At 68.8% G+C, this 57282-nt stretch carries 47 protein-coding genes; 32 read left to right on the forward strand and 15 right to left on the reverse strand.

Features of this window, described 5'->3' with window-relative positions:
• The first annotated feature begins 127 nt into the window (after positions 1–127).
• The 6 genes from TSB10P1A_RS14890 (at position 128) to TSB10P1A_RS14915 (ending at position 5830) form a co-directional block, all read left to right on the forward strand.
• Positions 128–688: a F0F1 ATP synthase subunit delta gene (locus TSB10P1A_RS14890; protein ID WP_244293129.1), complete on the forward strand. Its 561-nt coding sequence runs from the start codon at positions 128–130 to the stop codon at positions 686–688.
• On the forward strand, positions 688–2217 hold the full coding sequence (atpA, locus tag TSB10P1A_RS14895; protein ID WP_186388718.1) for a F0F1 ATP synthase subunit alpha: 1530 nt from the start codon (positions 688–690) through the stop codon (positions 2215–2217). Before TSB10P1A_RS14890 ends, atpA begins: the two co-directional genes overlap by 1 nt.
• Before the next feature lie 33 nt (positions 2218–2250).
• Entirely contained in the window at positions 2251–3129 is an 879-nt protein-coding gene (locus tag TSB10P1A_RS14900; protein ID WP_186388719.1) for a F0F1 ATP synthase subunit gamma, read from the forward strand.
• Between the two features lie 24 nt (positions 3130–3153).
• Positions 3154–4593, forward strand: coding sequence for a F0F1 ATP synthase subunit beta (gene atpD, locus TSB10P1A_RS14905; protein ID WP_186388720.1), 1440 nt, complete (start codon positions 3154–3156; stop codon positions 4591–4593).
• Positions 4594–4617: 24 nt separating this feature from the next.
• Positions 4618–5025, forward strand: a complete 408-nt coding sequence (locus TSB10P1A_RS14910) for a F0F1 ATP synthase subunit epsilon (RefSeq protein WP_186388721.1) — start codon at positions 4618–4620, stop codon at positions 5023–5025.
• Between the two features lie 148 nt (positions 5026–5173).
• Positions 5174–5830, forward strand: coding sequence for an alpha-ketoglutarate-dependent dioxygenase AlkB (locus TSB10P1A_RS14915; RefSeq protein WP_186388722.1), 657 nt, complete (start codon positions 5174–5176; stop codon positions 5828–5830).
• Between the two features lie 21 nt (positions 5831–5851).
• On the opposite strand, the gene ubiB is transcribed toward TSB10P1A_RS14915, so the two are convergent.
• Together ubiB and ubiE are read right to left on the reverse strand one after the other, a co-directional pair.
• A complete protein-coding gene (ubiB, locus tag TSB10P1A_RS14920) occupies positions 5852–7420 on the reverse strand; it encodes a 2-polyprenylphenol 6-hydroxylase (RefSeq protein WP_186388723.1) in 1569 nt (522 codons plus the stop codon).
• Between the two features lie 7 nt (positions 7421–7427).
• Complete coding sequence (gene ubiE / locus TSB10P1A_RS14925; protein ID WP_371515137.1) at positions 7428–8213, reverse strand: bifunctional demethylmenaquinone methyltransferase/2-methoxy-6-polyprenyl-1,4-benzoquinol methylase UbiE; 786 nt, start codon at positions 8211–8213, stop codon at positions 7428–7430.
• A 220-nt stretch (positions 8214–8433) separates the two neighbouring features.
• Between ubiE and mutM the strand changes: the two genes are divergently transcribed.
• The 9 genes from mutM (at position 8434) to rpsL (ending at position 19854) form a co-directional block, all read left to right on the forward strand.
• Positions 8434–9339, forward strand: coding sequence for a bifunctional DNA-formamidopyrimidine glycosylase/DNA-(apurinic or apyrimidinic site) lyase (gene mutM / locus TSB10P1A_RS14930; RefSeq protein WP_186388725.1), 906 nt, complete (start codon positions 8434–8436; stop codon positions 9337–9339).
• Between the two features lie 138 nt (positions 9340–9477).
• On the forward strand, positions 9478–10251 hold the full coding sequence (locus TSB10P1A_RS14935) for an enoyl-CoA hydratase (RefSeq protein ID WP_186388726.1): 774 nt from the start codon (positions 9478–9480) through the stop codon (positions 10249–10251).
• Between the two features lie 194 nt (positions 10252–10445).
• A complete protein-coding gene (gene rpsT, locus TSB10P1A_RS14940; RefSeq protein WP_186388727.1) occupies positions 10446–10712 on the forward strand; it encodes a 30S ribosomal protein S20 in 267 nt (88 codons plus the stop codon).
• Positions 10713–11868: 1156 nt separating this feature from the next.
• A complete protein-coding gene (dnaA, locus tag TSB10P1A_RS14945) occupies positions 11869–13347 on the forward strand; it encodes a chromosomal replication initiator protein DnaA (RefSeq protein ID WP_186388728.1) in 1479 nt (492 codons plus the stop codon).
• Positions 13348–13577: 230 nt separating this feature from the next.
• On the forward strand, positions 13578–14696 hold the full coding sequence (gene dnaN / locus TSB10P1A_RS14950; RefSeq protein WP_186388729.1) for a DNA polymerase III subunit beta: 1119 nt from the start codon (positions 13578–13580) through the stop codon (positions 14694–14696).
• A 104-nt stretch (positions 14697–14800) separates the two neighbouring features.
• Complete coding sequence (gene recF, locus TSB10P1A_RS14955; RefSeq protein ID WP_186388730.1) at positions 14801–15940, forward strand: DNA replication/repair protein RecF; 1140 nt, start codon at positions 14801–14803, stop codon at positions 15938–15940.
• A 76-nt stretch (positions 15941–16016) separates the two neighbouring features.
• Positions 16017–16634, forward strand: coding sequence for a LysE family translocator (locus tag TSB10P1A_RS14960; protein WP_186388731.1), 618 nt, complete (start codon positions 16017–16019; stop codon positions 16632–16634).
• 214 nt (positions 16635–16848) lie between these two features.
• Positions 16849–19302, forward strand: a complete 2454-nt coding sequence (gene gyrB, locus TSB10P1A_RS14965; protein WP_186388732.1) for a DNA topoisomerase (ATP-hydrolyzing) subunit B — start codon at positions 16849–16851, stop codon at positions 19300–19302.
• A gap of 180 nt (positions 19303–19482) precedes the next feature.
• Positions 19483–19854 carry a 30S ribosomal protein S12 gene (gene rpsL, locus TSB10P1A_RS14970; RefSeq protein ID WP_067223430.1) on the forward strand — a complete coding sequence of 124 codons (372 nt, stop codon included), beginning with the start codon at positions 19483–19485 and terminating at the stop codon, positions 19852–19854.
• Positions 19855–20240: 386 nt separating this feature from the next.
• Here rpsL and TSB10P1A_RS14975 read toward each other — a convergent pair whose 3' ends face one another.
• The 7 genes from TSB10P1A_RS14975 to TSB10P1A_RS15005 all read right to left on the reverse strand — a co-directional run bounded on the left by TSB10P1A_RS14975 (position 20241) and on the right by TSB10P1A_RS15005 (position 27752).
• Positions 20241–20453: a hypothetical protein gene (locus TSB10P1A_RS14975; RefSeq protein ID WP_186388733.1), complete on the reverse strand. Its 213-nt coding sequence runs from the start codon at positions 20451–20453 to the stop codon at positions 20241–20243.
• Between the two features lie 409 nt (positions 20454–20862).
• A complete protein-coding gene (locus TSB10P1A_RS14980; protein WP_371515132.1) occupies positions 20863–21408 on the reverse strand; it encodes an OmpA family protein in 546 nt (181 codons plus the stop codon).
• Complete coding sequence (locus TSB10P1A_RS14985; RefSeq protein WP_186388964.1) at positions 21405–22061, reverse strand: L,D-transpeptidase; 657 nt, start codon at positions 22059–22061, stop codon at positions 21405–21407. Before TSB10P1A_RS14985 ends, TSB10P1A_RS14980 begins: the two co-directional genes overlap by 4 nt.
• A gap of 166 nt (positions 22062–22227) precedes the next feature.
• Positions 22228–23880 carry an NTP transferase domain-containing protein gene (locus TSB10P1A_RS14990; protein ID WP_186388734.1) on the reverse strand — a complete coding sequence of 551 codons (1653 nt, stop codon included), beginning with the start codon at positions 23878–23880 and terminating at the stop codon, positions 22228–22230.
• Positions 23877–24590 (reverse strand): XdhC family protein, encoded by a 714-nt coding sequence (locus tag TSB10P1A_RS14995; protein ID WP_186388735.1) that lies wholly within the window; start codon positions 24588–24590, stop codon positions 23877–23879. Before TSB10P1A_RS14995 ends, TSB10P1A_RS14990 begins: the two co-directional genes overlap by 4 nt.
• 149 nt (positions 24591–24739) lie before the next feature.
• Entirely contained in the window at positions 24740–25084 is a 345-nt protein-coding gene (locus TSB10P1A_RS15000) for an XdhC family protein (protein ID WP_186388736.1), read from the reverse strand.
• Positions 25085–26138: 1054 nt separating this feature from the next.
• Positions 26139–27752, reverse strand: coding sequence for a phosphoenolpyruvate carboxykinase (locus TSB10P1A_RS15005; protein ID WP_186388737.1), 1614 nt, complete (start codon positions 27750–27752; stop codon positions 26139–26141).
• A 543-nt stretch (positions 27753–28295) separates the two neighbouring features.
• Between TSB10P1A_RS15005 and TSB10P1A_RS15010 the strand changes: the two genes are divergently transcribed.
• The 14 genes from TSB10P1A_RS15010 (at position 28296) to grpE (ending at position 49456) form a co-directional block, all read left to right on the forward strand.
• Entirely contained in the window at positions 28296–29699 is a 1404-nt protein-coding gene (locus TSB10P1A_RS15010; RefSeq protein WP_186388738.1) for an MATE family efflux transporter, read from the forward strand.
• Between the two features lie 111 nt (positions 29700–29810).
• Entirely contained in the window at positions 29811–30509 is a 699-nt protein-coding gene (locus tag TSB10P1A_RS15015; protein ID WP_186388739.1) for a response regulator transcription factor, read from the forward strand.
• A 91-nt stretch (positions 30510–30600) separates the two neighbouring features.
• Positions 30601–32442 (forward strand): sensor histidine kinase, encoded by a 1842-nt coding sequence (locus tag TSB10P1A_RS15020; protein WP_186388740.1) that lies wholly within the window; start codon positions 30601–30603, stop codon positions 32440–32442.
• Positions 32439–32909, forward strand: coding sequence for an HPr kinase/phosphorylase (locus tag TSB10P1A_RS15025; RefSeq protein WP_186388741.1), 471 nt, complete (start codon positions 32439–32441; stop codon positions 32907–32909). Before TSB10P1A_RS15020 ends, TSB10P1A_RS15025 begins: the two co-directional genes overlap by 4 nt.
• 251 nt (positions 32910–33160) lie before the next feature.
• Positions 33161–33565: a PTS sugar transporter subunit IIA gene (locus TSB10P1A_RS15030; RefSeq protein ID WP_186388742.1), complete on the forward strand. Its 405-nt coding sequence runs from the start codon at positions 33161–33163 to the stop codon at positions 33563–33565.
• A gap of 24 nt (positions 33566–33589) precedes the next feature.
• Positions 33590–33883, forward strand: coding sequence for an HPr family phosphocarrier protein (locus tag TSB10P1A_RS15035; RefSeq protein WP_186388743.1), 294 nt, complete (start codon positions 33590–33592; stop codon positions 33881–33883).
• Positions 33884–34855: 972 nt separating this feature from the next.
• Positions 34856–36253: an adenosylhomocysteinase gene (ahcY, locus tag TSB10P1A_RS15040; RefSeq protein ID WP_186388744.1), complete on the forward strand. Its 1398-nt coding sequence runs from the start codon at positions 34856–34858 to the stop codon at positions 36251–36253.
• A gap of 378 nt (positions 36254–36631) precedes the next feature.
• Positions 36632–39103, forward strand: coding sequence for a PAS domain-containing sensor histidine kinase (locus TSB10P1A_RS15045; RefSeq protein WP_186388745.1), 2472 nt, complete (start codon positions 36632–36634; stop codon positions 39101–39103).
• A gap of 12 nt (positions 39104–39115) precedes the next feature.
• On the forward strand, positions 39116–40672 hold the full coding sequence (gene tsaE, locus TSB10P1A_RS15050) for a tRNA (adenosine(37)-N6)-threonylcarbamoyltransferase complex ATPase subunit type 1 TsaE (RefSeq protein ID WP_186388746.1): 1557 nt from the start codon (positions 39116–39118) through the stop codon (positions 40670–40672).
• Between the two features lie 66 nt (positions 40673–40738).
• Positions 40739–41503, forward strand: a complete 765-nt coding sequence (locus TSB10P1A_RS15055; RefSeq protein ID WP_256376684.1) for a nucleotidyltransferase family protein — start codon at positions 40739–40741, stop codon at positions 41501–41503.
• Between the two features lie 39 nt (positions 41504–41542).
• Positions 41543–44674 (forward strand): double-strand break repair protein AddB, encoded by a 3132-nt coding sequence (addB, locus tag TSB10P1A_RS15060; RefSeq protein WP_186388747.1) that lies wholly within the window; start codon positions 41543–41545, stop codon positions 44672–44674.
• Entirely contained in the window at positions 44671–48168 is a 3498-nt protein-coding gene (addA, locus tag TSB10P1A_RS15065; protein WP_208987105.1) for a double-strand break repair helicase AddA, read from the forward strand. The genes addB and addA overlap by 4 nt, the downstream gene beginning before the upstream one ends.
• A gap of 139 nt (positions 48169–48307) precedes the next feature.
• The gene (gene trxA, locus TSB10P1A_RS15070) at positions 48308–48628 is read left to right on the forward strand and encodes a thioredoxin (protein ID WP_186388749.1); all 321 of its coding nucleotides are present in this window, start codon (positions 48308–48310) and stop codon (positions 48626–48628) included.
• Positions 48629–48823: 195 nt separating this feature from the next.
• Positions 48824–49456, forward strand: coding sequence for a nucleotide exchange factor GrpE (grpE, locus tag TSB10P1A_RS15075; protein ID WP_186388750.1), 633 nt, complete (start codon positions 48824–48826; stop codon positions 49454–49456).
• A gap of 119 nt (positions 49457–49575) precedes the next feature.
• Here the strand turns inward: grpE and fabF are convergent, their stop codons facing one another.
• Positions 49576–50844: a beta-ketoacyl-ACP synthase II gene (gene fabF, locus TSB10P1A_RS15080; RefSeq protein ID WP_186388751.1), complete on the reverse strand. Its 1269-nt coding sequence runs from the start codon at positions 50842–50844 to the stop codon at positions 49576–49578.
• A gap of 73 nt (positions 50845–50917) precedes the next feature.
• Positions 50918–51340: a MarR family winged helix-turn-helix transcriptional regulator gene (locus TSB10P1A_RS15085; protein WP_186388752.1), complete on the reverse strand. Its 423-nt coding sequence runs from the start codon at positions 51338–51340 to the stop codon at positions 50918–50920.
• 147 nt (positions 51341–51487) lie between these two features.
• Here TSB10P1A_RS15085 and TSB10P1A_RS15090 point away from each other — a divergent pair, with 147 nt between their 5' ends.
• Entirely contained in the window at positions 51488–52108 is a 621-nt protein-coding gene (locus TSB10P1A_RS15090) for a trimeric intracellular cation channel family protein (RefSeq protein ID WP_186388753.1), read from the forward strand.
• Positions 52109–52150: 42 nt separating this feature from the next.
• Here TSB10P1A_RS15090 and TSB10P1A_RS15095 read toward each other — a convergent pair whose 3' ends face one another.
• From TSB10P1A_RS15095 to sppA, 3 genes are all read right to left on the reverse strand, one after another.
• The gene (locus TSB10P1A_RS15095; RefSeq protein ID WP_186388754.1) at positions 52151–52507 is read right to left on the reverse strand and encodes a LapA family protein; all 357 of its coding nucleotides are present in this window, start codon (positions 52505–52507) and stop codon (positions 52151–52153) included.
• A 164-nt stretch (positions 52508–52671) separates the two neighbouring features.
• Positions 52672–52983 (reverse strand): integration host factor subunit beta, encoded by a 312-nt coding sequence (locus TSB10P1A_RS15100; protein ID WP_186388755.1) that lies wholly within the window; start codon positions 52981–52983, stop codon positions 52672–52674.
• A complete protein-coding gene (gene sppA / locus TSB10P1A_RS15105; protein ID WP_186388756.1) occupies positions 52980–53987 on the reverse strand; it encodes a signal peptide peptidase SppA in 1008 nt (335 codons plus the stop codon). Before sppA ends, TSB10P1A_RS15100 begins: the two co-directional genes overlap by 4 nt.
• A gap of 199 nt (positions 53988–54186) precedes the next feature.
• Between sppA and panB the strand changes: the two genes are divergently transcribed.
• Both panB and TSB10P1A_RS15115 read left to right on the forward strand, forming a co-directional pair.
• Positions 54187–54993, forward strand: a complete 807-nt coding sequence (panB, locus tag TSB10P1A_RS15110; RefSeq protein WP_186388757.1) for a 3-methyl-2-oxobutanoate hydroxymethyltransferase — start codon at positions 54187–54189, stop codon at positions 54991–54993.
• A gap of 96 nt (positions 54994–55089) precedes the next feature.
• Positions 55090–55476 (forward strand): DUF488 domain-containing protein, encoded by a 387-nt coding sequence (locus TSB10P1A_RS15115; RefSeq protein ID WP_186388758.1) that lies wholly within the window; start codon positions 55090–55092, stop codon positions 55474–55476.
• Positions 55477–55560: 84 nt separating this feature from the next.
• Here the strand turns inward: TSB10P1A_RS15115 and rpsA are convergent, their stop codons facing one another.
• Positions 55561–57270, reverse strand: a complete 1710-nt coding sequence (gene rpsA, locus TSB10P1A_RS15120) for a 30S ribosomal protein S1 (protein ID WP_186388759.1) — start codon at positions 57268–57270, stop codon at positions 55561–55563.
• Between the last annotated feature and the right edge of the window lie 12 nt (positions 57271–57282).

The raw sequence follows: 57282 nt of genomic DNA on the forward strand, positions 1-57282 counted from the left end.
CGCGGCTTTCCGGGGCAGTTGTGACCAAGCACACTCGCCTGACCGCGAAAGATCAGATTTTCCAAAGCCTTGCGGTCAGCCCTGCTGGGCGCATCGGCTCAAACCTGCCGAAGAGAGCACGGACCCTGTGACCGACAACGTATCTCTCATTTCAGGTGTGGCGCACCGTTACGCAACGGCACTGCTCGACTTGTCAGAGGAGCAGGGCTCCGTGGCGGACGTCGAGAAGGCGCTGGAAGCGTTCGACAAGCTGCTCCAGGACAGCGCAGACCTGCGCCGCCTCGTGGAAAGCCCGGTGTTTTCCGCCGATGAACAGCTCAAGGCCCTGACGGCGGTTCTGGACAAGGCCGGCGTTACGGGGCTGGCCGCCAACTTCCTCAAGCTCGCCGCGAAGAATCGGCGTCTCTTCGCCGTGCCGGGCATGATCGCCGCGTTCCGCGCTGGTCTCGCCCGTCGCCGCGGCGAAGTGCCGGCCGACGTCGTCTCCGCGGCACCGCTGTCGGAGGCCCAGCTCTCCGCCCTCGCCGACGCGCTCAATGCGTCGACCGGCAAGAAGGTGGTGATTTCGCCGAAGGTCGATCCCTCGCTGATCGGCGGCCTTGTCGTCAAGGTCGGCAGCCGGATGATCGACACTTCGCTCAAGACAAAACTCAACTCCCTCAAGTTCGCGATGAAAGAGGTCGGCTGATGGATATTCGGGCAGCGGAAATCTCCGCCATCCTCAAGGACCAGATCAAGAATTTCGGCCAGGAAGCCGAAGTTACCGAAGTCGGTCAGGTTCTTTCGGTAGGTGACGGTATCGCGCGCGTCTATGGCCTCGACAAGGTCCAGGCGGGCGAGATGGTCGAGTTCCCCGGCGGTATCCGGGGCATGGCGCTGAACCTCGAGACCGACAATGTCGGCGTCGTGCTCTTCGGCTCCGACCGTGACATCAAGGAAGGCGACACGGTCAAGCGGACCGGTGCGATCGTCGAGATCCAGGTCGGCAAGGGGCTGCTCGGCCGCGTCGTCGACCCGCTCGGCAACCCGCTCGACGGCAAGGGCCCGATCGAGGGCTCCGAGATGCGCCGCGTCGACGTCAAGGCGCCGGGCATCCTGCCGCGCAAGGGCGTTCACGAGCCGATGTCGACGGGCCTGAAGGCCATCGACGCGCTGATCCCGGTCGGTCGCGGCCAGCGCGAGCTGGTGATCGGCGACCGTCAGACCGGCAAGACGGCGATCATTCTGGACACGTTCCTGAACCAGAAGCCGATGCACGCGACGGACAATGAGGGCGAGAAGCTCTATTGCATCTACGTCGCCGTCGGCCAGAAGCGTTCGACCGTTGCCCAGTTCGTCAAGCAGCTCGAGGAATCGGGCGCTCTCGAGTACTCGGTGATCGTCGCCGCGACGGCTTCCGACCCGGCGCCGCTGCAGTTCCTGGCGCCGTTCTCCGGCACCGCCATCGGCGAGTTCTTCCGCGACAACGGAATGCACGCCGTGATCGGTTACGACGATCTGACCAAGCAGGCCGTGGCCTATCGCCAGATGTCCCTGCTGCTCCGTCGTCCGCCGGGACGTGAAGCCTTCCCGGGCGACGTGTTCTATCTGCACTCTCGCCTGCTCGAGCGTTCGGCCAAGCTCAACGAGGCCAACGGCTCCGGCTCGCTGACCGCCCTTCCGGTCATCGAGACCCAGGGCAACGACGTGTCGGCCTTCATTCCGACCAACGTGATCTCGATCACCGACGGCCAGATCTTTCTCGAGACGGATCTGTTCTTCCAGGGCATCCGCCCGGCGGTGAACGTCGGCCTGTCGGTGTCGCGCGTGGGCTCGTCGGCCCAGATCAAGGCGATGAAGCAGGTTGCCGGCAAGATCAAGGGCGAGCTTGCCCAGTATCGCGAGATGGCGGCTTTCGCCCAGTTCGGTTCGGATCTCGACGCCACGACCCAGCGCTTGCTGAACCGTGGTGCGCGCCTGACCGAGCTTCTGAAGCAGGGCCAGTTCCAGCCGCTGAAGACCCAGGAGCAGGTCGCCGTCATTTATGCCGGCGTCAATGGCTACCTGGACAAGCTGCCGGTCAACAAGGTCAGGGACTTTGAAGAGGGCCTGCTTCTGAACCTGCGCGGCGAACATGCGGATCTCCTGGATGGCATCTGGGAGAAGAAGGCGCTCGACGCCGACCTTGAGGCTCGTCTCAAGGCGGCCATCGAGGCCTTCGCAAAGAACTTCGCCTGACGCGACTGACGGCATCCAGGACAAGGGGCGGCCATGCCGAGCCTGAAGGACTTACGAAACCGGATCGCCTCCGTTAAGGCGACGCAGAAGATCACCAAGGCCATGCAGATGGTGGCCGCGGCGAAGCTGCGTCGCGCCCAGGAGGCGGCCGAGGCTGCACGGCCCTATGCGGAACGCATGGAGGCCGTCCTCGCCAACCTCGCCAGCGCTTTCGAGGGCCGGGACGATGCTCCGCGCCTTCTCGCCGGCACCGGCAAGGATGACGTGCATCTCCTGCTGGTCGCGACCGCGGAGCGCGGCCTGTGCGGCGGCTTCAACTCCTCGATCGCCAAGCTGGCGCGCGAGCGGGCGAAGTCGCTGATCGCGCAGGGTAAGACGGTGAAGATCGTCTGCGTCGGCAAGAAGGGCTTCGATGCCCTGAAGCGTGATCTCGGTGCGTATATCGTCAAGACGATCGAACTGCGGCACGTCAAGCGGGTCGCCTTCGAGAACGCGAACGAGATTGGCGACCTGGTCCGCGCGATGTTCGATGCCGGCGAGTTCGACGTCTGCACCCTGTTCTATGCGCGCTTTCAGTCGGTGATCAGCCAGGTTCCGACGGCCCAGCAGCTCATTCCGGCGACCTTCGGCGAGGCGGCGAAGACCGTCCAGACCGACGCGGTCTACGAGTACGAGCCGGACGAGGGCGAGATCCTGGCCGAGCTCCTGCCGCGCAACATTTCTGTGCAGATCTTCCGTGGACTTCTGGAAAACGCAGCGTCCGAGCAGGGCGCGCGCATGTCCGCGATGGACAACGCCACGCGCAACGCCGGTGACATGATCAACAAGCTGACGCTCAGTTACAACCGTCAGCGGCAGGCTCAGATCACCAAGGAGCTGATCGAAATCATTTCGGGCGCCGAGGCGCTCTGACCGGATCGAGACGAGGATAGCAAAATGGCTGACAAAGCAGTCGGGCGCATCACGCAGGTCATCGGCGCCGTCGTCGACGTTCAGTTCGACGATCATCTGCCGGCGATTCTGAACGCCCTGGAAACCGATAACAACGGCAACCGCCTGGTTCTCGAGGTTGCTCAGCACCTCGGCGAGAACACCGTTCGTACCATCGCCATGGATGCGACCGAGGGTCTCGTTCGCGGCCAGAAGGTGATCGACACGGACGAGCCGATTTCGGTTCCGGTCGGTGCCGGCACGCTCGGCCGCATCATGAACGTCATCGGCGAGCCGGTCGACGAGGCCGGCCCGATCGTTCATGAGACGAAGCGCGGCATCCACCAGGAAGCCCCGACCTTCACCGAGCAGTCCACCGAGGCCGAGATCCTGGTGACGGGCATCAAGGTCGTCGACCTGCTCGCGCCTTACGCCAAGGGCGGCAAGATCGGCCTGTTCGGCGGCGCCGGCGTCGGCAAGACCGTTCTGATCATGGAACTCATCAACAACATCGCCAAGGCGCACGGCGGTTACTCCGTCTTCGCCGGCGTGGGAGAGCGTACCCGTGAGGGCAACGATCTCTACTGGGAGATGATCGAATCCAACGTGAACCGCGATCCCAAGGAGCACGGCGGTTCGACCGAGGGTTCCAAGTGCGCGCTGGTCTACGGCCAGATGAACGAACCCCCCGGAGCCCGTGCCCGCGTGGCGCTGACCGGTCTCACCGTCGCCGAGCATTTCCGCGACGAAGGCCAGGACGTGCTGTTCTTCGTCGACAACATCTTCCGCTTCACCCAGGCGGGTTCGGAAGTGTCGGCGCTGCTCGGCCGTATTCCTTCGGCCGTGGGCTACCAGCCGACGCTCGGCACCGACATGGGTGCGATGCAGGAACGCATCACCACCACGACCAAGGGGTCGATCACCTCGGTGCAGGCCGTGTACGTGCCGGCCGACGACCTTACCGACCCGGCGCCGGCCTCGACCTTCGCCCACCTCGACGCGACGACGGTGCTCAACCGCTCGATCGCCGAGAAGGGCATCTACCCGGCGGTGGACCCGCTCGACTCGACCTCGCGCATCCTTGATCCGCGCATCATCGGCGACGAGCACTACGAGACGGCTCGCGCCGTGCAGGCGACCCTGCAGCGCTACAAGGCGCTCCAGGACATCATCGCCATTCTCGGCATGGACGAGCTGTCGGAAGAGGACAAGCTCACCGTGGCGCGCGCCCGCAAGATCGAGCGCTTCCTGTCGCAGCCGTTCTTCGTCGCCGAGATCTTCACCGGTTCGCCGGGCAAGCTCGTCGCGCTCGAAGACACCATCAAGGGCTTCCAGGGCCTGGTGAACGGCGACTACGACCACCTGCCCGAGGCGGCCTTCTACATGGTCGGCTCGATCGACGAGGCGGTCGAGAAGGCGCAGCGTCTGGCCGCCGAAGCGGCCTAAGCACGGGAAGGATCGAGGCACGACATGGCGGGAGCATTCCAGTTCGAGCTCGTCTCTCCGGAGCGACTTCTTCTGTCCGAGGAAGTCACGATGGTGGTGGTGCCGGGCTCCGAGGGCGAGTTCGGCGTCATGGCCGGACATGCCCCGATGATGTCGACCCTGCGCCCGGGCCTTCTGCGCGTCTCGCGTGAGGGCGGTGCGGATCAGGCCTATTTCGTGCGCGGCGGTTTCGCCGAGGCGGGGCCGAAGGGGCTGACGGTGCTGGCCGAGCAGGCGACGTCGCTGAGCGATCTGAAGGCGGAGGACATCGCCAGCCAGATCCGTGATGCGGAAGAAGACCTGGCGGACGCCGGCGACGACGACGCGCGCGCCCGGTCGGCGGCCGCGCTTGCCCAGCTTCGCGAGGTCCAGGCGGCGCTCAAGCTCGCCTGACGGCCGGCAAGGCCGGCATGATCTTATGTCCAAACTTGCAGGAGGGCGCCCCGTGGCGCCCTTTTTGCGTTTCGGCTCTGACCCGTCTGCTCCTGGTCAATCTGAGAGCGGGTGGACAGGGCAGGCCGGCACCGGCAAGACTGCTCGCATGCAGGAAAGGCAGTCACGAGAGAGCGGGCGAAAAGCTCCGGCGGCGGCGACGCTACCGGAAGGATTCCGGTTGTTGCCGGGTTTCCTCGACCGGCAGGCGCAGAAAGACCTGCTTGAGGAGATCCGCGCGGTCGTCGCGGTAGCACCCCTCTTCACGCCGGCGATGCCGCGCACGGGGACGCCATTCTCCGTCCGCATGACCAATTGCGGCGCGCTCGGTTGGGTGTCGGACAGGGCCGGCTACCGCTATCAGCCCGAGCATCCGCTCACGGGAGAGCCCTGGCCGGCGATGCCGCCGCGGTTGCTGGACTTGTGGCGGCAACTGACGCCAGAGGCGCCACCGCCGGAAGCCTGCCTCGTCAATTTCTATGGACCAAAGGCCCGCATGGGCCTGCATCAGGACAGGGACGAGGCGACTTTCGAGGCGCCGGTGATCTCCGTGTCGCTCGGCGCGACGGCGCTGTTCCGCATCGGCGGCAGGAGCCGCAAGGACCCGACCCGGTCGCTGCGGCTTGCCTCCGGCGACGTGGTGGTTCTGGGAGGCGCGGCGCGGCTCGCCTATCACGGGATCGACCGGCTGCTGCCGGGGACCTCAACACTCGTGCGCGGCGATGGGCGGATCAACCTGACCCTGAGGCGGGTGACGCCGGCCTGACGGGCCTCTCGGCAGCGGGTGTCAGGTGAAGACGGCGATCGCGATCAGCGCGGCGATGACCCACAGCGCAATGCGTCCCGAGCGCGTGTGACGGGCTTCCGCGCGGCCGATTGCCTCGGCTGTGGCCGGGTCGAAGCGCAGGCCCCTCTCCGCCATGGTCTCGAGTTCGCTCGACAGCCGGCCGGCCCGCTCGGCGAGGATCGGCAGGTCGGCCGCAAGCCGGCCGAGGGCGACAAGCCCGCCGGCGGCATCCTGCAGGCGCCCCGCGGGGCCGAGGTTCCGCTCGATCCAGCCGCGCACCACCGGCTCGGCGGTCCGCCACATGTCGAGATGCGGGTCGAGCGTGCGCGCGACGCCTTCGACCACGACCATGGTCTTCTGCAGCATGATCAACTGCGTCTGGGTGCGCATGTTGAACAGTTCGGTCACTTCCAGAAGCTGGGTGAGCAGCCGGGCCATGGAGATCTCCGAGGCATCGTGCCCGTGGATCGGCTCCCCGATCGCCCGGATCGCCTGGGCGAACACGTCGACGTCCTGGTCGGAGGGAACGTAGCCGGCCTCGAAATGCACCTCCGCCACCCGGCGATAGTCGCGGGTGATGAAGCCGAACAGGATCTCGGCGAGGAACCGCCGTTCCGCCGTGCCGAGCCGGCCGGTGATGCCGAAGTCGACGGCGACAAGCTGGCCGTCCTCGTCCAGGAACAGGTTGCCCTGGTGCATGTCGGCATGGAAGAAGCCGTCGCGCACCGCATGACGCAGGAACGACTGGATCACCATGGCGCCGATAGCCGGCAGGTCGTGCCCGTCGGCGGCGATCCCCTCGATGTCGGAGAGCTTGCGGCCCGAGATCCATTCCATCGTCAGCACGGCCTTGGCCGTGCGCGTCCAGTTGACCTCCGGCACCCGGAAACCCGGATCGTCGCGGGTGTTCTCCGCCATTTCCGACAGGGCGGCGGCTTCCAGGCGGAAGTCCATTTCCAGCTCGACGGAGCGGGCCAGCGTGTCGACCACCGCGACTGGGCGCAGGCGCCGCGAGGGCGGGTGGATCCGCTCTACCAGCCGCGCCATCAGGTAATAGCTCTTCAGGTCGCGGCGGAACCGCTCGGCAACGCCGGGGCGCAGCACCTTGACCGCCACCTTGCGGCGCGTTCCGTCCCGCTCCTCGATCTCCGCAGAATGAACCTGGGCGATCGAGGCGGCGGCGACCGGCTCGTCGAAGCGGACGAACAACTCCTCGACCGGGCGTCCGAGCTGGCTTTCCACCACCCGCCGGGCTTCCTCCATGCCGAAGGACGGGATCTGGTCCTGCAGCGCGGTCAGGTCGCTGGCGATCTCGCGCCCGACCACATCGGGCCGGGTCGCCAGGAACTGGCCGAGCTTCACATAGGAGGGGCCAAGCCGGGTCAATGCGTCCGACAGGCGCTTGTCGGCCGCCTTGTCGCGTACGGAGCGCCGCTCCAGTAGGCGGACCGCGCGCAGGGCCATCCGCTGGGCGGGCGGCAGGTCGGGGAGATCGACGATGCCGAAAACGCCTTCCCGCGCCATGACGAAGCCGGCGCGGGCGAGCCGGAAGAGGGATGCGAGCGGCATGGAGGCCTCAGATCGCCCAGGCGGAATGCAGGCAGGCGATCCCGCCCGAATAGTTGCGATGGCTGACGCGCGCGAACCCGGCCTCGCGGATCATGTCGGCGAAACGCTCCTGGTTCGGGAATTTGCGGATCGATTCCACCAGATAGCGATAGGGCTCGCCGTCGCCGGTCACCATCCGGCCCATGACCGGGATCGCATTGAAGGAGAACAGGTCATAGACCTTGTCGAGGCCGGCGACATCCACCTGGCTGAACTCCAGGCACAGGAAGCGCCCGCCGCGCTTCAGCACGCGCCGCGCCTCGCTGAGTGCCTTGTCGATGCGCGGCACGTTGCGGATGCCGAAGGCGATCGTATAGGCGTCGAACGAGCGGTCGGGGAAGGGCAGGTCCTCGGCGTTGCCCTCCACAAAGCTCAGGCGATCGCCGAGCCCCGCCTTGGCGGCGCGGGCCCTGCCCACGTCCAGCATCGAGCCGTTGATGTCGCAGACGACGGCGGAGGTCGCCTTGCCGCCGCGCTCGATGATGCGCGTTGCAATGTCGCCGGTGCCGCCGGCAACGTCGAGGACGCGGAAGGCGCGGCGGTCGGCTCTGGGCGGGGCCAGCGACGACACCATCGCATCCTTCCACAGCCGGTGCAGGCCGCCCGACATCAGGTCGTTCATGAGGTCGTAGCGGTTCGCCACCTGGTGGAACACCTCGTTGACGAGGGGCTGCTTCTCGCCGCTGGCGACCTTGCGGAAGCCGAAGCTCGTCGCCATTTCCGGGCCGCTCGTCCGCCCCCGGTCGCTGTCCATGCTGGCCGCCATAGGGCTCTCCATGCGCCTGTGTTTCCGCTGATCGAGGCATGGCTTACAGCATTTTCGCGATGAGGTCACGGGTTGCGGGCGCGCCTTTCCGGCGCAGGACATTGCCGGGACGCTTGGCCCGGAGCGAAGGATTGACGCCCCGCCCATCTCCTTTATGCAAGAGGGCGAGACCGCGCGCCCGACGCAGCGCCCCCTTGCGGAGACCTCCATGCCGGAATTGCCCGAAGTCGAAACCGTACGCCGGGGCCTTTCCCCGGTCTTCGACGGTGCCATGATCCGCAAGGTGACCCTCAACCGGGCCGACCTGCGCTTCCCCCTGCCGGCCGATTTCCGCAACCGGCTCGGCGGGCAGCGGATGGTCGCGCTCGGGCGGCGGGCCAAGTATCTGCTGGGCGATCTGGAGGACGGCACCGTTCTCGTCATGCATCTGGGCATGTCCGGCTCCTTCCGCATCGAAGAGGTCGGCGAGGAGCGCTCGCAGCCCGTTGCGGCAGAGGCGTTCCACTATCCGCGCTCGGTCGACCGGGCGCATGACCACGTCATCTTCCATCTCGAGCATGGCGGTGCGGAGCGCCTGCGCGTCGTCTACAACGATCCGCGCAGGTTCGGCTTCATGAGCCTCATCGCGCGTGCCGAGGTCGAGCAGCATCCCTGGTTCGCCGCGCTCGGCCCGGAGCCGACCGGCAATGCGCTGGATGCCGAACACCTGGCGAGGGTTGCGGCGGGGCGGGCGACACCGCTCAAGGCGCTGCTGCTCGACCAGCGCGCCATTGCCGGGCTCGGCAACATCTATGTCTGCGAGGCGCTGCACCGGGCAAAGCTCAGCCCGCTGCGCAGCGCCGGAACGCTCGCCACCGCCGCCGGCGCGCCGACGGCAGGGGCAAAGCGGCTTGTCACCGCCATTCGCGAGGTCATCGCCGAGGCCATCGTCGCCGGCGGCTCGACCTTGCGCGACCACCGCCAGGCCGACGGCGAACTCGGCTATTTCCAGCATTCCTTCGCGGTCTATGGGCGCGAGGGCGAGCTGTGTCCGCGCGCCGACTGCGGCGGCACGGTCGCGCGTATCGTGCAGTCGGGACGTTCGACTTTCCATTGTCCCCACTGCCAGGGGTAGAAAGGGGCGGCGGCCGGGCCTGGTCGGAGCTCGTCTCGCCGGAAACTGCAAGGTTGCGGCGGCGGGGGCCTTCGGATACCCCTTGATCCGCGAAGGCGGCGCTGGCTGACGACGCGCCGTCCCATTTTGGGAGGTCCCATGGGATACGAGAATATTCGGGTCGAGAAGCGCGGGCGGGTCGCCCTCGTCACTTTGAACCGTCCGAAGGCGCTGAACGCCCTGAATTCCGAACTGATTGCCGAGCTCAACGCCGCATTGGCGCTGTTCGAGAGCGACGACAAGATCGGCTGCGTCGTGCTCACCGGATCGGAAAAGGCCTTCGCCGCCGGCGCCGATATCAAGGAGATGTCCTCGCTCTCCTTCGTCGAGGCCTACAAGACCGACTTCATCACCTCCTGGGACCACGTGTCGCGGTTCCGCAAGCCGATCATCGCGGCGGTGGCGGGCTACGCGCTCGGCGGCGGCTGCGAACTGGCGATGATGTGCGACTTCATCCTGGCTGCGGACAACGCCAAGTTCGGCCAGCCGGAGATCACGCTCGGCGTGATGCCCGGCGCCGGCGGCACCCAGCGCCTGACCCGCTTCGTCGGCAAGTCGAAGGCGATGGAAATGTGCCTGACCGGCCGGATGATGGATGCCGCCGAGGCGGAGCGCTCCGGCCTTGTCAGCCGGGTGGTGCCGCTCGACGAGCTGCTCGAGGAAGCCATGCGCGTGGCCGAGAAGATTGCCGGTTTCTCGCTGCCCACTGCGATGATGACCAAGGAAAGCGTCAACCGCGCCTATGAGACGACCCTTGCCGAGGGCGTGCGCTTCGAGCGTCGCGTCTTCCACTCGATGTTCGCGACGGAAGACCAGACGGAAGGCATGAATGCCTTCGTGGAGAAGCGCGCTCCCCAGTTCAAGAACATGTAGGCGGCGTCCGTCGGCCGGCGGCGCGGGAGTTCACGCGTTTTTCGTGACTTTCGCGTTGACGGCGGGCGGGCGGCCGCCTATAACGCGGTCGACCGGTGGTGGCCCGTTCCGCCGCCGCTTTCGTTTGATCCAGATGGCTTCGACGCCCTGGCCCGAACGAGTCGGATTGTTCACGTAACGCATCAGGACAGAATATGGCCAACACCCCTTCGGCCAAGAAGGCGGCGCGCAAGATCGAGCGTCGCACGGCCACCAACAAGGCCCGCCGCAGCCGGGTGCGCACTTACCTGCGCAAGGTTGAGGAGGCGATTGCCTCTGGCGACAAGGCCGCAGCGAGCGATGCCCTCAAGGCAGCCCAGCCCGAGATCATGCGGGCGGTGTCCAAGGGCGTCTACCACCGCAACACGGTGTCGCGGAAGATTTCCCGCCTGAGCTCCCGCATCAAGGTCCTCGGCGCCTGAGCGTTGCGATCATCGCGGAAGAGTTGGAACCCGGCCTTTTGGTCGGGTTTTTCTTTTGCCGGCATCGACTTTCGTCTCCCTTCCCGCCTAAGCAAGCCGGGCGATTCGAATGCGTTTCGCGGCTTTTGACCTGTCACAAAAACCTTTTCTTAATCAGTGTCTTAAGATCATGTTGGGTGTGGCCTTCGTCGGTGTCCGCGGTTTCCCGTCTGTCAAGATTGAGGGCGTGAATTTTTTTTTCCTGCACAGCAAAATGGTGTGAAAGGCTCGGCCGGATCGAAAACGCTTTGAGTCAAAACGCCTTCCAAATGGCGCCTCGCCGTCATCCGCAGGTGCGGGCGTGACCCTGACCCTCGGGGGCGCCGAATTGCCGGGCGAGACTGTTGCGGGGCCTGTGGGGGCTGTGTATGGTCTTGGTTATCGGGCGCTCGCCCGGGCAAAATCGCAAAACAAAAAAGACAGGGGCCTCTAGGAGAGCAATGTTATATTTGTGCAAAAAATATACATTGGGCGAAAGCCGCGCGTTCTCTTGGAAGAGTTCCAAAAGTTCTCCGGTCAAGCGGCGTCTTCTACTGAAGTCGTAGATCGGAAAGACAGTCTCCCCCGCATGATCCAGTCGTTTTTGACTTGCTGGCCCGTCCGGCAAGACAGGATTTCTGTGTCTTGCGGCACGCCGTTTGCGGAGACGGCGGGAGGCGTTGGTGCGGGTGTCGCGACAGGTGTGGTTTGTCTGCGACGGTTGCGCCCAGGGAAGCTCGAGACTGGAAAGAGGGCTTGACGATGACTGCGCAATCCATTTTCTGTGCCGCTCCAGCGTGGCGCCCTTCGAGGGGTGCCACGACCTGATCCATTCATGGGGCGTCGATTGCGAAAGCGTCGGACGGTCCTCTCGCATCCAGCGACCCTCTCCTTGCCGGGGCGATCCATCGCCCGCATGACCCGCAGGAGGTTGAGGCAACGGGAAGCCCCAAGGGGCAGACGAGATTTTCAGCCGGGCGGGCAGCGCTCACCCGGTGAGGCTATCTGTCGCTTTCGCGACACCTGGCGGGCCGGGGACGGCTCGCGACAAGACCGCGCCGAAACGGCGAAAAACACAACAAGTGCAACGGGTTCTGCGGCGGCGGAGCACCTCGTTGACCATTTGGAGGCGATCACGATGAACTTGCAGGAACTGCCGGCATCAGAGACCGCGGGCATTGATCACTGGACGCGCGTCAAGAAGCGGCTGCGGGCCGAGCTCGGAGAGGATGTCTTCACCAGTTGGTTCGCTCGGGTCGATCTGGAGGATCATTCCGACGGCACCGTTCGCCTCTCCGTGCCGACCCGGTTCCTCAAGCAGTGGATCCAGTCCCACTATCGCGAGCGGTTGATGGGTCTTTGGAAGCACGAATGCGATGACGTGCATCGCATCGAGCTGACGGTTCGCGGTGCGGTGCGGGCGCGTCCCGCCGTGGCCGGTCTGGCGCGGACGGCGCCGGTCGCCCCGCGCGCCGCCCAGCAGATCAAGCTGGTCGAGGGGGCCGGCGCGTCCAGGCCGGACACGGCGCCGGGCGGCGTGGCGCGGCCTGTCGCCGCGACCTCGCGCGAGGGCGGCGAGGGCCTGGAAGGCGCCTCGCTCGACCCGAAATACACGTTCGAGTCCTTCGTCGAGGGCGAGTCCAACGCACTGGCGCTGGCCGCCGCGCGTCAGGTTGCCACAGCGGCCTCGGTGACCTTCAACCCGCTCTACATCCATGCCTCGGTCGGCCTCGGCAAGACGCACCTGATGCAGGCGGTCGCCTCGGCGGCGCAGGCGTCCGGGCGCCGGGTGCTGTACCTCACGGCCGAGCATTTCATGTATCGCTTCGTGTCGGCGTTGAAGGCTCAGTCCGCGCTCGCCTTCAAGGACACGCTGCGCACCATCGACCTGCTGCTGATCGACGACATGCAGTTCCTGCATGGCAAGCAGGTCCAGCAGGAATTCTGCCACACGCTGAACGCGCTGATCGACGGCGCCCGCCAGGTCGTAGTCGCTGCCGACCGGCCGCCGGCGGATCTCGAGACCCTCGACGACCGTATGCGTTCGCGCCTGGCCGGCGGTCTCGTCGTTGCCATTTCCGAACCCGATTTCGGTCTGCGCCGCGCCATTTTGAGCAACCGCATCGACGCGGTGCGCCGCTCGCATGCAAGCTTCACCGTGCCGGAAGCGGTGCTCGACTACGTTGCCCGCCACGTCGGCAATTCAGGCCGCGACCTGGAAGGCGCGCTCAACCGCCTGATCGCTCACAACCAGCTCACCAACCAGCCGGTGACGCAGGAGATGGCCGAGGCGACCTTGCGCGATCTCGTTCGCAATGCCGAGCCGCGCCGGGTCAAGATCGAGGATATCCAGCGCATCGTCTCCAAGCACTACAACGTGTCGAAGGCCGATCTGCTGTCGGCGCGCCGCACCCGCACCATCGTCCGGCCGCGCCAGATCGCCATGTACCTCTCCAAGGTCCTGACCCCGCGCTCTCTCCCGGAGATCGGCCGCCGCTTCGGCAATCGTGACCACACAACCGTGCTGCACGCGGTGCGCAAGATCGAGGACCTTGCACGCTCCGACAATTCGCTGGCGCAGGAGCTCGACCTCCTGAAGCGCATGCTGGACGCCTGACGCGTTTCACACGGCATCGTGGGCGGCATCTCGGCGGGGCGGCCGCCCGACATTTTGTCCTCGGCCTGTGTTTCGGGCCTAAAATGAGGCTAAGGCCGAGGGACGGATGGCGCCGGCGTCGGGCGCGCCAGGGAAGTCTCGCCGACACTTGCTTTTCGCAGCGCGAAGGGGCAGTGTCGACGCCCGTTTGACCGTCGCGGTTCCCACGATTTTTGATAATGGACGATACAATGAAAGTGACCCTCGAGCGGACCGATCTCCTGAAGTCCCTGACCCATGTTCATCGTGTCGTCGAGCGCCGCAACACCATCCCGATCCTGTCCAACGTGCTGCTGCGCGCCGATGGCGGACAGTTGCTGCTGAAGGCGACCGATCTGGATCTGGAGATCTCGGAGAAGGTTGCCGCGCTGGTCGAGCAGCCCGGCGCGACCACCGTTCCGGCGCACATGATCTACGACATCGTCCGCAAGCTGCCCGAGGGCGCGCAGGTGGCGCTGGAGACCTCGTCGGACAATGCGACGCTGGAGATCCGGGCCGGGCGCTCGCGGTTCGCGCTGCAGATGCTGCCGGAAACCGATTTCCCCGACATCACCGCCGGGGAGTTCTCCCATCGCTTCACGCTCGCCTCGCGCGATCTGCGCACGTTGATCGATGCGACGCAGTTCGCGATCTCCACCGAGGAGACGCGCTACTATCTGAACGGCATCTATCTGCATGCGGTGACGGCCGAGGCGGGCGAGCGCCTGCGCGCGGTCGCGACCGACGGCCACCGTCTGGCGCGCGCGGAAATCCCCGCGCCGGCCGGAAGCAGCGGCATGCCCGGCATCATCGTGCCGCGCAAGACCGTCGGCGAGATCCAGAAGCTGCTGGAAGCCCCCGACGCTGAGGCTGCCATCGAGATCTCCGAGACCAAGATCCGCATCACCACCGGCGACGTGATCCTGACTTCGAAGCTGATCGACGGCACCTTCCCGGACTACGGCCGGGTGATCCCGCAGAACAACGACAAGGAACTGCTGGTCGAACGCGACGAGTTCAAGGCCGCCGTCGACCGCGTCTCCACCATTTCCTCCGAGCGCGGCCGCGCCGTGAAGCTGGCGATCTCGGAAGGGCGGATGATCCTGACGGTGGTCAATCCGGACAGCGGCTCGGCGACCGAGGAACTGGCCATCGACTATGACAGCGATCCGCTGGAGATCGGCTTCAACTCGCGCTACCTGCTGGAGATCACCGGCCAGTTGCGCGGCGACACCGCCTGCTTCCGCCTCGCCGATGCCGGTGCGCCGACCCTGATCCAGGACAAGGGCGCGGAAGACGCGCTCTATGTCCTGATGCCGATGCGCGTCTAGGCGGGTACAGCCGGGGCGGCCGCGGGCCGTCTGCGCCCTTGCCGGGACCTGCAGGCGCTGCGCAGGCAAGGGACCCGAAGCCACGCGACCCGTATGGAGGCCGGATGGGCGAGCCGGTCCAGGTTGCCCTCAGCAGCCTGACACTCACCGATTTCAGGAATTACGAGCAGGCGAGCGTCGCATTCGGCGCCCGCCTGGTGGCGCTGGTCGGTGACAACGGCTCGGGCAAGACCAACCTGCTGGAGGCGGTGTCGCTGCTCACGGCCGGACGCGGGCTGCGCCGGGCCCAGCTCGACGAGCTCCACCGCCAGGGCGCGCAGGGAAGCTGGAGCGTTGCCGCCCGTCTCACCGGCCCCGACGGCGAGACCCGCATCGGCGTCGGCCACGCGCCGGGCGAGACCGGCCGACGCATCCGCATCGACGGCACCGACGCCCGCTCCTCCGACCAGTTGCTCGATCATCTGCGCGTGCTCTGGCTGCTGCCGGCGATGGACGGGCTGTTCACCGGCCCGGCCGGCGACCGCCGCCGCTTTCTCGACCGGCTGGTGCTGGCGATCGACCCCGGCCACGGCCGCCGTGTCGCCGATCTGGAAAAGACCCTGCGCGCCCGCAACCGGCTGCTGGAGGAGGGCGGCTCGGCCGCCTTTCTCGACGCGGTGGAGGCGCAGCTCGCCCCGCTTGCCGTGGCTGTCGGCTTTGCCCGGCGCGAGACGGTTGCCCTGCTGCAGGCCCGCATCCACCAGCAGGCGGATCTCGGCCTGCCGTTTCCGCTGGCCGGCGTCGAGCTGGCCGGCGACTTCGAGCGCGACTGCGAGGGGCTTGCCGCATATGACATCGAGGACCGTTACCGCGACCAGCTCGGCGAGGCGCGCCTGCGCGACCGCGCCGCCGGACGGACCCTTTACGGCCCGCATCGCAGCGATCTCGCCGTCCGCCTCCTTGCCAAGGACATGCCGGCGGCGCTCGCCTCGACCGGCGAGCAGAAGGCGCTGCTGATCGGCCTCATCCTCGCCCATGCGGAAGTGACCTCGCAGACCGCCGGCATGACCCCGGTGCTGCTGCTCGACGAAGTCGCCGCGCATCTCGATCCCGGCCGGCGCAAGGCGCTGTTCTCGCGGCTGGCGGACCTCGGACTGCAGGTGCTGATGACGGGAACCGACAGCCAGCTCTTCGTCGACCTGCCGGAGGGCAGCCAGATTCTGAAGGTCGCACATTCGACCATTTCGCCTTATATGGAAGGGTGAACGGCTCTCCCGGCCCCTCCTGGCCCCCCTGCAAGGCGGCTTTCGCAAGGCCGGCCTCCCAAGGATCGAGTTTTACATGGATGTTTCCGCGCTGCTCGTCTTCGCCGCGGCCCTGTTCGTCGCGGCCGTCATTCCCGGTCCCGGTATTGCCGCCATCGTCGCGCGCGTGTTGTCGCGCGGCCGCGAGGGCGCGTTCGCCTTCTGCTTCGGCATCGCCCTCGGCGACGTGATCTGGCTGGGCTTCGCCGTCGCCGGTCTGGCGGTGCTGGCCAAGAGCTTCGGCACGGTGTTCCTGCTGGTCAAATATGCCGGCGCGCTCTATCTGGCCTATCTGGCATGGAAGATGTGGACCGCACCCGCCGATGGCGGCCTTGCGGCGGTCGGTCCGGTGCGCAAGGAACGCCCGTTCGCGCTGGCGATGGGTGGGCTGGCGGTGACCATGGGCAATCCCAAGGTGATGGTCTTCTATCTGGCGCTGCTGCCCAACATCATCGCGCTGGAGACGGTGACCATGCTCGGCTATGCGGAGCTGTCGCTGGTCACTTTCGCGGTGCTGGCGGTGGTGCTTGGCGGCTACTGTCTGCTGGCCGAGCGGGCAAGGCGGATGCTGGCCAGCCCGCGCGCGCTGAAACTTCTCAACAGGGTCGCCGGCTCGGTAATGGCGGGGGCAGCGGTGGCGGTGGCCACACGCTGAGCACGGCACGCCGACGGGCACCGATAACGCATTGACTTGGAACGGGAAAACCGATGCCTGCCGAGGCCCCTCCGCCAGCGGACGGTGAGGGGGGTATCGCGGCGGTCGCCAAGCGGTGGCCGGCGGCCGGAAAGCCGGGCGACAGCCGGTTGAACCCCTGTTGCAAGGCCGTATAACTGAACGACACACAAGATCCAGCGAGCGTTTGATTCGAATGAGCGATACCCCGACGGGCAGCGAAAGCGAACCGCAGGTCAGCAACGGCGCCGAGGAATACGGCGCGGACTCGATCAAGGTCCTCAAGGGCCTCGATGCGGTGCGCAAGCGTCCCGGCATGTATATCGGCGACACCGACGACGGCTCCGGCCTTCATCACATGGTCTACGAGGTGGTCGACAACGCCATCGACGAGGCGCTGGCCGGCCATGCCGACCGGGTGACGGTGACGCTGAACGCCGACGGTTCGGTGACCGTGACCGACAACGGCCGCGGCATTCCGACCGACCTGCACTCCGAGGAGGGCGTCTCCGCCGCCGAGGTCATCATGACCCAGTTGCATGCCGGCGGTAAGTTCGACCAGAACTCCTACAAGGTGTCGGGCGGCCTGCACGGCGTCGGCGTTTCCGTGGTGAATGCCCTGTCGACCTGGCTCGACCTGCGCATCTGGCGCAGCGGCAACGAGCACCGCATGCGCTTCCGCAATGGCGAGGCCGAGGCGCCGCTGGCCGTCGTCGGCCCAGCGGACGGGCGCAAGGGGACGGAAGTCACCTTCCTGCCGTCGCCGGACACCTTCACCCGCATCGAGTTCGATTTCGCCACGCTGGAACACCGGCTGCGCGAACTGGCCTTCCTGAATTCGGGCGTCCGCATTCTCCTGACCGACCGGCGCGGCGTCGAGGAGAAGGCCGTCGAGCTGTTCTACGAGGGCGGCCTGGAGGCTTTCGTGCGCTATCTCGACCGGGCCAAGCACCCGCTCATCGAGGCGCCGATCGTCATGCGCACCGAGAAGGACGGCGTCACGGTCGAAGCGGCGATGTGGTGGAACGACAGCTACCACGAGCAGGTGCTGTGCTTCACCAACAACATCCCGCAGCGCGACGGCGGCACGCATCTGGCCGGATTCCGCGGCGCGCTGACCCGGCAGATGACTGGCTATGCCGACCAGTCGGGCCTCCTCAAGAAGGAAAAGGTCTCGCTGACCGGCGACGATTGCCGCGAGGGGCTGACCTGCGTGCTCTCGGTCAAGGTGCCGGACCCGAAATTCTCGTCCCAGACCAAGGACAAGCTGGTCTCCTCCGAGGTCCGTCCGGTCGTCGAGAACGCCATCAACGGGGCGCTGGCCGAATGGCTGGAGGAAAATCCGGCCCCGGCCCGCGTGCTGGTCTCCAAGATCGTCGAGGCCGCGTCGGCCCGCGAGGCGGCGCGCAAGGCGCGCGAACTGACCCGGCGCAAGGGCGCGCTGGATGTCGCCTCGCTGCCGGGCAAGCTCGCCGACTGCCAGGAGCGCGACCCGGCCAAGGCCGAACTCTTCCTGGTGGAGGGCGATTCGGCCGGCGGCTCGGCCAAGCAGGGCCGCAGCCGCGAGAATCAGGCGATCCTGCCGCTGCGCGGCAAGATCCTCAACGTGGAGCGGGCGCGCTTTGACAAGATGCTGTCGTCCAACGAGATCGGCACGCTGATCACCGCGCTCGGCACCGGCATCGGCAAGGAAGAATTCAACCTGGCCAAACTGCGTTACCACAAGATTATCATCATGACGGACGCAGATGTCGACGGCGCCCATATCCGCACGCTGCTGCTGACGTTCTTCTTCCGGCAGATGCCGGAGCTGATCGAGAACGGCCACATCTATATCGCCCAGCCACCGCTCTACAAGGTCAAGCGCGGGAATTCCGAGCAGTACCTGAAGGACCAGGAGGCGCTGGAAAACTACCTGATCGACACCGGCCTGGAAGACTGCACGCTGACCCTGGCCAGCGGCGAAGTGCGCAGCGGACACGACCTGCGCGACGTGGTCGAGAAGGCGCGCACGGTCGCCGGTATCCTCGACGGGCTGCATTCGCGCTACGACCGCGACGTGGTCGAGCAGGCGGCGATCGCCGGCGCGCTGAACCCGGACGTGCATCACGATCCGGTCCGCTCGGTGGAGGCGGCGGCCTATATCGCCCGCCGGCTGGACATCCTCGCCGACGAGTTCGAGCGCGGCTGGGAAGGCAAGGTGCTCGACAACGGCGATCTGGTGTTCGAGCGCACGGTGCGCGGCGTCAAGGAAGCGGCGACGATTGATGCCGCCCTGCTCGGCTCGGCCGATGCCCGCAAACTGGACGCCCGCACCCAGCACCTGCAGGAGATCTATATCAAGGCGGCGACGCTGGCCCGCAAGGGCAGTGACACGGCGATCCGCGGGCCGCGCGCCCTGCTCGACGCGGTGTTCGCACAAGGACGCAAGGGCATCGCCATGCAGCGCTACAAGGGTCTCGGCGAAATGAACGCCGAACAGCTCTGGGAGACCACGCTCGACCCGAACGTGCGCTCGCTGCTGCAGGTGAAGGTACGCGAGGCGGACGCCGCCGACGACATCTTCACCAAGCTGATGGGCGATGATGTCGATCCGAGGCGCACCTTCATCCAGGAGAACGCCCTCGCGGTCGCCAATCTGGACGTCTGACCACCGCCGGCCCGCCCGCCGGAGTGGTTGCTGCGCGAAAGCCGGATGCCGGAATCGCGCAGCAAGCAATCGGACGCGGCGGAAAACGCCGGAAAGCGGGATTCTCCCTTTGACAAAGCGGGCCGCCCCCCCTATACGAGGCGGCCAAGACATTCCTCAAAAACAAGCTGCAAGCACCCTATGCCGACAATCAACCAGTTGGTTCGCCTGAACCGTAAGCCGACCGTCAAGAAGTCCAAGACCCCCGCGCTGGGCGGTAACCCGCAGAAGCGCGCGGTTTGCACCCGCGTCTACACCACGACGCCGCGCAAGCCGAACTCGGCTCTTCGTAAGGTCGCGCGTGTTCGCATGACCAATGGCAATGAAGTCACCGCCTACATTCCGGGCGAGGGCCACAACCTGCAGGAGCACTCCGTGGTGCTCGTGCGCGGCGGCGGCCCGAACGACCTTCCGGGCGTGCGCTACCGCGTGATCCGCGGCGTGCTCGACACCCAGGGCGTCAAGGACCGCAAGAAGCGCCGGTCGCTCTACGGCTCCAAGCGCCCGAAGTAAGTTTCCGGCCGGGTTGTCCCCGGCAGGGTTTGTCTTCGCAAGGCCTTCCGGGCATCCGTCCGGGAGGCCTTGTTGCTTTTGCGCCCAGCCGGTCGCGGCCATGGCGGCGGACGGGGACAGGTGGCGGACGGGGAACCGGCTCCCGGCGGGGGTATCCGGGGCACCGCAGATGCGGTTTCAAGGCCCTGAGGCGGGGACAAGTGGCGCCAAGGCCAACGGAAAAAGCGCCCTCCGATTTCTCGATGGGCGCTATCTTGTTGAAATATAGAGATATTTTTTGAGACGATTTTGCAAAATTTTGCGAGATTTTGCGTTTGGCGTCTCAAATCGCGCTGTTTTCGATCATCTCCGCCGCGACCGGCCCGGCCGGCGAGGCGCGTGCCGGATCAGGCGGCGATGCGGCGCTGTGCCCGGAAGGCGATCGGCGCGCTCTCGCGATTGCGGCGACGCTCCTCGGCCGAGATATAGACCAAGGCGTGATGCTCGCTGCAATAGGAGACGCCGGCCTCGACGCGGTTGCGGCAGGGGAAGGTGTAGTTGCCGCCGGTGCCCTCGGCCCACTTGCACTGGCCGGCACGCGGCAAACGGAGTTCGTTCATCGGTCTGATCCTTCAAGCTGCGACGCCTGGCGCTGCGAAGCGCGATCCGCGGGTCTTGCCGGGGTATCGGTGTCAGGAGCGCCGACCTTGCGGCCGCGGCGTCAAAAAAGCCGGGCGCTCGAGGCCCGGCGTCGATCTGATGACTGTAATATAGGTGTCATATTGCCAAAGGCCAAACGCGTCCCCGGCATGGGAGCCATGCCTTTATTGCAGTGCAGCGATGTGGTTAACGCCGAGCCGCCAGTTGGGTGCCGGAATGGGTGCCGGAATAGGCGCCGGGACGGCGACGCGATCACCGGCCGGCGGGCAGGGGGGGCGGCGCCAGGTGCGGGCCTCTCGTCCCGGCCCCTCCTGGCCTCTCCTCCCCGGCCTCTCGTTCCGGCTTCTCGTCCCGGCCTGGCGCGCGCGCCTAGCGCTCGCGCTCCTCGCGCAGGTTGGTGACCACCCGGCGGTTCTGCGCCTTGCATTCCTCCGCCGGACAGTCGCGCACCTTGCGGTCGGTGCCGTAGCCCTTGGCCCACAGCCGGTTCGGCGAAACGCCCTTGCCAACCAGATAGGCCATCACCGCATTGGCCCGGCGCGTCGACAGGGTGCCGTTGTCGCCGGGGCTGCCCGGATCGTCGGAAAAGCCCTGGATCTTGGCGTACCAGTGCCGGTTGGCGGTCAGCCAGTCGGCCTGCTTGTCGAGCGTCATGCGCGCGGTCTCGTCGATCTCCGCAGAGCCGGGCGCGAAATAGGTGCGCCGGCCGACATTGAGCATGAAGGCCTCTTCGCTGCCCGGCTCCATGTTGGCGAAGCCGAGCACCGGCGCATTGGTGATGTCCGGCGAGGCGACGTTCTCCACCGTGTTGCAGGCAGCCAGCAGGCCGCAGGCGGCCAGCACGGCAAGGAGACGGACGGTCGGCGCCGGCCCCGGCAGGGAGCGGGCGGCGAGGGGTGTCGCGGATGAGGTCACGTGCGCTCCTGGTCCTGCGGGGTGCCGGCGCCCAGATGTTCGAGAACCGACACGCGGGTTCCGACCGGGCAGCGCTGGTAGAGGTCGATGATGTCCTCCGGGAACATGCGGATGCAGCCCGACGACACGTTGCTGCCGATGCTCCAAGGCTCCAGCGTGCCGTGCAGCCGGTAGCCGGTGTCGGCGCCGCTGTCGTGATGCAGGTAGAGCGCGCGCGGCCCCAGGGGGTTGCTCGGCGCGCCGCCCTCCACCATCTGCGGCAGGTCGGGCTGGCGCTGGCGCATCTCCGGCGGCGGCACCCAGCGCGGCCACAGCGCCTTGCGCCGGACCTGGGCGCGGCCGAACCACTGGAAGCCCTCGCGGCCGACGCCGACGCCGTAGCGCAGCGCCGTGTTGTTCTCCCAGATCCAGTAGAGATAATGATTGCGCGTGTCGACGACGACAGTGCCGGGCGATTCGGGCGAGAAATACTTGACCATCTGCCGGCGCCATTGCGGCTTGATCACCGAGAAATTGGTGCGCCGGAAGCTGAAGCCGTTGTCCGCTTCGGCCCCGTCGAACCATTTCGAGGACGCGATCGCCGGCATCGGCAGCGAGATGTTCGCCGCCAGCGCGCCCGCACCGACGAGCAGCGCCCTCCGGGTCATGGATATCCGGCTCACGGATATCGGGCTCATGGACAGCGTGGTCCTGGATACCGTCATGCCGTCTCCTCCTCTGACGGGCAGCCGTTCCCCTCCCGCCCTCGCCAGCAGTCGCGAGCGCGGAACGGCCCTATTACTGTCCATCAGGGAGAAAACGTCAATCCTTTGAAGTTTTTCAGTTCGGTGACGCCGATGGCGACGGGGCTTCGCCAACCTCCGCTCCGGCCGCCGCCAGCGCCTCGCGGGTGTCGAGGTCGAGCCGCGCGGCCTCGCCGATCTCCACCTCGCGCAGCGCCGCGGCGTGCTGGCCGATCAGATGGCGGGCGCCGGTGTCGCCCTCCAGCCGCGCCAGCGCGTCGAAATGGCCGCGGTCCCACAGCACCGGATTGCCGCGCTTGCCGCCGGAAGTGGCGAGCACCAGGGTGACGCCCTCGTCCGGACGATAGGCCGTGATCAGTCGGTCGAGCACGGCCGCCGTGACGCCCGGCATGTCGGCGAGCAGGATCATCGCCGCGTCCGCGTCCGGCCTGAGCGCCTTGATGCCGGTGCGGATCGACGCGGCCATGCCCTCCGCATGGTCCGGATTGTGCGCCAGCGCGACGTCGAGCCCCTCAAGCGCCGCCTCGACCTCGGGCGCCATGTGGCCGGTCACCACGGTGAGGCGGGACAGCCCGCTTGCCAGCGCGGCCCTGGCGGCGATGCGCACCAGCGGCTCGCCGCCGATCCGCGCCAGCAGCTTGTTGACGCCGCCGGCCCGGCGCGACTGGCCGGCGGCGAGCAGGATGCCCTCGACCCGGCGTCGGCGCGGGTCCGCCGCCTGTGCCACCTCGCGCGGCATTTCGCGCGGTTGCGGCCGGGTGCCGATCTCCATCAACAGCCCGCCGACGCCCAGGCCGGTGATCTCCTGGCGCGTGACGGGCAGGTCCGCCATCAGCCGGTCGAGCACCCAGTCGAAGCCGTTTTCCTTGGGGCTGCGGGCGCAGCCCGGCGCGCCGAGCACCGGCACGCCGCCGACCTCGCCGACCAGCAGCAGGTTGCCCGGATCGACCGGCATGCCGAAATGGGTGATCGTGCCGCCGGCGCGTTCGATCGCGGACGGGATGACGTCGTCCCGGTCGACAATGGCCGAGGCGCCGAACACCAGCACCAGTTCCGCCCCGTCCGCGATCTGCGCCGCGATCGCCTCCGCCACCGCCTCCGTGTCGTGGGCGACGCGCGTCTCGCCCGCGAGCTGCGCCCCGTAGACGGCAAGGCGGCTCTCGGTGATCCGCCGGGTCTTGTCGAGGGTGGCGGGCTTGAGATGGGCGAGCTGCGTCGCCACCAGCGCGACGGGCCGCGCGCGGAACGGGGCGAGACGCACCGCCCCGCGCACGGTGTCGCAGGCGGCCTCCACATCGGCGCGCGGCGCGGCGAAGGGGATGATCTTGGCAGTCGCCACCATTCGTCCCCGGGTGACGCGGGCGAAGGCCGGCAGGGTCGCCAGGGTGATCGCCGGATCGATGCGGTTGGTCCGGTCGATCGCGTCCTTGTCGACCACCAGGACCCCGTCGGCATCCGCATGGAAATTGACCCGGCCGGTGAACGGCGGCTCCAGCGTCAGGCCGCCGCCGGACGCGGCCTTCGCGATGCGGTGCGCCGCCTCGTCCTCGTGGCAGTCGTCCGGGCCGAGCCGGGCGGCGATGACCTCCGTGATCCCGGCCTTGAGGATCCGCGCGATGTCGTCGGCGGTGAGCCGGTGCCCCTTCTTCAGCGCACCGTCGGCAAGCCGCAGCGTGTGGGCGAGCAGGGCACCCTCCGCGTCCCTCGTGGCAAGCGGGCCGAACTTCACGGCCGGCCTCCTTCTCCCTTGAGCTCGGGACCCTTGCGCAGCGCGGCGATGATATTGGCGAGCACGGCGACGGCGATCTCGGCCGGCGAGGCGGCACCGATATCGGCGCCGATCGGTGCGTCGATGGCCTCGAAAGCGGCCGGCGTCACCCCGGCCTCCTGCAGCCGCTCGCGGCGCTTGCCATGGGTCTTGCGGCTGCCGAGCGCGCCGACATAGAAGCAGCCGGCCGACAGCGCCGCAGTGAGCGGCACGTCGTCGATCTTCGGGTCGTGGGTCAGGGCGGCGAGCGCGGTATAGGGATCGAGCGAGAGCTGCTCCAGCACGTCGGACGGCCATTCGGCGAGCAGCGTGCCGTCCGGAAACCGCTCGGACGTTGCAAAGGCGGTGCGCGGGTCGATGACGGTCACGTCGAAGCCGGCGATCCGCGCCATCGGCACGAGAGCCTGGCTGATATGGACGGCGCCGATCAGCACGATGCGCGGCGGCGGCACGCTGACGGTCAGAAACGCCTGGCCGCCGCCTTCAAGCGCGATCAGGCCGGACTTGCCGGAGCGGAGCCTTGCGCGCAGTTCCGCCGCCAGCGGATCGGCGTCCGCGATATCGCTTGGGGCGACGAGGCGCTGGGCGCCGCTGCCGATCTCGGTGACGAGGATCGCCGGCTTGCGGCCGCTGCGGGCGGCGTTGAACCGGGCGAGGAGCTGAAGGTCCATGGGCGGGGTCCTGGCGGGGTTGGTGTCTGGCTCTGCCGAAGTCTGGCCTGTCTGAAGTCTGGCTGTCTGAAGTCTGGCTGTCTGGAATCTGGCGACCGGATCGCCGGAGACTGCGCCGGACGGGCACGGCGGAGGCGGGTGCCGACGGTTCAGGCCGGCTGCGCCACCGGCTCGACATAGACGCGGATGCGGCCGCCGCAGGACAGGCCGACGCGCCAGGCGGTCTCGTCGGCGACGCCGAATTCCAGCATGGCGGGCCTGCCGGTCTCGATCACCTCGGCGGCCTCGGCGACGACCGCCCCCTCGACGCAGCCGCCGGACACGGAGCCTTCGAAATTCCCCTCCGCATCGATGACCAGATGCGCCCCGACCGGGCGCGGCGCCGAGCCCCAGGTCTCGATCACGGTGGCAAGGGCGACCCTGCGGCCCTCGCGCGTCCAGCTTTCGGCCAGCGCCAGCGGATCGGCGTCCGCCCGGATTGCATCCTGCTGCATGTCCGTCTCCTTGGTTGCCCCGAATATAGGCTCACCCCGGCGCGCTGCACAGGCGTCCTGTTGCTGGCCTTTGGTCGGAAGGGGATCGCCTCTTCTTCGTCGTCGCGCACAGCGTGCCAGCGCGGATGCGGGACCCATTGGCACCTTTGGCGGGTGTTTTTGCTGCACCCCCCTCTCCGGCGTCTTCCCGGACGAGGCCGAAGGCCGAAGATCCGGGACCGGAGAGCCACAGCGGGTGCGGGTTTGGCCCGGAGCGCTCCGGCAACGCCCTCGGCTCGCCGGTCCCGGGTCGCGCTGCGCTTGCCCGGGAAGACGAAGGAGAGGCGGAGCAACGTCGGCGGGTGAGGGAAGGCAGTGCCACTTTCTCACGGTGTCGTCCCGGTTTCGGCAAAGCCGAAGACCGGGAACCAGTAACCACGGGGGTCGCGGCCCTTGCCGTTGCGCGCCACCGGAAGGCCGGGGGCTGCTGCCGGCGCACACCCACCCGCCCCAGCGGATACTGGACGCCTGCCTGCGCAGGCGTGACAGCCGTGGAGGTGGCGATGCGCTCCCGTCCCACCCCTGCTGAAGATGCCAATGGCTCCCGGCTCTGCGCTGCGCGCGGCCGGGATGACCCTCGAGAGGGGGGCACGGCCTTGCATCCCCTCTGCCGTCACCCCGGCCGCAGGCGAAGCCGGAGAGCCGGGGCCTATTGGTTGCCAGAGCGTTGGCGGCGACGCGGCGAACCGTCGTCTGGCCAGTCCTCGCGCAGCCTCTCCTTGCGTCTTCCCGGGCGAGCATCGCGAGACCCGGGACCGGCGAGCCGGGGGCGTATGAGGTGCGCTCCGGAACCATCCCACCGCCGCTGTGCCTCCCCGGTTCCGGGTCGCGGCTGCGCCTTGCCCGGAATGACGAACGGGAAGGGCGGTGCAAGGAGGGGAGAGGGCTGCCCTAGCTCCCCGCACGGGCAGCCCGCAACGAAAAAGGGCGCCGCGAGGCTGCGGCGCCCTTCAGTCAGTCAGCGGTGCGGCGCGGGGTGTCCGGTCGCAGCGCGGAAGGCCGGTCCGCTGCGGCGTTACTCGGCCGCGGCGCGGAAGGACGGGGCGGCGGCGAGGATCGCGCCGTCGACATGGCTTTCGAACTTGGCGAAGTTGCTGACGAACATGTCCACCAGCTTGGCGGCCTGCGCGTCATAGGCATCCTTGTCGGCCCAGGTCGAGCGCGGGTCGAGGATCGCCGCGTCGACGCCCGGCACCTCGACCGGAACGGCGAAGCCGAAATTCGCGTCGGTGCGGAAGGCGACATCGCGCAGCGACCCGTCCAGCGCGGCGGTGAGCAGCGTGCGGGTGGCGCGGATCGGCATGCGATGGCCGGTGCCATAGGCGCCGCCCGTCCAGCCGGTGTTGACCAGCCAGCAGTCGACCTGATGCGCGGCGATCAGCGAGCGCAGCAGGTTGCCGTATTCCGAGGGATGGCGCGACATGAACGGGGCGCCGAAACAGGTGGAGAAGGTCGCCTGCGGCTCCGTCACGCCCTTTTCGGTGCCGGCGACCTTGGCCGTGTAGCCCGACAGGAAGTGATACATCGCCTGGGCCGGGGTCAGCCGGGCGATCGGCGGCAGCACGCCGAAGGCATCCGCCGTCAGCATGATGATGTTCTTGGGATGCGGCGCGCGCCCCGTCGGGCTGGCATTGGAGATGAAGTGGATCGGATAGGCGCAGCGGGTGTTCTCGGTCTTCGAGCCGTCGTCGAAGTCGGGCACCCGGGTCTGCGGATCGAGCACCACATTCTCCAGCACGGTGCCGAAGCGCTGGGTGGTGGCGTAGATCTCCGGCTCCGCCTCGGCCGACAGCTTGATCGTCTTGGCGTAGCAGCCGCCCTCGAAGTTGAAGACGCCGTCCGGTCCCCAGCCGTGCTCGTCGTCGCCGATCAGCGTGCGCGAGGGGTCGGCGGAAAGGGTGGTCTTGCCGGTGCCGGACAGGCCGAAGAACACCGCCGTGTCGCCCTCATCGCCGACATTGGCCGAGCAGTGCATCGGCATCACCCGGCTGGCCGGCAGCAGGAAGTTCAGCATCGAGAAGACCGACTTCTTCATCTCGCCGGCATAGGAGGTGCCGCCGATCAGGACGATGCGGTTGGTGAAGTCGCAGGCGATCACGGTCTCGGTGCGGCAGCCGTGGCGCGCGGGATCGGCGCGGAAGCTCGGCAGGTCGATGATCGTCATTTCGGGCGCGAAATCGGCGAGTTCGGACGGCTCAGGGCGGATCAGCAGGTTGCGGATGAACAGGGAATGCCAGGCATATTCGGTGAAGACGCGGACCTTGATCCGGTGAACCGGGTCGGCGCCGCCGAAAAGGTCCTGGGCGTAGAGCGACATGCCCCTGGCATGGGCGGCCATGTCGGCATGGAGCGCGGCGAACTGCTCGGGGCTCATGGCGCTGGAATTGTCCCACCACACGGTGTCGCGGGTGGTGTCGTCGAGAACGATGAACTTGTCCTTCGGCGAGCGGCCGGTATGGACGCCGGTGTCGGCGACGAGGGCGCCGCCCTCGGCAAGCACCGCCTCGTTGCGGCCAAGGGCGTGCTCGTAAAGCGCAGGCGCCGTGAGGTTGCGATAAAGTCCGCCGAGCTCCTTCAAGCCGCACATGCCCGCGTCTTTCGAAGACAGCTCTACGCCCTGATCCGCCATGTTCCCGAAATCCCTGTATCGTGTTGGTTCGCCCGGCCCGCCAAGGGGCCGCTGATACTGCCGGTCGCCGCGCGTTCGCTCCTGTCGCGAGGTCGCAATATGACTCCGGTAGCGTTGACCCGCCGGCGGCCCTGTGCCGGCGCACGGAACGGCCGTCGACCTGTTTTTCAGGTCCGGCCCTGCTTTTCTTTTTCGCTTTTGGCAGTGCGAACCTAGTGGATGGCCCTGAAATCAACAAGCGCAACGAAGGTGGCAAGCTTGCGGCTAAATCGATTTAATTCCCCGTTTCTGCGAATATAATTATTTTTTAAGGAAAAATAATACGCGCTCCGGCGCACTGGGCCGTGGAATACTCGTTTCATATCAGATCATTCGCGGATCATCCGTTCAAAGCCATGGATTTTCGCGGGGGAGAAGCCTCGAATTGGGGGGGAAGAATCGGGGGCTCGCGGCGAGGCATCCGCGGCGGCGATGACCGGCGCGGAGGTTTCGGCTATGGTCGCGGGCCCGATTGCCACCCGCCGCCTCCCTGTTCAGGCCCAGATGTCCACACCACGCAGGTCCACTCCCGCCCCGACGGGGCATCATCTCCGCGCCACCGCGGCGCTGGCGCTGCCGATCATCGTCTCGCGCGCGGCGCTGGTGGTGATGTTCACCGTCGACACGGTGATGGCGGGCCGGGCGAGCGCCGCCGACCTTGCCCATTTCGGCCTCGGCGTCGCGCCGCAGCTTACCTTGATGATGATCGCCGTCGGTGCGCTGCAGGCGACCGCGGTGCTGGCGGCGCAGGCGCTCGGCGCGGGCGATGCCCCGCGCGCCGGCGCGGTGCTGCGCGCCTCGCTCGCCCATGCGCTGGCGCTGGGTCTCTTCTGTCTCGTCCTGTCGCTGCTGGCCGAGCCGTTCTTCCGGGCGACCGGGCAGGACGCGGACCTTGCCGCAGGCGCGGCGCGCGTCTCGCTCGCCTTCGGCTTCGGCATGCCGGGCATCCTCATTTTCGTCGCCTGCAACCTGTTCATGGAAGCGACGGGGCGGCCGAAGACCGGCATGGCGATCATGCTCGCCGCCAACCTCGTCAACGTGCCGCTGAACGCGCTCTTCGGCTATGGCTGGGGCGGGCTGTTCGCCCCCGGCGGGGCGGAAGGCATCATGCTGGCGAGCACCATTGCGCGCACCCTTGCCGGGGCGACCATCCTCGCCATCCTGCTGCGGCAGGCGGGGCGCGACGACAGGTTCCGCATCCTGCCGCGCCGCCGGGCCGGGCCTGCGCTGCTCGGCCTGTGGAGCGATCCGGACGCGCGCCTGCTGCGCCGGCTCGGCCTGCCGATGGGCCTTGCCCAGGGCGCGGAAAGCGCCGCCTTCGCCACCGTGGTGATGATGGCCGGCTGGCTCGGCACCGCCCAGCTTGCCGCCTATCAGACGACGATGAGCCTCGTCACGCTGACCTTCATGATGGCCATCGGCACCGGCGGGGCGACGGCGATCCTGGTCGGCCGCGCCTTCGGCGAGGGCGATGCGGCCAATGCCGGGCGCGCCGGCTGGGCCGGCATCGCGCTCGGCGCGCTGTGGCCGCTGCCGGTCGCCCTGCTGTTCCTGGTCTCGCCGGAGACGGCGGCGCGGGTGGTGACCAGCGACCCGCTGACCGTCGAGGCCGCCGCGCAGGCGCTGTTCGTCGCCGGCTTCATGCTGTCGCTCGATGCGTCGATGGCGGTGGCGATGGGCGCGCTGCGCGGCCTTGGCGACGTGTGGTGGCCGACCCTGTGGCAGACCGGCGCCTTCTGGCTGGTGGCGGTGCCGGCCGCCTATCTGATGGCGATCGGGCTGGAGGTCGGCGCGGGCGGGCTGATCGGCGGGCTGATCGCCGGGATCGTGGTGTCCTTCACCGGCCTTGCCCTGCGCTTCGCGCGCCAGAGCGCACGGGGCCGGCCGGAGCCGGCGCCGCAGGCGTGATGGCGGCTGGCGGGCCCCGTCCGGCCTCGCCATAATTTATGCGCATTTGCACCGCCAAGGCTGGTAAACCAAGACGAGCGAACAAGAAGAACGGGTTCAGGGCTTTCGACCATGCCGACGATCGCACTCGTAGACGACGACCGCAACATCCTGACCTCGGTCTCCATTGCGCTGGAGAGCGAAGGCTACAGGGTCCATACCTATACGGACGGCTCCTCGGCCCTCGACCGGCTGATCACCGATCCGCCGGATCTTGCCATCTTCGACATCAAGATGCCGCGCATGGACGGCATGGAGCTGCTGCGCCGGCTGCGCCAGAAGTCGGACCTGCCGGTGATCTTCCTGACCAGCAAGGACGACGAGATCGACGAGCTGTTCGGCCTGAAGATGGGCGCCGACGACTTCATCCGCAAACCGTTCTCCCAGCGCCTGCTGGTCGAGCGCGTCAAGGCGGTGCTGCGCCGCGTGCAGCCGCGCGATCCCTCGACCAGCAAGCCGGAAAGCGACAAGCTGCTGGAACGCGGCGACCTGGTCATGGATCAGGAGCGCCACACCTCGATGTGGAAGGGCCAGCCGGTGACGCTGACGGTCACCGAATTCCTGATCCTCTACGCGCTGGCGCATCGTCCGGGCGTGGTCAAGAGCCGCAACGCGCTGATGGACGCGGCCTATGACGATCAGGTCTATGTGGACGACCGGACCATCGATAGCCATATCAAGCGCCTGCGGAAGAAGTTCAAGCTGGTCGACGACAGCTTCGACATGATCGAGACGCTGTACGGCGTCGGCTACCGCTTCCGCGAGGGCTGAGGCGCAAGCGCCTCAAAGGCGCGCCGTGAAAACGCGCCTTGAAGACGCGCTTGAAGAAACGTGGCCGGGAGCTCCCGGCCGGGGAAGGTGAATGGCGATCGAGGTGGACACGGGCGGGCAGGCGCATCGCGAGGCCGACCCGCGGCCGGCGTCCCCGGCACGGGCCGGGGACGGGCCGACGGCTGGGCGCGGCGAGACGGCCCCGCGCCGGCTCCGCCGCCGCATCCTGTCGCGGATCGGCGGCGCCCTGTCCCCTTACCTGACCTCCTCGCTGACCCGCCGCATCCTGGTGCTCAACCTTGCCGGCCTGTGCGCGCTGGTCGGCGGCATCCTCTATCTCAACCAGTTCCGCGCCGGACTGATCGACGCCCGCGTCCAGAGCCTGCTGACCCAGGGCGAGATCATCGCCGGCGCCATCGCCGCCTCGGCCACCGTCGAGACCGACGGGCTGATGGTCGATCCCGAGCAACTGCTGCAGCTCCAGGCCGGCGAGAGCGTCTCGCCGACCGATGCCTCGCGGCTGACCGACTTCCCGATCAACCCGGAACGGGTTGCCCCGGTGCTGCGCCGGCTGATCTCGCCGACGCGCACGCGGGCGCGGATCTACGATCCCGAGGGCATCCTGATCCTCGATTCCCGGCATCTTTACGCCCGCGGCCAGATCCTGCGCTTCGACCTGCCGCCGCCGACCGCCGAGGAACCCGGCATCTGGGACCAGATCTGGGCCGACGTGAAACTGTGGTTCCGCCGCGGCGACCTGCCGCTCTACGAGGAGATCGGCGCGGGCAACGGCCGCGCCTATCCGGAAGTGGAGGCCGCGCTCGCCGGCTCGCCCGCCAGCGTCGTGCGGGTGTCCTCGCGCGGTGAGCTGATCGTCTCGGTGGCGGTGCCGGTGCAGCGCTTCCGCGCGGTGCTGGGCTCGCTGCTGCTGTCGACGCAAGGCGGCGACATCGACGCCATCGTGCGGGCCGAGCGCATCGGCATCGTCCGCGTCTTCCTCGTCGCCGCGACGGTGACGATGGTGCTGTCGATCCTGCTGGCCGGCACCATTGCCGGCCCGGTGCGCCGGCTGGCGGCGGCGGCCGAGCGGGTGCGCCGCGGCATCAAGTCGCGCGAGGAGATCCCGCAGTTTTCCGAGCGGCGCGACGAGATCGGCCATCTGGCGCGGGCCCTGCGCGACATGACCAACGCGCTCTACAACCGGATGGATGCGATCGAGACCTTCGCCGCCGACGTCGCCCACGAGCTGAAGAACCCGCTGACCTCGCTGCGCAGCGCGGTCGAGACGCTGCCGCTGGCCAAGCAGCCGCAGGCGCGCGCCCGGCTGATGGAGGTGATCCAGCACGACGTGCGCCGGCTCGACCGGCTGATCACTGACATTTCCGATGCCTCGCGGCTGGACGCGGAACTCGCGCGCGCCGACGCCGAACCCATCGACATCTCGACGCTGCTGCTCGGCGTCTGCGACCTTGCCAACGAGCGCGCGGCAAGCGGCGAGGCGCCGGTGGCGGTGCAGATCGCCCCCTCGCGGCGCGACCACCCCTACCGGGTGCTCGGCCATGACAGCCGCCTCGGCCAGGTGATCAACAACCTGATCGACAATGCCCGCTCGTTCTCGCCGCCGGGCGGCAGCGTGCGCATCGCCGCCAACCGCACCGCCGACATGGTCGAGATCACGGTGGACGATGACGGGCCGGGCGTGCGCCCGGAGCTGCGCGAGCGCATCTTCGAGCGCTTCTACACGGATCGTCCCGAATCCGAGGGCTTCGGCAACAATTCCGGCCTCGGCCTGTCGATCTCGCGGCAGATCGTCGAGGCGCATCGCGGCACCATCACCGTGTCGAACCGCGAGACGACGGACGCCAAGACCGGCGAGACCCGCGTCGAGGGCGCCCGCTTCACCGTGCGCCTGCCGGCCGAAAGCCGGGGATGAGCGGCGAGACGGTGCATGCGTCCTGCATCCTGGTCGGCAGCGCCGGTATCCTGATCCGTGGCCGCTCGGGCGCCGGCAAGTCGCGGCTCGGCGAGCGGATCCTCAGCGAGGCGCGCCTGCGCGGCCGGCTGGCGCTGGCGGTCGCCGACGACCGGGTGGCGCTCAGCGTCCGCTCGGACCGGCTGATCGCCACCTGTCCCCCCGCCCTTGCCGGCCTGTGGGAGCGGCGCGGGGAGGGCATTGTCGCCCTCGCCTTCGAGCCGCGCGCGGTGGTGCGGCTGGTGGTCGATCTGGTGCCGGAGGCGGAGCTGGAGCGGATGCCGGAGCCGGAGGCGATGCGCGTGCAACTGTGCGGGGTCCCGCTTGCGCGCCTTGCCGTGCCCTGCGGCCGCGAGGGGGCTTCGGCCCTGCATGTGCTGGCGGTGCTGGCGGGAGCGGCCAGTGAGCGACAGGTGAGCAGCCAGTGAGCGACAGGTGAGCGGCGCGGGGCGGAAAGGCGGGGGGAGCTGGCGAAAAAGGCGGCGGCGCCGCCGATTTTTCTTGCACTGCAGCGTTCCCTTGCCGACATTGGGCGCCCGGCATCGAACGACCGGGAACTGGGGGCCTCGATGCATGGCAGGTGGCGCGACCGGACAATCCGGGACCGTGCCGGGCGCCGTGCACAGGCCGCCGCGGACGAACACGCGACGGCAAACGACGGGCAAATGACGGACAGGGCATGATCGGACTCGTACTCGTTACGCACGGACGATTGGCAGTGGAATTCAAGTCTGCGCTGGAGCATGTCGTCGGTCCGCAGGAGCGGATCGAGACGATCTGCATCGGCCCGGACGACGACATGGAGCAGCGTCGGCAGGACATCCTTGCCGCCGTTGCGAGCGTCAATGACGGAGCCGGCGTCGTGCTGCTGACCGACATGTTCGGCGGCACGCCGTCGAACCTCGCGATCTCGGTGATGGACGGCACCAATATCGAGGTGATCGCCGGCGTCAACCTGCCCATGCTGATCAAGCTGGCGAGCCTGCGCGGCGAGACCCCCATCGCCGTGGCGGTCGACGAAGCGCGCAAGGCCGGCCAGAAATACATCTCCGTCGCCAGCCAGGTGCTGTCGGGCCAGGGATGAGGGGTCAGGGGTGACGGGGACGGGATGACGGACACGATGCAAGCTGTCGGACTCGTCCGCGACCTGATGATCGTCAATCGCCGGGGCCTGCATGCCCGCGCCTCCGCCAAGCTGGTGAAGCTGGTCGAGACGTTCGAGGCGCAGGTGATCGTGATGAAGGACGGCCAGACGGTCGGCGGCACGTCCATCATGGGACTGATGATGCTGGCGGCCAGCCCCGGCTGCTCGATCCGCGTTTCCGTGAGCGGGGCCGAGGCGGAGGCGGCGCTTGCCGCCATCGCCGAACTGGTCGAAAGCGGCTTCGGCGAAACCGACTGAGCCGCGCTGCCGGAGCCCTCGCCGGACGCGGCCGCTGGCCGGAAGGGCGGGGCCTGTTCAGGGCCGGAGAGGCGGGACCCATTGGCCCCCTCGGCGAGGTTGAGGCGGGACGCATCGCCACCTTCCACGGCTGTCACGCCTGCGCAGGCAGGCGTCCAGTATCCGCTGGGGTAGGCGGGCGTGCGAAGGCAGCACCCTCCAGCGTTCCGGCGGCAGCGCTGAGGCCTCACTGCAACCGTTCGGGGTTACTGGTTCCCGGTCTTCGGCTTCGCCGAAACCGGGACGACATCCTATGGGTGAGGCGACCGGCGGAGGGTCGTTTCCGTTATCCCGCCACCGTCGCCCACCCTCGGACCTCACCTCGGGCGCGCGCTAGCGCGACCCGGGGGCCATTGGCTGCCAGAGCGGTGGCGAAAACACGCTCGTCCCTCCCGCGTCCTTCTGCCCAATCGCGTCTTGCCACGTCTTGCCACGTCTTCCCGGACGCACCACCCTTCCCCGCGTCCTCCCGGACGGCGCGCAGCGCCGAGCCGGGATCGGCGAGCCGAGGGCCTGTCCGGCGTGCTTCCGGATGTCCCCACAACCGCCGTGCCTCCCCGGTTCCGGCTCGGTGCTCGTCCGGCCGGGCGGGCGGCGGAGAGGGACCGGAGCCGAGCGCCAGGCCGCCGGATTTGCGAATGAAGCGGACATAAAGAAATCTTTATATCCTTATTGCTTTGTGCTGGTTTCCGGCCTATAAAACCGGCGTCCGCCGGATGCTCGCGTCCGGCGCAAGCCGTTATCTGCGCCGAACCCCGGACGAGGGTCCGGATGACACGGCGCCAGACAGGACCGGGACGCGCCCGGAAGGCCAGCGGACGGCCACAGGCGCCGCGTCGCGCGACGGCCGTCTGCGGGCAGGCGAATGCAGGTTCAAACAGCGACTGCGTCCAGCACGGCCGCAGTTTTCAACACAGTGAGCGGACGAGACCGATGACCACCGCAACCGACTACTACGTCAAGGACATCTCCCTGGCCGACTACGGCCGCAAGGAGATCGACATCGCCGAGACCGAGATGCCGGGCCTGATGGCCTGCCGCGAGGAGTTCGGCGAGAAGAAGCCGCTCAAGGGCGCGCGCATCGCCGGCTCGCTGCACATGACCATCCAGACCGCCGTGCTGATCGAGACGCTGGTGGCGCTCGGCGCCGAGGTCCGCTGGGCCTCCTGCAACATCTTCTCGACCCAGGACCACGCCGCCGCCGCGATCGCCGCCGCCGGCATCCCGGTCTTCGCCGAGAAGGGCGAGACCCTCGAGGAATACTGGGACTATTGCGACCGGATCTTCTTCTTCCCCGAAGGCACGGCCAACATGATCCTCGATGATGGCGGCGACGCCACCATGTATATCCTGCTCGGCGCCCGCGCCGAGGCCGGCGAGGACGTGCTCTCCAATCCCGGCTCGGAGGAGGAGAAGATCCTCTTCGCCCAGATCCGCAAGCGCATGGCGGCGAGCCCCGGCTGGTTCACCAGGCAGCGCGACGAGATCCGCGGCGTCTCCGAGGAGACGACGACGGGCGTCAACCGCCTGTACCAGCTCAAGGCCAAGGGCCTGCTGCCGTTCCCGGCGATCAATGTCAACGACAGCGTCACCAAGTCGAAGTTCGACAACAAGTATGGCTGCAAGGAAAGCCTCGTCGACGGCATCCGTCGTGGCACCGACGTGATGATGGCCGGCAAGACCGCCGTCGTCTGCGGCTATGGCGACGTCGGCAAGGGCTCGGCCGCCAGCCTTCGCGGCGCCGGCGCCCGCGTCAAGGTGACCGAGGTCGACCCGATCTGCGCCCTGCAGGCGGCGATGGACGGCTTCGAGGTCGTCACCCTGGAGACCGCCGCCCCGAGCGCCGACATCGTCATCACCACCACCGGCAACAAGGATGTGGTGACGCTCGACCACATGCGCTCGCTGAAGGACATGGCGATCGTCGGCAATATCGGCCACTTCGACAATGAGATCCAGGTTGAGGCGCTGCGCAACTACAAGTGGATCAACATCAAGCCGCAGGTCGACATGATCGAGTTCCCGGACGGCAAGCGGATGATCCTGCTGTCGGAAGGCCGCCTGCTGAACCTCGGCAATGCCACCGGCCATCCGAGCTTCGTGATGTCGGCCAGCTTCACCAACCAGGTGCTGGCGCAGATCGAGCTGTGGACCCGTCCGGATGCCTACGACAAGGACGTCTATGTCCTGCCGAAGCATCTCGACGAGCGCGTCGCCCGCCTGCACCTTGCCAAGCTCGGCGTCGAACTGACCGAACTGACCCCGGCGCAGGCCGACTATATCGGCGTGAAGACCACCGGCCCCTACAAGCCGGAACACTACCGCTACTGATCGATCCCGCCGGTTTCCGGCGCAACCGGCAGGCACGGGGCCTGCCGGGCGGGGACGAACCCTTGAACGAGTGCGGAAACGGGGGCTGTGGATGACACGGCCCCCGTTTACTTTTCGGTAACGCACCCTTCTGCGCGATTCGCGTTTGCGTTATGGTCTTTGCGAATCAGGTGCTTCGTGAGGCAGAACTGGCGTGACGGCCCGTTGGCGGCGGCCTGAAGCGGGTGGCCCGAAGCGGGCGACCTGAAACGGATGACCTGAAACGGGCGACCCGATGCGGGCGCTGCGATGCGGGCGACCCGATACGGGCGACAGGGGAACGAGCGGATGCCGGCGGACGGCTGGGAACATGGGCGCGACCGCGCCGCATGGCGGGACATGAGTCGCAAGGCGCGGCTGGGTCTGTCGACCGCGCCGCTGGCCCTCGTCGCCTCCACCGGCCTGTGCCTTGCCCAGGACGCCGCTGCCACAACGCATCCGCTGCTGTCCGGCTCCTTCACCCCTGAAAAAGTGGTGTGGATCGCCGCGATCGGCGGTGCCGTCGCCTTCGCGGTGACCGCCGCCGTCACCCTGATCCGCAACATGCGGGCCAATTCCGGAACGCTCAGCAGCGCCACCCAGACCAGCGCCCGGCTGGTCGCCCGGCTCGACCGGCTGGAAAGCCTGATCGCCTCCGACGACCAGCGCATCGTCATGTGGCAGCCGGGCGAGGACGAGCCCTTCGTCGCCGGCATGCTGGACGAGAGCTCCGGCGTGCCGCGCTCGCCCGCCAAGCTTCTCGCCTTCGGCTCCTGGCTGGAGGCGCGCGCCGCGGCCGCGCTCGACCAGGCGGTCGACCGGTTGCGCCAGCATGGCGAATCCTTCCGCATGACCCTGCCGACCCGGTCCGGCGGCATGGTCGAGATCTGCGGCCGCCTCGCCGCCAGCGCACCGGTGCTGCGGCTGCGCGACCTGACCGGCGAGCGCCGGTCGCAGGCCGTGATGGCCGAGCGCAACGGCTCCATGACCCGCGAGCTGCAGACCCTGCGGGCGCTGCTCGACGGCATATCCTCGCCCGCCTGGCTGCGCGACGAGGAGGGGGCGCTGGTCTGGGTCAATGCCGCCTATGCGCGGGCGGTGGAAACCGACAGCGGGGCGGCGGCGATCGAGGCCAGGGTCGAATTCCTCGACGCCAAGGGCCGCGGCCAGATCGAGCGCGGCCGCGACGAGAGCGGCCAGGCGCGCGCCCGCCTGCCGGCGGTGGCGGCCGGCGCCCGGCGGATCTTCGACGTCACCCAGATCTCGGTGGAGACCGGCTCCGGCGGCCTTGCCATCGATGTCAGCGAGTTGGAGAACGTGCGCCAGGAACTCGGCCGCACCATCGACTTCCACGCTCGCACGCTCGACCAGCTCGCCACCGCCGTCGCGATCTTCGGCGCCGACCGGCGGCTGCAGTTCTACAACGCCGCCTTCCGCGCCCTGTGGGACCTCGACGCCAGTTTCCTGGAAAGCAATCCGACGGACGCGGCCCTGCTCGACGCCCTGCGCGCTGCGCGCAAGCTGCCCGAGCAGGCCGACTATCGCGGCTGGCGCAACAAGCTGCTGGAGACCTATACCTCGCTCGACGCGCGCGAGTTCTGGTGGCACCTGCCGGACGGACGCACCCTGCGCGTGATCGCCAACCCGCATCCGCAGGGCGGCGTCACCTATATCTACGAGAACGTCACCGAGCGGCTGGAGCTGGAAAGCCGCTACAACTCGCTGATCCGCGTTCAGGGCGAGACGCTGGACAACCTGTCCGAGGCGGTGGCGGTGTTCGGCTCCGACGGGCGGCTGCGGCTGTGGAACCCGGCCTTTGAGACCATGTGGGACCTGGCCGACGAGCGGCTCGGCGACAGTCCGCACATCACCCGCGTCGTCGACATGGAGATGCTGGAGGAGGACGAGGCGGCGACCTGGCGCCAGCTCGTGACGGCGGTGACCAGCCTTGCCGACAACCGCGAGCCGGTGTCGGACCGGCTGGAGCGCGAGAGCGGCGAGGCGATCGACTATGCCACCGTGCCGCTGCCCGACGGCGGCACGCTGGTGACCTTCGTCAATGTGACGGACTCGGTCAATGTCGAGCGCGCCCTGCTCGACAAGAACGAGGCGCTGGAACAGGCCGACCAGCTCAAGAACGCCTTCATCCAGCACGTCTCCTACGAATTGCGCTCGCCGCTGACCAACATCATCGGCTTCGCCCAGCTTCTCTCCGACCCGAAATTCGGCCCGCTGACCGACAAGCAGGGGGAGTATGTCGACTACATCCTCTCCTCCTCCTCGGCGCTGCTGGCGATCATCAACGACATTCTCGACCTTGCCACCATCGATGCCGGCATCATGGAGCTCGACATTTCCTCGGTCGACGTCGCAAGGACCGTGCAGGCGGCGGTGGAGGGGCTGAAGGACCGGCTGGCCGACAGCGGCATCGCGCTGAAGCTGACCATCGCCGACGATGTCGGGGTGATCCAGGCCGACGAGCGGCGCCTGCGCCAGGTGCTGTTCAACCTGATCTCCAACGCGCTGCGCTTCTCCGATGTCGGCGGCACCATCGACGTCGCCTGCCTGCGCACGGCCAGCGCCATCGAGTTCCATGTCCGCGACCATGGCTGCGGCATCCCCGAGGACATGCTCGACCAGGTCTTCGCCCGCTTCGTCGGCCGCGATGCCGGCCAGCGCCGCCGCGGCGCCGGGCTGGGCCTGTCCATCGTCAAGAGCTTCGTCGAGCTGCATGGCGGCACGGTCTCCATCGAGTCGGAAGAGGGGGTCGGCACTTATGTCGTCTGCCGATTTCCCTTCGCTCCCGATGCCCTTCAGCACGCCGCCGAGTGACCGGCCCGCCGCATGAGCGACACCGGTCCCGTATCGTCCCGCCGGCAGGCGGAGCCCGACCCCGGCGCGATCGCCCTGTCCTGCGGCGATGAGGCGGCGACCCGCCGCCTCGCCGAGGACATCGCCATGCTGCTTGCCCCCGGCGACTGCCTGTGCCTCGTCGGCGATCTCGGCGCCGGCAAGTCGACCTTCGCACGGGCCCTGCTGCGGACGCTCGCCGACGATCCCGCGCTGGAGGTGCCGAGCCCGACCTTCACCCTGGTCCAGACCTATCCGCTGACCGCCCTGCCGGTCGCGCATTTCGACCTCTACCGGCTGGAGGATGAGGAGGAACTGGACGAACTCGGCCTCGACGAGGTGCTGGAGACCGGCGCCGCGCTGATCGAATGGCCGGAGCGGGCGGCCGCGCGCCTGCCGGGAAACCGGCTCATCTTGCGCATCGCCGCCGGCGACACGCCGCAGGCGCGCGCGATCACCCTGCTGCCGCCGAACGAGGCCTGGCGCGCGCGGCTGGAGCGCACGCTGGCGATCCGCCGGCTGATCGAGGCGAGCGGGCTTGCCGGCGCCAGCCGAAGGCGCTTTGCGGCGGATGCCTCGGCCCGCCGCTTCGAGACGGTGCAGGCGGGGGCGGATCGCGCGGTGCTGATCGATTCGGCGCCGCTGCCGCCGCAGCCGGTGCTGCGCGACGGGTTGAGCTATCGCCAGCTCGTGCACCTCGCCGACGGGGTCGATGCGGTGGTCGCCGTCACCGAGGCCTTGCGCGCGCGCGGCCTGCGCGCACCGCGCACTCTCGGTGCGGATCTTTCGGCCGGGCTGGTGCTGCAGGAGGATCTCGGTCGCGGCAGCGTCGTCGAGGCCGGGCGGCCGGTGGCGGAGCGCTATCTCGCCGCCGCCGAGCTGCTGGCAAGGCTCCATGGCGCGCCGCCGCAGGCGGATCTGCCGCTGCCCGAGAGCTGCGGCGGCGGCAGCTACCGGCTGCCGCGCTTCGACCCGCGGGCGATGCGGGTCGAGGCCGGACTGTTCCTCCAATGGTATCTGCCGCATATGGGGGAGACGGTGTCCGATGCCCTGGAAGAGACCTTCGCGGCCTGCTGGGCGCCGCTGTTCGAGCGCGCGTCGCGGGACCGCAACTGGGTGCTGCGCGACTACCACTCGCCCAACCTGATCTGGCGCGAGGACGGCGAGGGCACCGACCGCCTCGGCCTTGTCGACACCCAGGACGCGATGATCGGCCCGGCCGCCTATGACGTTGCCTCGCTGGCGATGGACGCGCGCGTCGATGTGCCGGCGGAGCTGGAGCAGCAACTCGTCGCGCACTATCTCGCCCGGCGGCACGAGACCTTTCCCGGTTTCGACGAGGCGGCCTTCCGCCGCGACTACGCCATCATGGGCGCGCAGCGGGCGACCAAGATCCTCGGCATCTTCACCCGGCTCGCCGTGCGGGATCGAAAGCCCGGCTACCTTGTGCATCTGCCGCGCGTGCGCGAGTATCTCACCCGCTGCCTGCGCCATCCCGAGCTTGCCGAACTGGCCGGCTGGTTCGACGGCCGCCTCGGCGAGACCGGCTGAGCGGGCCGGGCCCCGAGGCGGCGCGGAGCATCCAATCCAACGGCCAATCAACGGAAAGAGGCGGACTTGCAGGCAGATACGGATATCGGGGCGAGGAAACAGGCGGACGTTCGAGGCCCGAAGCGGGCCATCGTGCTGTCGGCCGGCATGGGCAAGCGCATGCGCCCGATCACCGCGACGACGCCCAAGCCGCTGATCTCCGTCGCCGGGCGGGCGCTGCTCGACCGGGCCTTCGACAAGCTGGTGGTCGCCGGCGTCGAGACCGTCGTCGTCAACGTGCATTACCTTGCCGATCTCGTTGAAGTGCATGCCCTGCGCTGGCAGGGACCGCCCGACGTGCTGATCTCCGACGAGCGTGCCGAGCTGCTGGAAACCGGCGGCGGTGTCGTCAAGGCGCTGCCGCTGCTCGGCGAGGAGCCGTTCTACCTGCTCAATTCCGACAGCACCTGGATCGAGGGCGTGAGGCCCAATCTGGAGCATCTGGCAAGGCACTTCGACCCGCAGAAGATGGACGCCCTGCTGCTCTTGTCCGGTCTCGTCACCGCCGTCGGCTATGACGGCAAGGGCGACTTCGTGATGGATGGGGACGGACGCCTGGCGCGGCGGGCAGAGCGCGAGGTCGCGCCCTTCGCCTATGTCGGCGGGGCGATCCTGCATCCGCGCCTGTTCGACGGCGCGCCGGCCGGGGCCTTTTCGCTCAACCGCCTGTTCGACGCGGCGATCGAGCGCGGCACCCTGTTCGGCGTGCTGATGGAGGGGATCTGGCTGCATGTCGGCACGCCGGAGGCGATCGATGCCGCCGAGCGCGCCATCCGCGACAGCGCCGCCTGACGGCGTGCGGTCCGACGGCGGAAGGGGAGGCGGAGACTGATGACAAGCCAGGCAAGGCCGCGTGTCCATACGATCCCGCCCTCCGCGCCCTTCCTGCGGACCCTGGTCGATGCCCTGTTCGACGGGCGGCTGGTGCCGGGCTTCGACCCGGCCGCCGACCCGCTGGCGCTGGCCGACCTGACGCTTTACCTGCCGACCCGCCGCGCCGCCCGCGCCATCGCCCCGCTGATCCGCGGGAAGCTGGGCGGGGCGCCGGTGCTGCTGCCGGCGATCCGCCCGCTCGGCGATGTCGAGGAGGACCTGCACCTGTTGCAGGTCGAGGCCTGGGCCGACGGCTTGCCGCCGGCGCTGCCCGAGATGGAGCGGCGCTTCGCCATGACCCGGCTGGTGCAGGCCTGGGAGGGGGCGCTGCGCCGCGAGGTGCTGGGCCTGCCGCCCGGCGCGGTGCTGCGCGCGCCCGCCTCCGCCGCCGATGCCGCGTGGCTGGCCGGCGACCTGCTGGCCCTGATGGACGAGATGGCGACGGAGGAGATCCCCTGGACCGGGCTCGCCGGCCTGGTGCCGGAGGACCATGCCCGCTACTGGCAGATCACCCTGGACTTCCTGAAGATCGCCATGGAGCACTGGCCGGCCTATCTGGCAAGCCGGGAGGCGAGCGACCCGAAGGCGCGGCGCTCGATGCTGCTGCGGCGCGAGGCGGAGCGGCTGCGCCAGGCCCCGCCGCGCGGGCCGGTGATCGCCGCCGGCGCCACCGGCTCGATCCCGGCGATTGCCGACCTTCTCGCCGTCATCGCCGGGCTGGAGCGCGGTGCCGTGGTGCTGCCCGGCTTCGATGCGGCGATGGACGAGGACAGTTGGCGGGCGATCCTGGGGGGCGAGGGCGTTTCGGGGAGCCCCAGCCATCCGCAATACGGCATGGCGCGGCTCGCCGGCGCGCTGAAGATCTCGCGCGGCGAGGTGGTGCCGCTGGCACTAGGCGCGAGCGAAGCCCTGCGGCTGCGCGACCGGCTGGTCGCGGAGGCCTTGCGGCCGGCCGAGACGACGGATGTCTGGCCGAGGGTCGTTGCCGAGGTTCCGGAAGAGGCGCGGGCTGGCGCCTTCGCCGATGTGGCGCTGATGGCGGCGCGCAACGAGGCGGAGGAGGCGCTGGCTGTTGCCACCGCCCTGCGCGCGGCTGTCGAGGAGGGCAAGACGGCGGCGCTGGTGACGCCGGACAGGACGCTGGCCCGCCGGGTCGCCGTCGAACTGTCGCGCTGGGGCCTGCAGCCGGACGACAGCGCCGGCCGGCCGCTCGACCAGACCGCGCCCGGCGTGCTCGCCCGCCTCGCCGCCCGGCTGGCGCTGGACGGGCTGGAGCCGGTGGCGCTGCTCGCCCTGCTGAAACACCCGCTGACGCGGCTTGGTTTGCCGTCTAACAAGATCCGTGCCGCGGCGCGCGCGCTGGAGCGCGCGGTGCTGCGCGGGCCGCGCGCCAGGGCCGGCACCGGCGGCCTGCGCGAGGCGGTCGCCGCCGCGCGCCGGCTGGCGACCGAAGGCGAGACCCCGCCGCGGCTGCCCCGCTGGCAGAAGCTGCATGAGGACGACTGGGACGATGTCGCCGACCTCGTCGATAGGTTGGCGCAGGCGCTGGTTCCGCTGGAGCGCCATGCGGAGACGCGCGAACCGGTCGACGTGGTGCAGCTTGCCGCCGATCACGAGGCGGTGCTGGTGCGGCTGGCCTGCGACGAGGAGGGCCGTTCCGACGAGCTCTATGCCGGCGAGGCCGGCGAGGGGCTCGCCGCCGCCTTTGCCGGGATGATCGCCGCCGGTCCCGCCGGCCTCGCGGCGCCCGCCGCCGACTGGCCGGACATGTTCATCGCCCTCGTCTCCGGCATCAATGTCCGCCGCCGCCTGCCGGGCGATCCGCGCATCGCCATCTTCGGCCCGATGGAGGCGCGGCTGCAGGATTTCGACCTGCTGGTGCTGGGGGCGCTCAACGAGGGCAACTGGCCGCAGGCGACGCGCAACGACCCCTGGCTCAACCGGCCGATGAAGGGCGGGCTCGGCCTCGACCCGCCGGAGCGGCGCATCGGCGCGGCCGCCCATGATTTCTCGCAGGCGCTGGGCGCAAGACAGGTCATCCTGTCGCGGGCCGAGCGCTCTGGCGGCGCGCCGGCCGTCGCCTCGCGCTGGCTGCTGCGGCTGACGACGCTGCTGGGCCACGGCGTCACCGCCGCGATGCAGGCGCGGGGGCAGGCCCTGCTGGCGCTCGCCGCCCATCTCGACCGGGCCGAGGCGGGAGTTGCGCCGATCGCGCGGCCGGAACCGGCGCCGCCCGTTGCCGCCCGCCCGCGCCGGATCTCGGTGACCGAGGTGGAACTGCTGATCCGCGATCCGTATGCGCTCTATGCCCGCAAGGTGCTGGTGCTCGACCCGGTCGAGCCGATCGGCGGCGATCCGGGCGCGGCGGAAAAGGGCACGCTGATCCACGATTGCCTCGCCGACTTTCTGAAGAGCTGGCACGGCCCGTTCGACGCGGCGGCGCTGGCGCATCTTCTCGCCATCGGCCGGGCGCGGTTCGCCCCGCTCGATGCCTTCCCGGCGATCCGCGCCGTGTGGTGGCTGCGCTTCGAGCGGATCGCCGCCGCCTTCATCCGCCACGAGGCGGCGCGCGCGGACCTGATCGCCGGCCGCCATCTGGAGATCCCCGGCGCGCTGGAGCTCGATCTTGCCCCCGGCGGCCGCGTCACCCTGTCGGCGCGGGCCGACCGTATCGACCAGATGGCCGATGGCACGCTGGCGGTGATCGACTACAAGACCGGGCAGGCGCCGAGCGACAAGGAGGTCGCCGCGCTGCTGGCGCCGCAATTGCCGCTGGAAGTGGCGATGATCGGCAAGGGCGCCTTCGGCGAGGTCGATAGGGCAGCGCCCGTCGCAACGCTCGCCTATCTGCGTCTCACCGGCGGGCGCACGCCGCTGGAATGGCAGGACCGGACGCCGAAGATCGCCAGCGTCGACGAGTTGGCGGCCGAGGCGCTGGCCCGCACGATCAAACTCTTTGCCGGCTATGAAAACCCGCAAAAGGGCTATCTGTCGCGCGCCAGGGTGCGCAAGGAAGCGGAGATGTCCGGCCCTTACGACCATCTGGCGCGGGTGCGCGAATGGGCGCTGGGTGGAGGGGAGGAGGAATGAGCACCTTCGAGATCCCTCTCGCGACGCGCGAGAAACAGGCGCGGGCCGCCGACCCGCTGCGCTCGGCCTGGGTCAGCGCCAATGCCGGCTCGGGCAAGACCTTCGTGCTGGCGCGGCGGGTGATCCGCCTGCTGCTCGCCGGTACCGCGCCCTCGCGCATCCTCTGCCTGACCTTCACCAAGGCGGCGGCCTCCGAAATGGCGACCCGCGTCTTCGAGACGCTGGGCTCGTGGATCGCGCTGACCGACGAGGCGCTGGCGAAGGAACTGGAGGTCATCGAGGGACGGCGGCCGGATGCGCGCGGACTGGCGCGGGCGCGCCATCTCTTTGCCGTGGCGCTGGAGACGCCGGGCGGGCTGAAGATCCAGACGATCCACGCCTTCTGCGAGGCGATCCTGCACCAGTTCCCGCTGGAGGCGAATGTCGCCGGCCATTTCCAGGTGCTCGACGACCGGCAGGCGGCGGATCTTCTCGCCGGCGCCCGTTCGCGCGTGCTGGCGCTGGCCGAGCGCGAGCCGGAGAGCCGGCTGGGCCGGGCGCTGGTGCATCTGGTCTCCGAACTCCCCGACAAGACGGTGGAGACGGCGCTTGCCGACCTGATCGCCCGCCGCGACACGCTGCGCCGCTGGCTGCAGGATGCCGGCTCGCTGGAGGCGGCGCTGGCGCAACTCGCCGAGGCTTTCGGCCTTTCGGAAGGCGAGACGCTCGCCGCTCTCGATGCGGCGCTTTGCGAGGAGGTCTCGATCTCGCCGCAGGAGGCACTGGCCTATGCCGAGGCGCTGGCGAGCGGCGGCGCGCGCGACATCGAGCGGGCCGAGCGGCTGCGCATGGCGGCCCGGCTCGCCGGTACGCCGGGCGCGTGGTGGGAGGTCTGGCAGCGGGTCTTCCTCAACAAGGATCTGGCGCCGACCCAGTCGCTCGCCGGCAAGAAGGTGGAAGAGAATTTCCCGCAAGTTGTCGAGCGGCTTTACGCCGAGCAGGAGCGGCTGTTGGCGCTGCTCGAGCGGCGGCGGATCGTCTATGCGCTCGCCGGCACGGAGGCAGCGCTGCGGCTCGCCGATGCCATGCTCGACATCTACGAGGGCGAGAAGACCCGCCGCGGGCTGATGGATTTCGAGGACCTGATCGTGCGCACGGCAAGCCTCTTGTCGCGCGCGGATGCGGCGCTCTGGGTGCAGTACAAGCTCGACCAGGGGCTCGATCATATCCTGGTCGACGAGGCGCAGGACACCAGCCCGCACCAGTGGCGGGTGGTGCAGGCGCTGGCCGAGGAGTTCTTCGCCGGCGCCTCGGCGAACCCGCGCACCCGCACGCTCTTTGCCGTCGGCGACGAGAAACAGTCGATCTATTCGTTCCAGGGCGCCGTGCCGGCCTATTTCGCCGACATGCGCCGCTACTTCGAGCGGCGGGCGAAGGAGGCCGAGGCGGCGTTCGAGCGGGTCGAGCTGACGCTCTCCTTCCGCTCGCGGCCCGATGTGCTCTCCGCCGTCGACACGGTGTTCGCGGAGGCCGACATGCATTCCGGCCTGTCGCGGGAGGCGGGCGCGCCGGTGCACGAGGCGGTGCGGCGCAACGATCCGGGCATGGTCGAGATCTGGCCGCCGGAAGAACCGGTGGCGCAGGAGGTGCCGGACGACTGGACCGCGCCGGTCGACCGCATCGGCGCGGGCAGCCCGATGCTGCGGCTGGCCGACCGGCTGGCGCGCTGCGTGCGCGGCTGGTGGACAAGCGGCGAGGCGGCGCCCGGCGACGTCCTGGTGCTGGTGCGCAAGCGCGGGCCCTTCGTCGATGCGCTGACACGGGCGCTGAAGCGCGAGGGCGTGCCGGTGGCCGGCAGCGACCGCTTGGTGCTCAACGACCATATCGCGGTCGAGGACCTGCTGGCGCTCGGCCGCTTCCTTTTGCTGCCCGAGGACGACCTGTCGCTCGCCTGCCTGCTGAAGAGCCCGCTGATCGGCCTCGACGATGAGGCGCTGTTCCGCCTCGCCCGCCCCGATGGGGCGAACCTTCGCTCCGGCACGCTGTGGCAGTCGCTGCGCCGGCAGGCGGAGGGCGATCCGGCGTTCGAGCGGGCGCGCGAGCGGATCGAGACCTGGCGCGCGCGCGCCGACTTCCTGCCGCCCTTCGAATTCTTCTCGCGCCTCATCGGCGCCGATGGCGGTCGCCGAGCCTTCCGCGCCCGCCTCGGCTCGGAGGTCGACGACGTGCTCGACGAGTTCCTGGCGGTGACGCTGGCCTTCGAACAGACCGGGGTGCCGGGGCTGGAGGGCTTCCTCGCCTGGTTCGCGGCCGCGCCGACGGAAGTGAAGCGCGAGCTCAACGCGGCACGGGGCGTGGTGCGCATCATGACCGTGCACGGGGCGAAGGGGCTGGAGGCGCCGCTCGTCGTGCTGGTCGATGGCGGTGCCGCGCCGGTCAGCGCCCATCACGACCCGGTGTTCATCGAGCGAACACTGCCGGGCACTCTCGGCGAGGTCACCGGCCTTGTGTGGAACCCGGTCAAGGCCGAGCGCAGTCCCTGGCACGGCGAGCGGCTGGACGCCCTGCGCCAGGCGGCGGCCGACGAATATCGCCGCCTGCTCTATGTGGCGATGACGCGCGCCCGCGACCGGCTGGTGGTCTGCGGCTGGATGCCGGCGCGCGGCCAGTCGGACGAGTGCTGGCACGCGCTGGTGGCAAAAGCGCTGGAACCGGGCGCCCGCGACGGCGAGACGGGCGATGGCGGGGCCTGCCGCATCTGGCAGCGTCCGGGCACGACCGCGCCGGCGCCGCTGCTGGCGCGGGCCGGGGAAGCGGCGGCTGAGGAGGCGGGTTTGCCGCCGCCCGCCTGGCTGTTCGCCCCCGTCACGGCAATCGAGCGTCCGCGCCGCCTGCGCCCCTCCGAGGCCTTCGACGAGATGGAGGCGAAGGAGGGCACTGAGCCGGTGCCGGCGACCGACCGGCTGGCGGAAGCGCGGGCCGCGCCCGACTTCGCGCTGGAGCGCGGTCGCCACCTGCACAGATTGCTGCAACTGCTGCCGGACCTGCCGCAGGCCGAGCGCCGTGCGGCAGGCGCGCGCTATCTCGCCCATGCCCTGACCCCGGTCTTTGCGCCGAGGGGAGAGCAGCTCTTGAGCGAAGCGCTCGGCGTGCTGGAGCATCCCGGCTTTGCCGCCGTGTTCTCGGGCGATGCCCGCGCCGAGGTGCCGCTCGCCGGCACGCTGCGCCTTGCCGACGGCTCGGCCTATGAGGTGTCGGGCCAGGTCGACCGGCTGCGCGTCGACGAGGACGCGGTGTGGATCCTCGATTTCAAGACCGACCGCCGGGTGCCGGGGGGGCCGCAGGAGATCGCCGAAGCCTATCTGGTGCAGCTTGCGGTCTATCGCCGGCTGGTCGCCGACATCTGGCCGGGCCGGGCGGTACGCGCCGCGCTGGTCTATACGGCGGGGCCGAAGCTGGTGGAACTGCCGGGCGAGGCGATGGACGCGGCGGTGGCCGCGCTGGCGCCGGCATGAGGGACGGCATGAGGAACAGCGTCAGGGACAGCATCAGGGGGTGCGACCCAACGCTTGCTTGACGCGGGCGGGCCGCCTTCCTACGTTCGGGGCAACGAAAGGATGCGTCGCATCCGCGAGCTTTTGGAAAGGGCATGAAATGGCCACTTCAGTCGTGACCGATGAGAGTTTCGAAGCCGACGTCCTGAAGGCGTCCGGCACCGTTGTCGTGGATTTCTGGGCCGAATGGTGCGGTCCGTGCAAGATGATCGCGCCGGCGCTTGAGGAAATCTCCGAGGAGATGAGCGGGCAGGTGAAGATCGCCAAGCTCAACATCGACGAGAACCAGAACATGGCGATGAAGTACGGGGTGCGCTCCATCCCGACGCTGATCCTGTTCAAGGACGGCCAGCCGGTTTCCACGCAGATCGGTGCGGCGCCGAAGAACAAGCTGGCCGCCTGGATCCAGACCGCGATCTGACGCGTTCCGGTTCCGGACGGACCTCACCCGAATCACGCTGCTCCGGCCCGCCAGGTGTGGTGGACCGGAGCGGTGCGTCTTGCGTGGACCGCCCCGATCGGGCCGGCCCGCACCGCGTCGACCCTGACGCGCTGACCCTGGCGCACCGACCCCGACGCACCGACCCTGAAGACGCCGAGCATTGCCGGGAAGACCATGAACGACAGCAACGACAAGACCAATCTCAACCCCGAGGACGCCGCGACCGGCCACGAGGCCGAGAGCGGCGGCGAGGCGCAGGCCGGCCTCGATCCGACCGAGGCGCTGCTGGTGGAAAACGCCGAGCTGAAGGACCGCATGCTCCGCACCATGGCGGAGATGGAGAACCTGCGCCGGCGCACGGAGAAGGAAATCCGCGACAGCAAGCAATATGCCGCCGCGAGCTTCGCGCGCGACATGCTGGGCGTCGGCGACAACCTGCGCCGGGCGCTGGAGGCGATCTCCGCGGACGCCCACGCGGCCGCCGACGAGGCCATGCGCGCCCTGATCGAGGGCGTCGAGATGACCGAGCGCGAGATGATCAACCAGCTCGAGAAGCACGGCGTGCGCCGCATCGACCCGGCCGGCGAGAAGTTCGACCCGAATTTCCACCAGGCGATGTTCGAGGTGCCCAACACCGAGGTGCCGAACAACACGGTGGTGCAGGTGATGCAGTCCGGCTACGTCATCGGCGACCGGGTGCTGCGTCCCGCCCTTGTCGGCGTGTCGAAGGGCGGGCCGAAGGAGCGCAAGCCGGAGGGCGAGGCGCCCCTGGCCGAGCCCGGCTCGACGGTCGACCGCACCGCCTGAGGACAATTCTCCGGGCGTCGTACGAGACCCGGCCTCACGCTTTACGAGAAAGGCGCGCCCCAGAGCGCGCCTTTTTGCTTTTGTCCGCCAGCGTCGACCGCCAGCGTCGACCGCCAGCGTCAGTCGAAGCGGCTGAAGACCAGCGCGGCGTTCACCCCGCCGAAGCCGAAGGCGTTGGAGAGGACATGGTCGACCGGCGCCGACCGGGCACCTTGCGAAATCAGGTCGAACCCTTCGGCCTCCGCCATCGGGCGGGCGATGTTCAGGCTGGGCGGCAGGGTCCGGTCGCGGATCGCCAGGATCGAGAACACCGCCTCGATGGCCCCCGCGGCCCCCAGCATGTGACCCGTTGCCGACTTGGTGGAGCTGATCGGCACGCGGCCGCGCGCAACGCCAAGGACCCGCTCCAGGGCGGCCAGCTCCGCCGCATCGCCGACGGGCGTCGAGGTGGCATGGGCGTTGACATAGCCGATATCCGCGGCCTCAAGTCCGGCCATCGCGATGGCGATCTCCATGGCGCGGGCGGCCTCGCGGCCGTCCGGCCAGCCGGCCGTGACATGGTGGGCGTCCGTGGTGGTGCCGTAGCCGGACAGGACCGCCAGAGGCCGGGCGCCGCGGCGCTCGGCATGGTCGAGCCGCTCGATGACCAGCATCGCCGCGCCTTCCGACAGGATGAAGCCGTCATGGTCCGCGTCGAAGGGGCGGGAGGCGCGCTGCGGGGCGTCATTGTAGCCGAAGGAGAGCGCCTTGGCCGCCGTGAAGCCGCCGATGGCGACCGGATCGACGCAGCCTTCCGCGCCGCCGCACAGCGCGATATCGGCCTCGCCCGAACGGATCAGGCGCATGGCATCGCCGATGGCCTGGGCCGAGGCGGCGCAGGCCGTGGTGGGAGACCCGGCCGGCCCGTTGAAACCGAAGCGGATCGACACCTGGCCCGCCGCGAGATTGGGCAGGAACGAGGGAACGACGAAGGGGGAAAGCCGGCGGGGGCCTTCGGTGCGGACCAGTTCGCTTGCCGCGGTGATCGCCGGAACGCCGCCGACCCCGGTGCCGATCTGGGTCGCGGTACGCGCCCGCTGTCCGGGATCCTCCGGGTGCCAGCCGGCCTGGTCCAGCGCCTCGATGGCCGCGGCCATGGCATACTGGATGAACAGGTCGTTCCGCCGCCGGTCGCGGGCGTCCATGCTGCGCTCGGGGTCGAAGCCGTCCGCGTCGTCCGCGATGGAGGGAACCAGCCCGGCGATCCCGCATTTCCAGCCGGTCGTGTCGAAGCGGGTGTTGGCGACGATGCCGCTCTCACCGGCGATCAGCCGCCGCCAGTTGGCCTCGATGCCGGCACCCAGCGGCGACACCGCTCCCAGACCCGTGACGACGATGGGAACTGACATGCAAGCCTCCTTGGTAAGGGTTGCACTGTGCATATACACATAAGAAGGCGAGCACAAGGGGCCGATCCGGCTTTCACGGCGCCGCCAGCCGCCGGGCGACGCTGAGATAGATCGCTGCCTCCTCCTCCGTGATGTCCTTCATCACCGACGCATAGGCGCCGGGCCACTCCTCCAGGATCGGATTGAGAACGGCATCGCCTTCCGGCGTCAGCTCGCAGACGCGCTGGTTTCCGGGCAGGCCGGCAACGCGCCGGACCAGCCCTTTCTTCGCAAGGAGGTCGAGATTGCGCGTCAGGCTGGTCCGCTCGAGGGCGATGCGCTCGGCAAGCGCCATGATCGGCTGTCCGGGCAGGAAGCGGATCGCCGACAGAAGGAAGAACTGCTGGACGGTGACCCCGTGGGGCTTGAGCCTGGCGTCCCAGCGCTTGAGCAGCGCCCGCGAGGTCGCCACGGTGTTCATGATCAGGCAATCGGCAAGGGCTTTGGGCAGGGTCATGCCGTCATTGGAAAGCTGCGCCTTGCGAAGTCAAGACCTTGGCGCAGCGCAAGGGCCGATGTCCGGCCCGTCGCCACACGGGGACAGCGGGCGAGCGCCCCATTTCGGTCATTGCGGATGCGCGGGATTACGGCCTAGCATCGCCGCATGGCGACCATGCTCCAGATTCTCGACTTTCTCGGCGTTGCCGTCTTCGCGGTGACGGGGGCCATCGTCGCCTCGCGCCTGCGGCTCGATTGCCTCGCCTTCGTCTTCTTCGCCGTCTTCACCGGGGTCGGCGGCGGCACGCTGCGCGACCTGCTGCTCGACGCACCGGTGTTCTGGGTCGAGAACGAGATCTATCTCGTCGTCTGCATCGCCATCGGCGCGCTGATGTGGTTCGTCATTCCGCCCGTGGAGCGGCTGAGCAAGCCGCTGCGCTGGGTCGATGCCATGGGCCTTGCGGCCTATTCGGTGATGGGGGCGGCGAAGACGCTGTCGCTCGGCCACCCGCCGACGGTGGCCGTGCTGATGGGGGTGGCGACCGCGACCTTCGGCGGCATCATCCGCGACACCATCGCCGGGCAGCCTTCGGCGCTGCTCAAGCCGGAACTCTATCTCACCCCGGCCTTTGTCGGCGCGGGCGTCTATGTCGGCCTGTTTTCCTTCGGGGTCGAGGCCTGGCCGGCGGCGATTGCCGGCGTGGCCGTCGCGTTCTTCCTGCGCGGCGGGGCGATCCTCAAGGGCTGGCATCTGCCCGGCTACGCGCCGCCGCGGGACGAGTCCTGAACGACACGGCCCGGCTCGCTGAACCGTCGGACGCTGGACCGATCAGGCGGCGCTGCGCGAGGCGATCGCCTTGCCGCCGCCAGCCTGTTTCTGCCCCTGTTGCTGAACGGCCTTCAGCCGGTCGGCCTCCGAGTGCCAGAGGTCGGCTTCCCGCCGCTTGACGCGGGCCTCCTTGCGCCACTTGCCCTGCGCCGCCCAGGAGGCGACCCCGCCGATGAACACGCCGAAGGCGACCGCGGCGAACAGGATCCAGAACAGCGGCGCGTCGACGCTGAGCGCCGGATCGGCCCGGTTGAACGGGTCGAGCGACAGGGTCACGACATGCCGGTTGGCGACCGCGAGGGCAATCAGCACGATGGCGATCGGCACCAGCACCAGGTTCTTCAGAAAGCGCGTCAATTCCTGTCTCCTGTACGGCCAGTCTCCTGAAGGGTCAGTCTCCTGAAGGGTCAGGCTCCCTGCGGGACGCTCCGCGCGGCCGGACGGGCGCGGGCTCGATCTCCGCTGCGCCTGCGCCCCTCTTCCGGCACCCTCTTCCGGTCTCGCGACCCGGTCGGGCGATCTCAGTCGTCGTCGTCCGGATCTTCCGAGCCGTCGCCGTCGTTGAGTCGCTCGCGCATCTCCTTGCCGGTCTTGAAGAAGGGCACGTATTTCTCTTCCACCTCGACCTTCTGGCCCGTGCGCGGGTTGCGCCCGGTCCGGGCCGGGCGGTTCTTCACCGAGAAGGCGCCGAAGCCCCGAAGCTCGACCCGGTTGCCGTTGCGCAGGGCATCGGTGATCTCGTCGAGGATCGCGTTGACGATGTTCTCAACGTCCCGCTGGTAAAGATGCGGATTCTGTTCGGCGATCCGCTGCACCAGTTCCGACTTGATCATTCGCGTCCCCCTGTTCGGTCGAGACTTTCCGCCGCGTTGCGAGCCTGCCAAACGGATACAAGACCGTCAAGCGCAAGGCCTTCGGGAAGGATAGCCCCGGTCGCCTCGACCGCCTGCAGCGCGCCGCTGGCGACCCCGGCGCCGAACCAGTGGGCCACCTGGCCGAGCAGCGGCAGCCCGCGCTCGCTCTCGCGTTTCACGCGCCAGGTCACGACCGGCAGCGAGGCGGCGACGCCGCGTTCGCTCTCCAGCCATTTGCGGCTGGTTTCCTCGCCGCCGACTGCGTCGATTAGTCCGAGCCGCCGGGCGGTGTCGCCGGAATAGACGCCGCCCTGCGCGACGGCGCGCACGGCCTCCTCGTCCATCCCGCGCCGCTCCGCCACCCGGGCGACGAACCATTCGTAGCTGTCGTCGATCAGCGCCTGCAGGTTGTCGCGCGCGGCCTGCGGCGGCTCGGAATGGAAATTCGGCTCCGCCTTGAGCGGCCCGGAGCGGACCACGTCGAACTTGACGCCGAGCGTGTCGAGCAGCCCGCCGAAATTGCCGTATTGGATATAGACGCCGATGGAGCCGGTGATCGAGGTGTGGCGGGCGACGATGTGATCGGTGGCGATGGCGGTCATGTAGCCGGCCGAGGCGGCCAGCGTGCCGATCTGCGCGACCACCGGCTTCTTCTCGGCGAGTTCGCGCAGGGCCAGATACAGCGTCTCGCCGCCGACCGTGGTGCCGCCGGGCGAGTTCAGCTCGACGATCACCGCCTTCACCCGGGCGTTGTCGGCAAGATCGCGGATCAGCTTGGCCCGGTCGCTGTCGTCGACGATGAGGCCGCTGACCTGCAGCCGGGCGACATGGTCGGCGCGCCGCGACAGCGAATCGAAGCTGCCGCTCCAGGCGAGCAGTCCGCCGATCGCGACGATCGCCAGCAGAAAGGCGAACACGCGCCAGAAAACCACCTTCCGGCGCAACCGTCGCCGGTCGACGAGGGCATCCGCATCAAGGGCCATGGGCCGAACCTCTCCGTTGTCTCCCTGGGGAGCGGCCTATCGCTACATGGCCGTGCCCCGGTTGAAAAGCCCGAACTGCGCGACATGGTTGGCCGGCGCGCGCCCCGCGGGCTTGCCTGGCCCCGCGCCCTCTGGCAGTTAGGCGCGGGTCAGCCTTTGCTGCAGTGCAGGATAACAGGTTCGGGAGGGACAGAGAACCATGGCGCAAATCACCCTTAACACGCTCGATGCGCGCAAGGGCGAGGGCCGGCGCTTCGCGATGGTCACCGCCTATGACGCGAGCTTCGCCGCCGCCGCCGCGCGCGCCGGCCTCGAGACGCTGCTCGTCGGCGACAGTCTCGGCATGGTGGTGCAGGGGCGCGGCTCGACGGTCCCCGTCACCATGGACGACATGGCCTATCACACGGCCTGCGTGCGCCGCGGAACCGAGGCCGGCGAGCACCGCCCGCTGATTGTCGCCGACATGCCCTTCGGCGCGGCCAACGCGCCCGACCAGGCCGCCACCAACGCGGCGCGGCTGATGCAGGCCGGCGCCAATGTGGTGAAGATCGAGGGCGGCGCCTGGGTCGCCGGCACGGTCCGCCACCTTGCCGAGCGCGGCATGCCGGTCTGCGCCCATCTCGGCCTGACGCCGCAGACGGCCGACATGCTGGGCGGCTACCGCCTGCAGGGCCGCGACGAGGCGGCCGCCGCCCGCATCCGCGAGGAGGCCCGCCTGCTGGAGGCGGCCGGCGCCCGCCTGCTGCTGCTCGAATGCGTGCCGGACGCGCTCGGGCGGGCGGTGAGCGAGGCGGCAAAGGTGCCGGTGATCGGCATCGGCGCGGGACCTGCGACCGATGCGCAGGTTCTCGTCCTGCACGACATGCTCGGCCTCGGCGAGGGCCGCAAGGCGCGTTTCGTGAAGGACTATCTCGCGGGTCGCGGCAGCATCGTCGAGGCGCTGCGCGCCTTCGGCGAGGAGGTGCGCTCCGGCGCCTATCCCGCGCCCGAGCATTGCTACGGCTGATCTCCTCCGGCACTGCCGGGAGGCCTCTCTTTTCGATCTTCCGGGGTCGGGGCAGGGCGTGGCATTCTCGCGCGGGTCACGGCAAGGGAGCGAAAGATGAGCGTGCGGATCGTGCGGCTCGGAACGGAGCGGACGGAAGGCGAGGGGCCCCGGCTCGGCACGGTGCGCCGGCCGCCGCGCGGGGTGCGCAAGGACGCCTACGCGACCGGCAACTGGTACGACACCTGGCTGCCGGAACTCTCGCCGAGTGCGGAGCTGGTGGCGAGCGCGCGGGCAGCAGAGTCGGAGGCGGACTGGGCCGCCTTCGTCAAGGCATTCCGCAAGGAGATGGGCGCCGCGACGCCGGCGCGCCTGCTCGACATGCTGGCCCTGCTGTCACGGTCGGGCGACTTCTCGCTCGGCTGCTATTGCGAGGACGACGCCCGCTGTCACCGGTCGGTGTTGCGCGAACTGCTGACCGAGCGCGGCGCCGACATCGCCTGACACGGCCCGGTAATCTGCCTGGAAACGAAAAACCCCCGGCCTTGCGGCCGGGGGTCTGTTTTTTTGCGACGTCGCGCGTTGCGATCAGTCGTCGGTCTCGCGGGCCTTGAGGGCCGCGCCGAGAATGTCGCCGAGCGAGGCGCCCGAGTCGGACGAACCGTACTGCGCGACGGCTTCCTTCTCCTCGGCGATTTCCAGCGCCTTGATGGAGACCGACACGCGGCGGGTCTTCTTGTCGAACTGGGTGACGCGGGCGTCGAACTTCTCGCCGACCGAGAACCGCTCCGGACGCTGGTCGCCGCGCTCGCGCGACAGGTCGGCGCGACGCACGAAGGTGGTCAGGTCGGTGTCGACGATCTTGGCTTCCAGGCCGCCGTCCTTGATCTCGACGACTTCGCAGGTCACCACCGCGCCCTTGCGCAGCTCGCCGGCCGCAGCCGTGTCGAACGGATCGCCGCCGAGCTGCTTGATGCCGAGCGAGATCCGCTCCTTCTCCATGTCGACGTCGAGCACGACGGCGCGAACCATGTCGCCCTTCTTGTACTCTTCGATGACCTGCTCGCCCGGACGGTTCCAGTCGAGGTCGGAGAGGTGGACCATGCCGTCGACGTCGCCGTCGAGACCGATGAACAGGCCGAACTCGGTCTTGTTCTTGACCTCGCCCTCGACCTCGGTGTTGATCGGGAACTTCTCGGCGAAGGCCTCCCACGGGTTCTGCAGCGTCTGCTTCAGGCCCAGCGAGATGCGGCGCTTGACCGGATCGACCTCCAGGATCATCACCTCAACCTCCTGCGAGGTGGAGACGATCTTGCCCGGATGGACGTTCTTCTTGGTCCAGGACATCTCGGAGACGTGGATCAGGCCCTCGATGCCGGCTTCCAGCTCCACGAAGGCGCCGTAGTCGGTGATGTTGGTCACGCGGCCGGTGAACTTGGCGTCGACCGGATACTTGGCCTCGATGCCGTCCCACGGATCCGCCTCGAGCTGCTTCATGCCGAGCGAGATGCGGTGCGTGTCCTGGTTGACGCGGATGATCTGGACCTTGACGGTCTGGCCGATCGACAGGACCTCGCTCGGATGGTTGATGCGGCGCCACGCGATGTCGGTGACGTGCAGCAGGCCATCGATGCCGCCGAGGTCGACGAACGCACCGTAGTCGGTGATGTTCTTGACCACGCCTTCCATGATCTGGCCTTCCTCGAGGCTCTGGACCAGTTCCGAACGCTGCTCGGCGCGGGTCTCCTCGAGGACGACGCGGCGCGACACGACGATGTTGCCGCGGCGCTTGTCCATCTTCAGGATCTGGAACGGCTGCGGCGTGTGCATCAAGGGGGCGACGTCGCGGACCGGGCGGATGTCGACCTGCGAGCGCGGCAGGAACGCCACGGCGCCGTCGAGGTCGACGGTGAAGCCGCCCTTGACCTGGTTGAAGATCTGGCCGGTGACCTTCTCGTTCGCCTCGAAGGCGACCTCGAGACGGACCCAGCTCTCTTCGCGGCGGGCCTTGTCGCGCGACAGGACGGCCTCGCCGAGCGCGTTCTCGACGCGCTCCAGATAGACCTCGACCTTGTCGCCGATCGAGACGCCGGCGCCGTCGCCGTCACGTCCCTTGACACCGAATTCCTTCAGCGCGATGCGGCCTTCGACCTTCAGGCCGACGTCGATCACCGCGAGATCCTTCTCGATGGCGATCACGGTGCCGGTAACGACGGAGCCCTCGTACAGCTCGTGCTGCTCGAAGCTCTCTTCGAGAAGGGCGGCAAAATCATCGCGGGTAGGGTTCAAACTGCTCATCGAAACTCCTGG

The organism is Stappia sp. TSB10P1A, assembly GCF_900185725.1.
GTDB lineage: Bacteria > Pseudomonadota > Alphaproteobacteria > Rhizobiales > Stappiaceae > Stappia.

What these genes read in the sequence shown, in the direction of transcription:
- TSB10P1A_RS15030 (WP_186388742.1), top strand. Translation starts at nt 33,161, where the DNA reads ATGATCGGACTCGTACTCGTTACGCACGGACGATTGGCAGTGGAATTC.
- TSB10P1A_RS15035 (WP_186388743.1), top strand. Translation starts at nt 33,590, where the DNA reads ATGACGGACACGATGCAAGCTGTCGGACTCGTCCGCGACCTGATGATC.
- TSB10P1A_RS14995 (WP_186388735.1), bottom strand. Translation starts at nt 24,590, where the DNA reads ATGGACCTTCAGCTCCTCGCCCGGTTCAACGCCGCCCGCAGCGGCCGC.
- ubiB (WP_186388723.1), bottom strand. Translation starts at nt 7,420, where the DNA reads ATGCCGCTCGCATCCCTCTTCCGGCTCGCCCGCGCCGGCTTCGTCATG.
- TSB10P1A_RS14975 (WP_186388733.1), bottom strand. Translation starts at nt 20,453, where the DNA reads ATGAACGAACTCCGTTTGCCGCGTGCCGGCCAGTGCAAGTGGGCCGAG.
- dnaN (WP_186388729.1), top strand. Translation starts at nt 13,578, where the DNA reads ATGAAAGTGACCCTCGAGCGGACCGATCTCCTGAAGTCCCTGACCCAT.
- addB (WP_186388747.1), top strand. Translation starts at nt 41,543, where the DNA reads ATGACAAGCCAGGCAAGGCCGCGTGTCCATACGATCCCGCCCTCCGCG.
- recF (WP_186388730.1), top strand. Translation starts at nt 14,801, where the DNA reads ATGGGCGAGCCGGTCCAGGTTGCCCTCAGCAGCCTGACACTCACCGAT.
- TSB10P1A_RS15100 (WP_186388755.1), bottom strand. Translation starts at nt 52,983, where the DNA reads ATGATCAAGTCGGAACTGGTGCAGCGGATCGCCGAACAGAATCCGCAT.
- rpsL (WP_067223430.1), top strand. Translation starts at nt 19,483, where the DNA reads ATGCCGACAATCAACCAGTTGGTTCGCCTGAACCGTAAGCCGACCGTC.
- TSB10P1A_RS15005 (WP_186388737.1), bottom strand. Translation starts at nt 27,752, where the DNA reads ATGGCGGATCAGGGCGTAGAGCTGTCTTCGAAAGACGCGGGCATGTGC.
- ahcY (WP_186388744.1), top strand. Translation starts at nt 34,856, where the DNA reads ATGACCACCGCAACCGACTACTACGTCAAGGACATCTCCCTGGCCGAC.
- TSB10P1A_RS15000 (WP_186388736.1), bottom strand. Translation starts at nt 25,084, where the DNA reads ATGCAGCAGGATGCAATCCGGGCGGACGCCGATCCGCTGGCGCTGGCC.
- TSB10P1A_RS14910 (WP_186388721.1), top strand. Translation starts at nt 4,618, where the DNA reads ATGGCGGGAGCATTCCAGTTCGAGCTCGTCTCTCCGGAGCGACTTCTT.
- TSB10P1A_RS15020 (WP_186388740.1), top strand. Translation starts at nt 30,601, where the DNA reads ATGGCGATCGAGGTGGACACGGGCGGGCAGGCGCATCGCGAGGCCGAC.
- dnaA (WP_186388728.1), top strand. Translation starts at nt 11,869, where the DNA reads ATGAACTTGCAGGAACTGCCGGCATCAGAGACCGCGGGCATTGATCAC.
- TSB10P1A_RS15090 (WP_186388753.1), top strand. Translation starts at nt 51,488, where the DNA reads ATGGCGACCATGCTCCAGATTCTCGACTTTCTCGGCGTTGCCGTCTTC.
- rpsT (WP_186388727.1), top strand. Translation starts at nt 10,446, where the DNA reads ATGGCCAACACCCCTTCGGCCAAGAAGGCGGCGCGCAAGATCGAGCGT.
- ubiE (WP_371515137.1), bottom strand. Translation starts at nt 8,213, where the DNA reads ATGGACAGCGACCGGGGGCGGACGAGCGGCCCGGAAATGGCGACGAGC.
- TSB10P1A_RS14915 (WP_186388722.1), top strand. Translation starts at nt 5,174, where the DNA reads ATGCAGGAAAGGCAGTCACGAGAGAGCGGGCGAAAAGCTCCGGCGGCG.
- TSB10P1A_RS15045 (WP_186388745.1), top strand. Translation starts at nt 36,632, where the DNA reads ATGAGTCGCAAGGCGCGGCTGGGTCTGTCGACCGCGCCGCTGGCCCTC.
- TSB10P1A_RS15025 (WP_186388741.1), top strand. Translation starts at nt 32,439, where the DNA reads ATGAGCGGCGAGACGGTGCATGCGTCCTGCATCCTGGTCGGCAGCGCC.
- TSB10P1A_RS15010 (WP_186388738.1), top strand. Translation starts at nt 28,296, where the DNA reads ATGTCCACACCACGCAGGTCCACTCCCGCCCCGACGGGGCATCATCTC.
- TSB10P1A_RS14960 (WP_186388731.1), top strand. Translation starts at nt 16,017, where the DNA reads ATGGATGTTTCCGCGCTGCTCGTCTTCGCCGCGGCCCTGTTCGTCGCG.
- atpD (WP_186388720.1), top strand. Translation starts at nt 3,154, where the DNA reads ATGGCTGACAAAGCAGTCGGGCGCATCACGCAGGTCATCGGCGCCGTC.
- rpsA (WP_186388759.1), bottom strand. Translation starts at nt 57,270, where the DNA reads ATGAGCAGTTTGAACCCTACCCGCGATGATTTTGCCGCCCTTCTCGAA.
- panB (WP_186388757.1), top strand. Translation starts at nt 54,187, where the DNA reads ATGGCGCAAATCACCCTTAACACGCTCGATGCGCGCAAGGGCGAGGGC.
- mutM (WP_186388725.1), top strand. Translation starts at nt 8,434, where the DNA reads ATGCCGGAATTGCCCGAAGTCGAAACCGTACGCCGGGGCCTTTCCCCG.
- TSB10P1A_RS15085 (WP_186388752.1), bottom strand. Translation starts at nt 51,340, where the DNA reads ATGACCCTGCCCAAAGCCCTTGCCGATTGCCTGATCATGAACACCGTG.
- TSB10P1A_RS14900 (WP_186388719.1), top strand. Translation starts at nt 2,251, where the DNA reads ATGCCGAGCCTGAAGGACTTACGAAACCGGATCGCCTCCGTTAAGGCG.
- gyrB (WP_186388732.1), top strand. Translation starts at nt 16,849, where the DNA reads ATGAGCGATACCCCGACGGGCAGCGAAAGCGAACCGCAGGTCAGCAAC.
- sppA (WP_186388756.1), bottom strand. Translation starts at nt 53,987, where the DNA reads ATGGCCCTTGATGCGGATGCCCTCGTCGACCGGCGACGGTTGCGCCGG.
- trxA (WP_186388749.1), top strand. Translation starts at nt 48,308, where the DNA reads ATGGCCACTTCAGTCGTGACCGATGAGAGTTTCGAAGCCGACGTCCTG.
- grpE (WP_186388750.1), top strand. Translation starts at nt 48,824, where the DNA reads ATGAACGACAGCAACGACAAGACCAATCTCAACCCCGAGGACGCCGCG.
- TSB10P1A_RS14935 (WP_186388726.1), top strand. Translation starts at nt 9,478, where the DNA reads ATGGGATACGAGAATATTCGGGTCGAGAAGCGCGGGCGGGTCGCCCTC.
- tsaE (WP_186388746.1), top strand. Translation starts at nt 39,116, where the DNA reads ATGAGCGACACCGGTCCCGTATCGTCCCGCCGGCAGGCGGAGCCCGAC.
- TSB10P1A_RS15015 (WP_186388739.1), top strand. Translation starts at nt 29,811, where the DNA reads ATGCCGACGATCGCACTCGTAGACGACGACCGCAACATCCTGACCTCG.
- TSB10P1A_RS15115 (WP_186388758.1), top strand. Translation starts at nt 55,090, where the DNA reads ATGAGCGTGCGGATCGTGCGGCTCGGAACGGAGCGGACGGAAGGCGAG.
- atpA (WP_186388718.1), top strand. Translation starts at nt 688, where the DNA reads ATGGATATTCGGGCAGCGGAAATCTCCGCCATCCTCAAGGACCAGATC.
- fabF (WP_186388751.1), bottom strand. Translation starts at nt 50,844, where the DNA reads ATGTCAGTTCCCATCGTCGTCACGGGTCTGGGAGCGGTGTCGCCGCTG.
- addA (WP_208987105.1), top strand. Translation starts at nt 44,671, where the DNA reads ATGAGCACCTTCGAGATCCCTCTCGCGACGCGCGAGAAACAGGCGCGG.